A 42820-nucleotide genomic window follows, 5' to 3' on the forward strand; every position below is an offset into this window, starting at 1 on the left:
AGCGAACAACATCTTCAATATCAAATTCGTAACGTCCTTCAATATGCCAGTCATCTTTATTAATAGGATTTAATTTTTCTTGTTGAATATATGTATAAATCGTTTTCTTTGATGAAATAGATAACATCTCCATCACGTCTTCAATAGTAATAATTTTAATAGGATTATCAATCATAACATACACTCCTTTTCTTTTTCCTTAATCTGATAATTAATTATATCATATATACATATAGTTAGAATTTAAAAGTTTTTATAATTGATATGTAATTATTATAACTAACTTATAAAAAATAATGTTTTATCATTTACTCTAAGTGATGACAAATAGGAGATTTTTCTACAAATAATATAAATGTTAAAATATATTTGTAAAAAGTAATTTTATACTTTTACTTTTAATTAAGTTACAATTAACAAGTAACAAATATAATAAATAACTTTAAATATATATTTGATTATAAAAATATAAGATATTTAATTGAGATACTTAGTTATTTAACTCTTGTTATCAAAAATATCATTGCGTTTAAAAGGTTCTTTATCATCTACATACATATAAATATAAACTTAACCCTTACATAGTGAAGAAAATATTTTAACACAAGGAAGAAATATAAATAAGAAGACAAATTTTTCAAAAGGAGAGGTTTTATGCGAGATTTCTCATTAGTACACATGGGAAGAGAAGTAACAGAAAGAAAAGAGGATTTCAACAAAATCGTTTCATTGATGCTGGATAATATGTATTATAGTGCCTTAGAAGAAAGAAATGAGCATCACCAGCGAAAAAACGAAGAGATGTTCAGTGATTTTACAGACGGAGAAATGATGTACTACTATGTCCACCAACGAAAGCATATTCGAAAAGACAGAGAACGAAAAGAAAATACAAAAACCGAATACGTACGGATACTGCTGCAGTTTTATCAGTATGCAGTAGAAAGTGAACCATTCCTACGCCAAGATGTAGACGATTATATAGAAGAAACTGTTTTTAAAAACCTACGTCCTTGGCATATACGTAACTACCAGACCTATTTAAGTACCGCATTATTGGGTAAGGGTGGGAAACCTTATTCACCCGCAACTTTAGATGCCAAAATGACAATTTTAAAAAGTTTTATGAAATGGCTACATGAAACGAAGTATATTCAGCATCCATTACACAAAGAAATCTTAAGCACGTCACTATCTGAGCAAGAAATTCCTAATCGAGATTTGTATTACCATGAAGTCAAACAGCTTCTAGACCACTACAAAGACCATCCTATTAATCATGGATTGTTAACGATGTTGGCGATGACAGGATTGCGTATACAGGAAATAGCTAAAGCTTCGTGGGGAGATGTATATCTAGACAGTTTAAGTGGTCATTATCGACTAAGAGGAGTAGGGAAAGGTGGAAAGAAATTTGATAAGTTACTTCATCCATCGCTATATGAACGCATCCTTACTTTTCGAGAACGACGTCATGTCAGTATAGCGTTGAATTCAAGTGATCAAGGTCCATTATTTCCAACTAAAGATGGAGACTATTATCAATATAAAAACTTAAGTAATTATATTGTTCGGATCATTGAACGAACGGAATTACCTTTTATAAAAGAACGGAATGATAGGATTACGCCTCATTATTTTCGTCATTTTTATGCCATTTATAGTAGGCAGCAGGGAGCCGATATTTTCTTAATTCAAAAAGAGCTTGGCCACAGTGACCGTAAAACAACCGAGCGTTATTTGGAGAAGGTGTTGCAGCGAGAACAAGAAATTGGGCTTATGTGGAAGGAACAAGATTTTTAACTATTATTTCACATTAAATTGGAAATATTCATTGTTTATTGCGAGTTGACAACATATATCAAGGAAAGCTACTGATAAAGAATCAGTAGCTTTCCTTGTCTTTTTAATATGTATTTTATAGAGATTCAGCTCTTTTTGTATATAAATTCCATTATTATACATAATAATAAAAAATATAATTTCTTAAAAGGGGCTTTCAATAGTGAATAGAGAACAAGTCATTAAAATTTATCAAGATGTTCTAGACAAGAGACGAAAACGATTTCCTAATTATTTCTTTGTAGGTAAGGAAGGAAAAATATATATGCGCTATATGACATGTTATTTACTTGAGCAACACTTATCGATCACCATCGATGAAATTCCTTTTCAAGTAGGCGCCAATACATTATGGTCTCATCGTCTCAGACCCCCTGCTATGCTATATGGATGGAATTATTATGAAGTCATTGATAATGCCTATCCAGGAAAATTTAAACCTTGGCAATTCCAACAAACTCCTGATAAATATTGGAATGGAGAAGAAGGGAAAAGGCGAGCTATTGAAGCAGTAAAGTATGTAATAGAGGAAAAATTGAAACTCCCTATGGAAGAAATACCTTTTAAGGTTAATTTCCATTTTTTTAAACAACATGGTCTAGGCGGACCCTTTACCCTTTTAGGCTACTCTCCTTTTCAAATAGTTGAAGCAATTTATCCTGGTGTCTTTAGGCCTTGGCAATTTGCTCATGTTCCTATGAATTGTTGGAAAAATGAAGAATATATTCGAGAGGCTATGAACAATTTTTTATTCAAACAGCTTCATTTCTCTTCTTATGAGGAGGCTTTTCTTAAATTAAAAGGAAGTGATTTCACCGATTTTCAGTTAACTGGTCTCTTTCAAATGGCGTTTGATTCCAGAATGAACAACGTGAAGGAATGGATAAAAAACCAACTAATAAATATAGACAATGAATTATACTATGTGGAACTTGATTAATAAAAGTACCGATTGAAACGAATAACCTGATCTAAATTACCATTATGTCCATTTCCTATTCTTAAAAATAATGATTGTTGAGTATAGGGTTACTTGCTTTGATTTTTCTTTTTTATAAAAAGATATAAAGATTCAGCAAAAAAAAGAAAAAGAAGAAAAAAGAGTACAAATAATTCGGCAACCTCCATCACCCGAAAAGGACTCACGGCGTTGTACAATGCCTGAGAAACATCAAATCCTTGAAAAATGTCGATGCCTAAAGAAAAGCCCATTAAACATCCCATCATTAAAAGACTAATACCTATGATTTTCATATCTATCACGCTCCATGTAATAGGTTTTTCTCTTTTTTCTAAGATGATACATAAATATTTTTTGTTAATTTTTACATAAAAAACTCTTATATGGTTAAAGTAATAAAAACTTAAAGAAGGGTGCTTAAATCTATGCCTTCGTTTTTTAAAGATCGAAAACCAAAAAAGAAACGACAACAGGATGAAGAAAATAAAACTACTGATTATCCAATAGAACAAATACAAGTTTCATTATCAAGTAACCTTAATAAGATTAAACAGAAAACGGGAAATAGTTCAGATATCGTTATTCGCGAGATAAAAATGGGGGGGGATTCTGACATTAAAACAGCCATTGTCTATGTAGAAGGAATTGTAGACAATCAAACGATTCAAGAGTATTTACTGCAATCTATAATGAAGGATAATCATAAAGAAGAAGTAAATCAGCACAATGCGATAGAGCTGCTTTCTAAAGATATAATGACAATTGGAAACATATCTTCCATCACTAACTTGGACGACCTATTTGCCTCTTTAATGGCAGGCGATACTCTTATCCTAGTGGATGGAGTAGACCAGGTACTGAGTGCTAGCACTAAAGGTGGAGAAAAACGTTCCATTGCAGAATCTACTACCCAAATGGTGGTGCGAGGGCCAAAAGGGGCATTTACCGAGTCTCTTGGGACCAACACAGCTATGATACGCCGCATCATTAAGACTCCCGATTTATGGATGGAGTCTTTAAATGTTGGACGTGTAACAAAGACAGACGTGACACTTATGTACATACATGGCATTGCCAATAATAAAGTCGTTAAAGAAATTCGTCAACGATTACATCGAATTGATATCGATAGTATTTTGGAATCAGGTTATATTGAACAACTAATAGAGGATCAAACATTGACTCCTTTTCCAACTATGTACAACTCGGAAAGACCTGACGTTGTAGCAGGGAACCTGTTAGAGGGGCGGATTGCTATATTTGTGGATGGAACCCCTTTTGTACTTATTGCGCCTGCTGTCTTTATGCAATTTTTCCAATCGGCTGAAGATTATTATGCCAGGTTCGATATTGCAACCTCGATTCGTCTTTTACGTATTTTTATGTTTATGATTTCGCTTATTGCGCCTGCTACCTATGTCGCCGTTACAACCTTCCACCAAGAAATGGTTCCAACGACGCTCATTGTAGCGATTGCGGCACAAAGGGAAGCTGTTCCCTTTCCAGCATTTGTGGAAGCTCTACTCATGGAATTAACTTTTGAAATTTTACGGGAAGCAGGGATACGCTTACCCAAAGCCATTGGTTCAGCAGTATCCATTGTAGGGGCCCTGGTAATTGGTCAAGCAGCCGTTCAAGCAAGTATTGTGTCACCAGCAATGGTTATCATTGTATCGATCACAGCCATTGCAAGTTTTGCCACACCTTCTTTTGATATGGCGATTTCAGCTCGCTTAATTCGTTTTTTGTTTATGATTGGTGCAGCAACATTTGGTTTCTACGGCATCATTCTGTGCCTTTTAATGATGGTCGTTCATCTATGCAGTTTACGTTCATTTGGGGTACCCTATATGACTCCATTTGCTCCCTTTATCCCCGTAAACAATGGAGATACCGTTGTAAGATTACCATGGTGGACATTGAGGCAAAGACCGAGATTAATTACTGCTAATACGGTTCGAGAAGGGGAAAATCTACGCCCACAGCCTCCTGCATCTCGTGGTATGGTGAATCTCGATTTGGAAGAAGGTGACAACAATGAAGCGTAGAGGAGTTTTTCTTTTATTGATGATGACAATGACGTTCTTGCTCACAAGTTGCTGGAGTAAAAAAGAGTTAACGGACCTTGCCATTGTCGCAGCTCTTGGCGTCGATAAAACAGAAGATGGAAGGTATCATATAACACTCCAAATTATAAACCCAGGGAATGTGGCAGGAGGTATGCAAGGGGGAGGAGGAGGTACCCAGAGCCCTCCTATTACCATCTATTCAGCTACAGGAGACAATATAGTCGAAGCAAGTAGACGGGCTTCGAACAGAATTTCTCGACGATTGTATTATGCTCATACAAACTTGGTCGTGGTTGGAGAGAAATTGGCCAAAGAAGAAGGAATTAATACATTAATAGATGCGTTTGATCGAGATCCAGAATTTCGAAATACTTCCACCCTCGTGATTGCCAATCATTCGTCCGCAGCTGATCTTGTGAAAACGTTAACACCGGTTGATAAAATTCCAGCGAATAAGGTGCTAAAAACTTTAGAATTTACGGAAAGAAAATGGGGAGAGAATGTAAAAACATCGCTCCAAGAGGTGATGAGCAGCCTTGAATCTCCTGGGAGAGGAACCGTCGTATCAGGATTTTGTCTAGTTGGGAATCCCCAGCAAGCACAAAAACTAGATAACCTTCAGGAAAGTGCACCCGCAGCAACGCTTCGCGCTTCCGGAATTGCCGTTTTAAAACAAGGAAAATTAGTGGATTGGCTGTATGGAAAACCAGCAAGAGGAACGGTATGGATTCTCGATAAAATTCAAGGAACGGACATTAATATTGATTGGGCAGGAAAGAAAGAAGCTATTGCTTATCAAACTGTACGACAAAAAACAAGTGTATCTGCCCAAGTGAAGAATGGGAAACCTCATATTTCCGTTCATACACGTGTTGAAGGAGATATCGGTGACATGGAGGTACCTGTTGATATTACCAATCCCAAGGTCATTACAAAAATCGAACAATCCGTGAGGAAAGAAATTAAAAAAGAGCTAAAGACAGCTATTGAACGTGCCCAAAAAAACAAAACGGATATTTTGGGATTTGGAGAAGTGGTTCACCGTACTAGACCAAATCAATTTAAGAAAATGAAAATGGAATGGAATGATGTATACTTTCCGAAGTTAGATGTAGATATTACAGTGGAAGCCTATGTACGTCGCGCTGGCTTACGAAACAAGTCATTTCTTTCAGGAATAAAAGAGAATCAAAAGTAAGGAAAAGGAGGTGCCAGTTAAATGGAGAAAGCAAAAATTAGTGCCAGTCAGCTCTTTATTTTAATGGTTCTGTTTGAGCTGGGGAGTGCTTTACTGGTACCTCTTGCCATCAGAGCCAAACAGGATGCATGGCTTGCGATTCTATTGGGTATGTTAGGCAGTTTCGTTTTATTTTTAGTTTACCATAAGCTTTATACCTATTACCCCAACCTATTACCCACAGAATATATGCAAAAAATCTTAGGTAAGGTATTAGGTACCGTACTGGCTTTTGTTTACATCCTTTATTTTATGTATGATGCCTCAAGAGTTCTACGTGATTTTGGTGAAATGCTGTTAACGTTTGCCTATCCTGATACGCCTTTATTCATCGCCAATGCATTATTAATGCTTGTCATTGTTTATACAGTCAGAAAAGGAATTGAAGTCATAGCTCGATCAGGAGAACTGCTTTTTATTTTTATGTATGTCCTTGCAGTTGCTGGTTTTATCTTAATTGTATCTTCTGGATTAATCGAGATAAAAAATTTACAACCTATTTTGGAAGAAGGATTTCTAAATCCATTAAAAATTGCATTGTCTGAAACGCTATATTTTCCGTTTACTGAAGCTATTGTATTTACGATGGTTTTGCCTTATTTAAATGATTCTAAGAAAGCAAAAGTGACCATGCTATGTGCAACGGGATTAAGTGGAATCAATTTGGTTATTACGATGCTCATCAATGTTAGTGTGCTTGGCGTTAATCTAACTACGCGTTCACAATTTCCACTTCTCAGTACGATCGCGAGTATCCAAGTAGCAGATTTTTTAGAACGTCTTGATGTATTTTTTATGCTTGCTATGGTGATTGGGATTTTTTTTAAGGTTACCATATTATTTTATGCAGCCACTATAGGAACAGCCAACTTATTCAAGATTAAGGCACCTTCAATGTTAGCGTATCCTTTAGGAATCGTTATTCTATTTTTATCTATCACAATCGCGAGTAATTTCCAAGAACACCTTCATGAAGGGTTACATGTAGCCAAAGTTATTCTACATATTCCTCTGTTCACCATAATTCCTCCTATCCTTCTTTTTGTAGCTTTCATAAAAAACAGGAAGAAGGATAGGAGGAAACACATTTGACTAGCTAATCTTCATATGAACATTGTCGTTATTGTTACATTCCTTAGAAAGGTACTTAACAGTAAAAAGAAACTTTTTAGTCTAGAGTTAACCTTAAAGCAAATTTACTATTTACTACATACTATTCAAAATTGCAAATGCTGAAAATGTTAAAAAATGATTCAGCAAGACAAAAGATTGCTTTAAATAAAAACAAAAAGGAGGTTCTAATTGCATGGAGAAAGCTAAAATTAGTTCTAGTCAGCTCTTTATCTTAATGGTCCTGTTTGAACTGGGGAGTGCTTTATTGGTGCCCCTTGCGATTGATGCAAAGCAAGACGCTTGGCTTGCGATTCTGCTTGGAATGGTATGTAGTTTCATTCTATTATTAGTCTATCATAAGCTTTATACCTATTATCCCAACCTCTTGCCTACAGAATATATGCAAAGGATTCTAGGGAAAGTACTTGGAACCGTACTAGCCTTTATTTACATTCTTTACTTTATGTATGATGCCTCAAGAGTTCTACGCGATTTTGGTGAAATGTTGTTAACTTTTGCCTATGCTGACACACCTTTATTCATCGCGAATGCCTTGTTAATGCTTGTCATTATTTACACCATTAGAAAAGGAATTGAGGTCATAGCTCGATCCGGAGAACTGCTTTTTATTTTTATGTATGTCCTTGCGATTGCTGGGTTTATTTTAATTATTTCTTCTGGTTTAATCCAGATTAAAAATTTACAACCTGTTTTGGAAGATGGATTGTTACCTGTCCTAAAAGTGGTATTTACACAAACGTTATATTTTCCATTTACAGAAGTGATTGTATTTACCATGATTTTGCCGTATTTAAATAATCCTAAGAAGGCAAAAGTGACCATGCTATGTGCAACAGGATTAAGTGGAATCAATTTAATTATTACCATGCTTATTAATGTCTGTGTACTGGGTGTTGATTTAACTGCACGTTCACAATACCCACTTCTTAGTACAATTGAGAGCATCCAAGTAGCTAATTTTTTAGAACGTCTTGATGTATTTTTTATGCTTGCCTTAATCATCACTATCTTCTTTAAAATCTGTGTATTATTCTACGCAGCTGTCGTAGGAACTGCTAGTTTATTTAAGATTAAATCACCTTCACGGTTATCATATCCTTTGGGGCTAATCATTCTCTTTTTGTCTATTACCATTGCAAGCAATCTTCAAGAGCATAATCATGAAGGACTAAAGGTGGCAATGCTGGTTCTACATATCCCTCTTCTTATGATTATTCCTCCTCTGCTTCTTCTTATTGCATTCTTGAAAAATAGAAAGAAGCAGAATGCATGACAGATTTGTTTGCTGATTCTTTGAATGATATAGATCTTCCAGCCCCTTGAATCGCTATAAAGTACTAGTACATATTAAATTGGATGTAAATTATGTGAGGTGATTTTTCTGTATACTTGGTTTTATGATCATTTTATCAACACAATTCTATTTCCTCTTACTTGTATAGTTGTGGTAGCTATCATGTTAAGCACATATGCGTACTTTAAATATAAAAAAATAAATAATTAATAGTTCTTAGAGATTATGATTTCAAATATGGATATTTCTCCTTTAAAACTCGATTATTTATACAAAATATAGTCATCACTTATATCAATGATTTTTAAAAATCTCGTAGTTATCAACAGGAGGTAATTATCTAGTGGAAAAAGCAAAAATTAGTGGCAGTCAAATATTTACCTTAATGATGCTGTTTGAATTTGGAACTGCTTTCCTCCTCCCTATTGCTATAGAAGCGAAGCAAGATGCTTGGCTTTCCATTATGTTTGGCATGGTAGGTGGTTTTCTTTTATTTTTAGTCTACTATCAACTCCATCGTTACTACCCTGATTTATTACTTGTAGAACTCACACAAAAAATTATGGGGAAATGGATTGGTAGTCTCTTGTCGTTTCTTTACATTTTCTATTTTGCGAATCTTGCTTCCAGAGTCATTCGAGATTTTGGAGACATGTTATTGACATTTGCTTATCCAGACACTCCTTTATTTATTGTAAATGCCTTACTGATGTTTGTTGTTATCTATACGGTGGGCAAAGGAATCGAGGTATTGGCAAGATCCAGTCAACTTCTGTTTATTTTGCTCTACCTGTTTACCATTTCTGGATTTCTGCTTGTTGTATGTTCTGGTTTACTTGACTTTAAAAATTTACAACCTGTATTAGAAAACGGGATTGGGCTGCCTCTGAAAGTTTCCCTAACTCAAAATGTATATTTTCCATTTGGCGAAACCATTGTATTTTTGATGATTTTACCGTATGTAAAAAATATGAGCAAAGGAATTGGAATATGCGCCATTGGATTAACGGGTATCAATTTAATGATTACCATGATTATAAATGTCAGTGTATTAGGAGTAAGTCTTACTGCACGTTCACAGTTTCCTCTTCTAAGTACAGTAGAAAGTATTCAGGTGGCTGATTTTTTAGAGCGTCTTGACGTATTTTTCATGCTTACAGCAGTTATTGGGGGATTTATTAGGACAAGTGTATTTTTCTACGCCGTCGTAATAGGGACAGCAAATCTATTTAAAATTAAATCTCCATTCAAGTTATGCTATCCTTTAGGGCTTGCTATTTTATTTTACTCTCTGTCACTAGCCAATAACTATGAAGAACTTATACAAGAAGGGATTAAAGCATTACCTTTTTACCTAGACATTCCACTTCAAGTCATAATTCCTCTTTTGCTTCTTACGGTAGCTTTCTTGAAAAATAGAGCCACCCTTAAGCAATCTGGTGTCAATTCTACATAAATGGAATGTCTCAGCTTAATCAACCTAAATCAAGACACATTCTTAAATATTATCCTTTTAAGTTGTATATCATATACAACTTAAAAACAGGTAATAATATATGTATCAACCCTGTTAGAGAAAGGAACCTTATGTATAAGCATAAATGTAAACAAGAAAAGGCGTTTTCTTTAGCAATGATCACTATTCTTTGGTTAACTGTTCCTTTAATAGTAAAGAAATCATTTTTTAGATTTTTACCTGTAGCAAATTTTATCAATTTATTTTTAAGTGTAATGAGTCTTATGGCTAATAAGAAAAAAGTGGTGGAAGCTTTACAGATTCGCAATCATAAACAGCCTAAAACATGTATAAGATGGTATAGAAATGGAGAAGTCTTTCGCTTAACACAGCCCGTTGGGCAAAGATACACCCACCGAAAAGGGCCTCATTCTTCAAGATACTCCATCAACATTACAAGCTGAAAATCGATATTTAAAGCAGCAGATTGAAGTTTAAAAAAAGTATCTTGCTCTGTTGTCTGTATTTGTCAACTCAAAATCCAGCCATTTCGTCATTGAAAACCCAGCCAATTTTCTGACTTCATTTATATAATTGGCCGGTTTTTTAATGCTTTTTTTATTCTTCTTTTCCTTCTAGCTCTGTTCGATTAACTCTTGTTTCTTCAACCATTTCTCCGTTTCTTTCATACGGTAGGAGTCACCAATCATATTCACAATATAGGCTTGATGGGTTAAACGATCAATCATAGCTGCTGTCATGACAGGGTCTTGAAAGATTTCTCCCCATCTTTCAAAGGATAAGTTCGTTGTAATAATGGTTGATTTCTGATTCGCTCGTAATGATAAATGAGTAAACAATAACTCTGCACCTTCTTTATCAAATGAAATATAGCCCATTTCATCTGCGATGACTAAATCATATTTTTCAAATCGATTCTGAAAAACTCGTAGAGTTCTCTCTGACCTGCATTCCTTTATTTGGTTGACTAATAAAGGAACCGTTGTAAACCATACCTTATAACCTTCCATACAAGCTTTTATCCCTAAGCCAATTGCCATGTGAGTCTTTCCTGTACCCGCATTGCCAGCTAAAATGACATTTCGGCCTTCTCTGATAAAATCTAAGCTCTTTAAAAGCTTAAATTTTTGCTGGGCATCTTTTGATAAATCCTCAGTTGATAGATCTTCTAGATATTTCTTATAGGGAAAGTCTGCACGACGGATTCGATTATATTTGGCAGATTCCTGTCTAGAATCCAGTTCTTTTTGAAGTAACTGTCGTAAGAATTCTTCATAACTGGCATCTGTTTCAACTGATTCTTTAATCACTTCTTCAAAATCCTGACGGATTTTAGGTAATTTGAGCTCTTTGCTTAATGTATTAATTTCCTCTACCAATGCTTGCTTCGAAAGTTCCATTTACCTGCACCCCTTATTGAATAAATTTCGTTTGGAACAGTTGATCATAGGTCTGATTTGTTAATGAAGGCGATGGAGGTTATGATAATTGGGCCTTCAGAGGATGGTTTGAACGTACAGGGGATGACGAGAAAACGGTCAATTTTCATAGACCTTAATCTAAAATAAAGATGAAGATAGAAAATAGACCCTATAAGAGAAAATAATAAGAAGAGCCTTGACCTTGATGGTAAAGGCTCTTCTCGTTATATAAGTTTTTACCACGTAATATCGCAAACATGATGGTTTTTGGGACGGGTGCCTCGATCTGTAGAAATCATCATTACAATTACAAGAGTAATTAAAAAATAGGAAATTACATAGGTGGTACCTATATTATTTTTACGAGTACTAAAAAGATGATAGTATAAAGAACCATAAGCTAAATCTAATATAGAAGAGGTGATGAAAATGATAACAAAAGATATAACTCAATCTACTTTCCCAAAGAAATTAGTTGCTTTACCTACGTCTTGTAATGACGTTGTCTACTATCCTGCTAAGTTGGCTGACTTAGCAATTGAAGAGACCTACACAGTTTTTCAAACTCTGAGTCAAAAAAGTGGACTCTCTTATCTCGTTGTTACCCAACCTCGTACAGCTAAGATTGTATTAGCAGGATCTAAAGTTTTAATAAATGAAGTTTATCACTCCATTCCTTGGCCTACTTATAAAATAGCAGATGGAGATAACAAATTTACTTACAAAGAATCTCCTTCATTGCAAGCTTTAGAAGATTATTTTATTCAGCTTAAAGAACAGTAATTTATTTTATGGATACAATTATTCAAAAGACCCTCTACTTCACTAGAGGGTCTTTTAAACTAAACTAGTAAAGAGTAACATACTACCTTTTATGAATTGAACTAGCAAATACCCCTTGAATACCTCTATTCAAGGGGTATTTGCTTTTTATATGAATGAAAATATCTCAATCAGAGTAAACTACTCAAGTCAACGTGATCTGTTCTTTATAAGAACGGAACATAAAAAAGCTACTGGTATACAGTTCAACGCCAGTAGCTTTTTCTCTTTTTAATGACATAACGGATAATTAATAACATTTTGAGCAAACTACCCAAGACGCCTTGAGGCATCATAAAATAGCTCTCCATTCCTTACGAGGATAGAAAAACTACTGAATAGGTCCAGTGGCTTTTTCTGTTTTTAAGCTGTATAGGATATACAACCTTAGTTACCATAATCAAAATTCACGGAACCAAAAAGCATCTACACAATTCTTTTTAGATGCTTTTTGGTTCCTTAAACATGAATCATGTTAACTATGAGTGTATGTCATATAAAGTATAAAATTAGAAGAACCCCCTATTTCCTTAGGGAGTTCTTCTATAGGTTAAGGAAATTCTAGATTGGAAATGCTTCTCAGTATGTTGAATAGTTTTCAAGGAATGCCTAATAATTTATAAAATAAAATTCAATAGGTTTTTCCCCTTGAGAATCTCTTTTCTCAAAAATTTGAGCTACATATTTTTCGATTATATTATTGGATGGTACATAAATACTACAGTGTAGAAGATACTAATCAGAAAAAGCTGGTACATAAACGTCAAACAACTATAGAAGGGAAAGGAAACTTGTGAGCAACCAAAAATGATTTTTTCACTTTTACTATTTACTATCGTAGCCTTAGTTACAGAATTACCTAATGTACGAAAAAATAACACTAAAAAAGAACGATGGATCTTTCTAATTTTTATGTTTTTTGGTATGGGATTAACTATTTTATACACGTTACAGGTTCCTATGCCTAACCTTTTAGATAAACTAACAGCAATTTTTAACTATCCAAACACTCTTTTACCATAAGAACGCCCAAAGAAAAGTGGTGATCATACTGATTAATAGCTCATATAAGGTGACTAATGTCCAAATTAGCGCCCTGCAATTCTTAATTATTTCTATCCTCTTTGTAGTAGGAGATGCCATTTTATATGTTCCTTCTCTAATTGTTCAAGGAGCTTCACATACTATTTGGATTGCAGGACTAATTGGAATTGCGGAAGCAGTTCTTTTATCTCTTTTATATGCCCTTGTCAGTCAACAGTTCGCTAATAAAGGTTTTTTTCCTTATCTAGAACTAACATATGGAAGATGGCTAGGGAGAGTTCTTTTCCTTTTATTTCTTTTGTATGTAATGGTTGATGTTATTTTAATGATTTTTGAAATGGGTTCCTTTATGGTCACGGTCATTATGCCTGAGACACCCCTAGAAGCTATTATTATGGTATTTTTACTTGTAGTTATTATTGGGGCTCGTCTTGGACTTGAGACATTGTCACGTGCTGCGGAAGTACTCTTTCCTTGGTTTTGTGTTTTTTTCTTTCTACTGGTATGTCTCAATTTACCCAATGCTAAATTCGAAAATATGCAGCCGTTTTTTGAGGGGGGCCTACACACGATATTTAAAGGAAATGTTTCTTTAGCATCTTATATATTTGAAAGTGTTATCCTAATTATCATTTTCCCTCATATTAGAGAGAAAGATCAAGCAACTAAAGCTTATATAAAAGGTATCACTATAGGAGTCACATTATTAGTCATTATTTCTTTATTATCGTTATTAGTGTTTGGATTAAGTACTCTTAAAATGGAATTTTATCCAAGCTACCTGTTAGGTCAAACTTTAGAATTCAACTTTTTTTCACATGTTGAAGTGATAATGGCTGTTATTTGGTTCATTAGTTTATTTTTTAAAGTAGCAATTTGTTTCTTTGTATCTGCTCAAGGTATTTCTCAACTTATAAAGGTACAAGATTATCGAATAGTTACATTCCCCATAGGTATTTTTTTATTTGTTTTATCTTTTATTTGCATCCCCAGTAGTATGTATTTAATTCACTTTATAAACTCTACATGGCTTTCCTATTCCGTCACATATGGATTGTTCTTTCCACTTTTTCTTTTAGCAGTGGAACTAATAAGAAAAAGCCGTAAATCACATCGTGTGAATGGACGCTGAGAAGAAAATGAAAGCTATACTTGAGGGAGAGTTTTATGACTCATTTTAATGTGAAGATAGAAGAGTTGTTATTTTCAAGTAAAAAGTAGTTCGTTGCAAAATAGGAATGCTAAATATATCTACTTTTGCTCCAATAAACAAATAAACCCTCTTAAATATTATGTGAATCCGGTGTCCGCCTGTTGAAGACGAGGTGTCCATCTGCAACAACTGGCTCATCTAGCCAAGCTGCACCCGTATTCTCCATGTCATCTTTTATATATTTTGAAGCCGAATTTTAGGGTGGCTTGCGGATTCTATAACACAATTCATGGACAATGACATACCGTCTATAAAGTTATAATACTTTTTATACGTACATAAAGGTTTATTTTGGTAACTAAATAGACGTTCTGTCATTTGATTTTACATAGTCTAAAAAGGTGTACCTTTTTAGACTATGTTGTTGAGAACCGATTATAAAATAAAAAAGCTTTACGAAACCTTTCGCAAAGCTTTTGTCACCCTCTATATTATCGTATTACTCTTCCTACTTCTTTTATACTTAAACCGGTAAACTTTGCAATATCATCCAAAGTCATGCCATTCTCATACATGCTACGAATCAATTGAAGTTTCCCTTTTTCTACCCCTTCTTCTAGTCCTTCCTCACGAGCATGGGCTAGTTTAGCTTGTTCATCAAGTAGCAATTTCTCACGCGCTTCATATGCGCTTCTGAATGAAGAATCATGACTCATATTTTCCCATTTATCCATCGCTTTTTGTAGAATTGGATCTTGATTCATCGCAATCTCCTCCAATGTTTGAGTTAAATGTTCATCTTCATGAGCTGGTAATAATAATATCCAACGAACGAATGCATTTTCCCATGGGTTGACTTTTTCTTCCCGCCACTGTTTCACAAGCTTTGGAATTTCCACAAAATGAATTTCAATATCATCGCTTAAAACACGTTGCTTTGTTGTGTCCCACAACTGACCTGTCGTCTGAAATTCTTCATCTGAAGAGAATAAAATGAAATCCAATAAATTAATGGTGATGGTTTTTCGTAAAGCACGATAAGGCATCCCCTCTTGCATTTGTGACGTATATAATTTACTCCAATAATACAAAGAACGCTTGACCATATCATGCGTATTACGAAGTTGAATTTCGATATTCACTTGTGTTCCGTTATTCAATGTAGCTAGTAAATCTAAGATAGATAACTTGTCATCTTCGTAAGCCTTGTGAAGGTGTGGGTCTTCCAATTGAAGAGACATAATGGGTGCTTCTAGAGACTTTTCTAAAACAGCGTTTAAAAAACCTGTTAAGATGTCCTCGCTGCCTTTGGTACCAAATAATTGTTTAAAAGCGAAATCAATTCGTAAATTTACTAATTTTGTGGACATGAATTCCTCTTCCTATCTTTCTTATTTCTTACCCCTATTTTATAAGATAGCAGGATATGTTTGCAAATGTAGAAACGAAAACCAACCAGTGGTTATGATTATACCTGACCAAAATCTCAATTAAATGACTACGGTTTCCATTCCTTAAACCGTTTGAATTACTAACTGTGGTAACTCAAATAGAAAAGCCACTAAAATTGAGATACAGTTCAATTCTAGTGGCCTTTTTATTTAAAAATCGTTATATTCTTCTAAGTCGTCATCGTCTAATGAACCAGATATATTCTCTAGATCTGCGACTTTTCCTTCTTTCAGTTGAAGAACCTTTGAAGGCTCTTCTTCTTTGAAGGAATCATTGCCTAAAAAACCTGTTGTTTGGGCTAATGCCTTTAAATCAGCTAGTTCATTCTTGATATGTTCAAACATCTCGTAGTTTTTTTTGTCTTCAGTTGCTTTTCTTCCAGTAGATGCATCATCTAGATCACGTAGAATTAAAGATGAAATATAATCTCCTAACTTACGGGATTTAGCATATGTAGCTAGTTGATTATACACTTCATCACTTAATCGATTTGTCTTAATCGTAAACGCATTTTGACGCTCTGACATCCCTATCACCTACGTTGTTAGGATTTAACGGCTTTTTTCTCTGCTGCTTGCTTCTTCTGAACGTAACCAATACTACGAATTTCTAAGCCAAATAAATTTAAGTGACGGCTATCTTGAGGAACCTTATGATACTTTTCTGTACGTTCTTCTCCAATTTTTTCACGCATACTATTCATGATAGCGACTTCTAAAGTAGGAGCTACCCCGCCGCAGTACACATATTTACGCAGTTTATTTGCTGGTGGTGGTGCGACATCATTTAATTTAGCCAATAAGATCTCCACATATTCTCGAAGAGAAGACTTGATTGTACTTGTTAAATCAATAGATTCACCTGTATTCTCGTTTTTTAATACAAACTTTTGCTTGCTGTAGTTATCAAGGATAAATTGATCAAAGGCACGTAAATCTGTAAACAGTTCTAGAAATTTCTCTTTACGCAATTTATCAATATGGGCTAAATACGGAATGCCTTCAATGCTTTGAAATGATTCACGGCTATTGGCAGCCTTCAACCCTTCCGGTAGAATAACGACATCAATGGAACCTCCACCAATGTCCACCATGACCGTTTCACATTCTACATACTCATTTGCATCTTCACGATCTTGAAGCGTTAAGTCTTTTTTTAATGCAAAACGTGCACTTTCTCCCTCTTTTAAGCATGCACTTTCTTCTACCACTACTTTTAACGTATTTTCAAAGCCAGGCGTATGCACCGTAAACGAATGGTCGCCTAAGAAGCGATTAGCCATCGCTTTTTGAGCCGCCCCAAATGTGCTCTCTTTCTTAAGGAGCCAGATTGGTAACATGGTAGAAAAATAGTCAATTTCGATAGTATTGTCTTTTTTATTTTTCGCATGTAACGCATGGTAATACGCAATGGCAGCTAAAAAGGTGATGTATGGAATATGACTTGTAATTTTATTATGTAATTTATTAATGTGATTGTTGGCAAGTAATTGACTTGCGGCAATGTCACCGACTAGGAAATAGCGCTCTTTCTCTTCTCCCTGAATCGTTGTGGAAAGTAAAATACGCTTCTTAAATTCTTCTGGAGCTGTAACAGCATCTGTAAAAAAAGAATCTGCAGCTTCTTTTTGAAGTTCAACTACATTCGTTGGAAAATCAAATAGGTATCCATCCATAATGTTCATATCAACAGAATTCCCGCAATCTTTATTAAAACGTGAAATTTTCATTTCTAAACACCTCATCTTTTAAGTTGAACTTATATTCAACTTATTGTACTTGATATAGGATAAATATTCAATATGGGAAAGCAACTAAGTTGTCTACAAAACCTTACATATATCAACATAATAAGAGCCTGCATCAAAAATGATGCAGGCTCCCCTCTCTTACAATAAAATAATTCTCATGTTCATTTGCCCTTGTGAGGCCCTTTCGTTACGTATATCGGTTCATAACGAGAGTACCATTCGTTAAATTACAATACCTACTTGTCAATTGGGGTAATACATTTGCTGAAGTCGCTGTTACGTCTTTCAAAACCGAACCAGTCCCTTCATTAAGCTAAGTATTTAACCTTTTACAGTAGCCTCTAAAATTCTTATGTTGGCTCTGTACTTTTTGTTTACCACCTATATATATTCTAAAACATCTTTTTTACTTTCTATTTTACAGCCTCTTTTAATTCTTTCCCTGCTTTCTATTACAAATTGGTCAACTAAACCAATTTGTAAAAATAATTTCTCATCTTATGAATAAACCATTCTTCTTTTACACATCTTAACGATACAAACTGTAAAGGAGTTGCATAAAATGGCAAACAATAAAAATAGCAACACAAATGAATTATTAGTATACGGTGCTCAACAAGCAATTGATCAAATGAAATATGAAATCGCTAGTGAATTTGGTGTAAACCTTGGTCCTGATACAACTGCACGTGCAAACGGATCAGTAGGTGGAGAGATTACAAAACGTCTTGTGCAAATGGCAGAACAACAACTTGGTGGCAGTAACATCCGATAATGTAATCATTTTAGCTAAACGTGTATGTAAAGAAGAAATGGGTTTCTATTTCTTCTTTTTTTTATTGATATGTATTTCCCTCTACTTCCATCTAAAAAGAACATACGTTTGACCTTTTCTCAAAACATATGATATATTCTTACTCTACATACCCTATAAAAAGAGATGAGGTAGTTACATATGAAAAAAGCTGAATTCATTGAGGCAGTTGCTTCAAAGTCAGAGTTAACAAAGCAAGATGCGAAAAAAGCTGTAGACGCGTTATTTGAAACCATTTCTACAACGCTTGCAAAAGGCGAAAAAATTCAACTGGTAGGATTGGGAACATTCGAAGTACGTGAACGTTCAGAGCGTACAGGGCGTAATCCTCAAACAGGTGAAGAAATGACAATTCCAGCAACGAAGGTCCCAGGTTTTAAAGCAGGAAAAGAGTTTAAAGAAGCTGTTAAATAAAGAGTATTTATATAAAACCTCCAGAATGGATTTCTGGAGGTTTTACAAGATGTCTATCTTACTCTCATTAAATTTATAGTTTCTTACCTCGTTTACATAAGCAACACATCTAAGAATCAAGCAAAAACGTATGAATTTCTACGTAAATTAAGACTTACTACTAAATCTACATTCTATCTCTTGCTTGAGAATTTCTGCACCTCTTGGGCTTAACACAACTCCTTTTGCGTATTCACGATTATGTGGACTTATTTCACCTGTAATAATGCATTTATTATGGGGGATGTAATTCTTCAAAATAATGTGGTCTCCATCAACAAAAATTTCTATAGGGTCTTTTTCTTTAATAGACAGAACCTTTCTAAGCTCCACTGGAATAACGACACGTCCTAATTCATCTACTTTTCGGACAATACCTGTTGATTTCATATGATTCGTCTCCTCCATTTTGACTAGTTATGTTTCATTATCCAAACATCCCTACATCCTAGCAGTTTGTGTGCAAATAAACAGGCTCCATCTTATCTATATAGCCTCAAGGATACCAGCTATAAACTCTGTTCATTTTGTGATCCACCTGCTATCGTTTCTTCCACTATTTTCTTATTCTTACGAATAAATGAAGGGATTTTACTAAAGTAGTGTTTCTCCACTTCATCATAAGGAATCCAAATTTCTTTTTTCTGAATAAGGTCATATACCTCATCTAAAATTTTGTCTCGCTTCTTAGAACGTAATTTAGTATAAGGATAATTAATAGCACTTATATAACGTTGCCTTAGCTCATTCGTAATCCATTCTTTTTGCTTTTGTTTTAATACAGAAAATTTCTTATTAGTTTGGATCAGCCGCCCATTTTCATACACATGATTCTTCACAACATGTCTTGCCTTTCCCTTTAAGCTTTTCTTCTAATTTGTTCTTGGACGTACTCACAACTCCGTTCATGGTCACGAGAAAAGAAATGATTTTGTTGATAATACACTTTCACTCCGCAAGAAGGACAAGCAAAAAAAACAACCCTGATATCCTCCGTAACTTCATGTGCATAAACCTCACCAATCGATTGAAACATGACCACACGGTTTGCCTTCTCAGTTTTTGCTCTCATCTTGGCTAGACCCTCCTTATTTTTGTTCTAATTCCATAATAAGGGTTAAAATACGCCATTGTAAAAGAAAACAAGTAGATTAATGGTTTATTCGCACAAAAAAGCCGCATGTATCGCCATACGTACCGTTTTCTTTTAACCCTAACCAACGTTTCCCCTTGATTGACCCCATATAATGCGACCATTAGTAATGTGAGAACGGCCATGATTTCATAAAAACTCTCCTCTTTCTTATAGGAAACGAAAATGCAGATTTCAGTCCCTAAAAAAAGAGTCATTTCTTTGCTGCTACAGATACTTTAATATTAGGCAGCTTAAGAAGTTTTTCTTTTTCTGATTTTAAGGAGTGGAAAGGAACCTTTTTAACTTAATTTTTTTCATTCTAATAGGTGTTACAAGTAACTGATGAAAAATCTTATGAAAGTCTTTGGGATTACTTTTTCACGTAAAAAACTATTGATTTTAGGAATTATTTCCTTTAAACTAAATAAAAGTCACTCGAATGAGTGACTTTTATTTAAAGAGTGTGAGGGATTATATGACTAAAACACCGTCTGGATTTAAGCGTTTAAATGCTGATATTCCGGAAGAATTGTTTAAAGAATTTGCAAAAAGATGTATTGAAGAAGGTGTGAGCAAAAAAGAATTTCTTGTTCAACTTTTGGAGAAAGAACTCTTTAAAGATTCAAAGAAGTAAGGAAAAAAACAAAATAAAAGGGCACTTTCCCTGCCAGGAAAGCACCCCATGTAGAACTCGTAAGGACCTCTATTATAACATGGGTTGCCCTCAAAAAACAGGAGGGTCTTATTATGGAACAAAGCGAAAAACTTTTAATGAGAATTGAACATATTTTGAGTGTAGCATCTGATTTAGTTGATGAAGTTGCTCGACTAAAACGTGTAGAAGAAGAATGCAAAATCCTGAAAGAAAAAGTATTTCTGAACCAATTTACCGTTGCTGAACAACAAGTTTTTGAGCTTGCTTTGGATGGATATTCTGGACGGGAAATGCAGTTGATTCTGTCTAAAGAAGAAGCCACAATTAAATCACAAAGACAAACGATTATACGCAAATTAGGTGTATCCTCCATGAAAGAAGCCGTTGAAAAATTTCAACATTTGGAGTACGAATCACCAAGAAAACTTCTTCATTCTCGATAAACTGACGTGACCTTTAGAGAGACTTCATATCATCAGAATATACACAATGAGTCACCTGTAATGGGGACTTTATATCCACACTATATACTCAGGAAGAGACCTTAAAGCGCGCACCTAAGCAGTTTTCGTGGTATCAAGGTGAAGCTAGGCTCTGCCTAGCCCCACACACCCTGTGGGGGCAAAAACCCCTTATGCTCTTCAAGATGTTTTTTACGCTTTTTATGTTAATGCAATAAAAACACAGAAAAGGAGAACAAACATGGAGATTAAAGTAAGAAATGTATGTCCGGTTGCTGTGAGTAAAGTAGATCGTTTAGCCAAAGAAAAAGGTCTTTCTCGACAAGCTTTTTTGAAAGAACAGATTGAAACCTTATCCATTATGAAAGAGGTAGAAAAGCAAGAACAAGCGATTGATGACTTGTATGACCGAACGATAGATACCATACAAAGATGCTCAGATGCGATGACAAATATGGATCGTACATTCAATAAACTCTTTGGGGAGGATGAAGAATAATGACAGCAAGCAAACACAGAAGAATGATCTCTTTGAGTGAAGAGGCTGATGAATATCTTCATAAACATATGAAGGAAAGAGGCTATCGTTTTCCAGGGGACGCCATTGCAGATATCATTCGAAAATATGAACGATTAAAAAATAATGAGCCTGATGAAACATTTTTAGATACTGCTACAATTGACGCAATAGGTCAGGCTTACCTGAAAAGAGCAAGTGGATTTTACCAGTACTTAGACGATGAGTTAAGTGAGATAAAAGAAACGACAAAGAACACACAAATAGACACTCGGATATTAATGGAACTCGTTAATAATCTATATGACCATTTAAATATTCAAAAGTTTAAGTCCACACAGTTCGGTGAAACAGAAGCTACTAAGAAGGCCAAAAGAGTTGCGCTACACAAGATTCAAGAAGAAAAAATGCAGTTCAGAGAAAAAAGAAAACGGGAAGCAGCAGAAGAAATGGAGCATTTGTTTGAAGATTAATCTTAGAGTTTATAAAAGCATGCATTCGCCTGCTTTTTCTGCTTCTAAACTATAGTGAGATGAAGAATTGTAGTAGCTAAGTTCCAAAAGGCTATTTATGAGTAAATTTAGCTTTCATACCTATGTCTTAATCAATACATTACGTGTGTTTTATAGGCAACCTCCTAAGCTATGTAGTTAGTTGCTATGGCTTTTAAAAGCCATAGCAACTAAGAATAAAAAAGGGTTTATAAACTATTCAGAAGACATTAGAGAGGCTTATACAAATCGTAAGAACCACTCAGAGCTACCTTAAGGAACAAGATAAAACATACGCTTCCCTCTCACAAACAATACAGTAAAAATTAAATGAACTATATAGTAGTGCATTGCTTTTTAACACTCCAAATTCGTGTACTCCTCTATTTTTTAATATACATAAATGAGTTTAACTTAAGATTAACTTGTAATCTCTATTTTTCCAGGAGGTCAATTTTCATTTCCAATATTGCTTCAATTTGTAAATAAACAACTACTTTTCTATGTAGTTTAAAGTTACAATAGGTATATTGCCACATATCATAAAAGGAGAATTTTCACCATATGAAGAATATTTTAATTCATTATTCACCAGATGATGCGCACGTAGGAGCGTCACTTAAAGAATTCTTAAGGAGATCAAATTATAATGTGTTAACGGGAGATTCAGTTCCAGATAGTGGACGATTAACTTCGATATTTGTTGAGCCGGGATTACTATTGGAGACACTTTTAAAAGTTGACTTAGCAATTGTTTTAATTTCTCAAAATTATGTAAGATCAGCGTCGTATCAAATGGAATCTGAAATGCTAGAAAAACATTGAAGTTTGCGAGAAAATCTTTATTGCTGATTGTACTTGACGATTCTACTCCGCAATTTGGTTTTGCAGGGATCGGTTATTCCGAAGTCGATAAACAGGATATTTCAAATAGGAATTTTAAGGAGATAACTAGACTTCTTGCAGTAAAAGAAGCAGAAATCTATCAAACAAAAACAGAAGAGACTGCTGAAAAAGAGAACAAAAAAGAGGTTATAGATAGGATTAATGACAGTTTAGAATTAAAAGAAGTAATTTCAGATCTTAAGAGTAGGGAAAAGTTTAACAAAAGAATTGCTATGGGGTGCTACTCCATAGGAACTGCCGTAATTATTATAGGGGCTATTCTTGCTTATTTTAGTGTAAATAATATTTCAAGTGATAAAAACTCATATTATTATATCTACGTAGGTGCAAAAAACTTAGCTATCATAGGGTTATTGTGACCGTCAAGACTTCGTGAACACTCCGTGCTAATTATTCGTGAACACTTATTGATCCAAAGATAGTAGAACGATTTTTCATTCGATAACTGTCTCCATTTAAATGAATGACTTCTACTCGATGGATAATCCTATCTAATATAGCTGTTGTAATACCCGGATCGCCAATCAGTTCTCCCCATTCCTCTGGTCCTTTATTAGATGTAAACACAATAGAGGTTCGGTCATACAGTTGATTAATAAAATGAAAAAAGAGATTCGCTTCTTGTTGATCCATCGCCATATACATGATGTCATCAATGATGACTAAATCTGCGTTTAAAAGACGTTTTACCATTGTTTGTGATTTTCTCGTGATATCCTGTGTATTTAGCGCTCGTACGAGCGCGCCCATCGCTAAAAACATTACTTTATATCCTCGGTAAATAGCTTCTATTCCTAATCCGATTGCCAGGTGAGTTTTCCCAACACCTGGTGGACCTAAAAGGATAAGATTATATGCTTGTTCTAGCCACGTAAGCTCGCCCAATTGATTTAATTGCTTGCTACTCAATGACTGTTGTTCCTCTATTCGAAAGTCTTCTAGTGTCTTCTGATATGGAAAAGAGGCTAGCTTTAAGCGTTTTAGTACTTTATTATCCTCTCGGCGCTTGGTTTCAAAAGATAGAATACGATATAAAAAAGCCTGATAGGAATCTTGTTCTTTTTCAGACGTATGAATAAATTCCGAAAGAGAAACTGAGACCTCTTTAAATTGTAACTCTGCTAGTTTTTGCTGCACCATCTCATTTGTTATACGCATGACGATTCGTCTCCTTTCAATATGGATACATACACGTCTAGAGGTCTTGTGTCTGTTTTTATAGATGAATGGACTTGTGTTTCAATCGATGGTGGTGTGTGAAAATTATCTTTAGCTGGTAATTGTTGAGGGTTTCTCTGGGTGAGTACCTGAATCACATCACGAAAGTCATTTGCACTATAAAGCTTTTTACGCATACAAAGATCTAATGCTTGTGTAAGGATAGTTGTAGGATAATTTGTACGGATATTTTCTATAATTTGAAGCTGATCCCGGATGTATCGCGGGTAGTTCTGACGAACTTTCTCTAGATATTCATAGGCTTGAGTGGAATCTTCAAATTGTTGGCTCATCTTATCAATCCATTCGGGTATACCTTTACTCCAATCTCTCCTATGATTTCGGTGTTGAATGAGCTTTCCTTTGTCCAGTGAAAGTGGGTGCCTGGCAAGAATGATATCGCTTGAGCTCTGTTTTTGTATAATCAACTCTTGTTCTGCTGTGACCGTAAGGTATACGGTGGTTTCTTCTGTAGGTTTGTAAGTGCCAATAGGCACAGAATAACGATTTGAACGAAATCGAATGGTATTGTCCTTACGTACAATCCTTGTTATACTAAGATTGTTCTGAATAAAAGAGATCGATTGAAGGTGTTCCTTTTCGAGTTGGTGTACCTCAATAGGTCTCTTTTTTGTTGTGTTGTGAATGTTTCGATTGCCTGTACGCTCTAACCACCCTAGGCTTTTTTCGTTCCATTTTTCTAAGTTATAAAAAGGCCGATGTTTGGCAAAATTCTTTTTAATATATCCAACCACGTTCTCAATTTTTCCTTTGCTTTCAGGATCTGCTTTCCTACATAAATGGACCTTGAATTTCCGATAGGTCACATACCCTTGAAAGGTTTCTGTTAGCTGAATATCTCCGCCATTTTCATTCACCGAGATTAAGATATCTTGGTCGTAAACAAGTTCCTTTGGCATTCCGCCAAAATATTCAAAGGCTCGCTCATGTGCGTTAATGACATCCTTTGTTGTAAAGGGTCTGTCTAACCATTCCACATATTTAAAACGAGAGTGTGACAATACGAATGTGATGAACCATAAACGTATCTCTGTTGTTTTTTCTCCTTTTCGTACTTTACATGTTCCAAAATCAACTTGTGCTTGCTGCCCCATCGGAGGATCTGGAACGGCTTCATATTGTCGCATATGTACGGTTCGAGAAATACCGTATTCTTCCCGAAGGGAAGCGACATACATTCGCACTGTGCTATCACCAACTGTGACGTCGGGATACTGCTCTTTTAACCAGTCTTGAATTTGTGCAGCTGTTAAGTCTGAATGCTTTTCCAGCCAGCCTAAAATAACTTCTTTATATCTATCTAACTTTCTACTTTTTTTATGGGAACTAGCCATCCATAAAGCCATTTCCTCAGGATCTTTTTTCATGTATTTATACACAGTATTCCTCGAAATGCCTAATTTTCTAGCTACTTGAGTAATTGTAAACCCTTGTTTTCTTAAGCGTTTAATATTCATGTACACGTTCCATTTATCCACCTTTCCATCCTCCATCACCTAAATATCGTATCTTTATCTTACGTGATAGATTATTGTTTAAGGAAGTGTTCACGAATTTTAGCATTTTTGTTCACGCTATTCGAGCGTGTAGTGTTAATACTATTTTAGCAGTCACAGTTATTAATTTTATGTAGTAGGTATACCTTTAACATAGGCAATATCTTTATGGAGGAAGGAGTTAAACAAGCAGATAGACTACATGCTATACATTACGGAAAGTTTTTTTTAGAATCCTTCCGAGAGAAATTATTTTTTGAAGAAATGAAAGACCTATTTAAAGACTGGAATATGAATAGTAAACCCTCCCTCCTTAACAATCCCGATCAAATGGCTGCTGATAGGTGTGGGGCTAGGCAGAGCCTAGCAGAGCCTAGCAAAGCCGTGGGTACAAAGAAAGTCGCTTAATGTCCCCTTTGCGTCTCCCTATGTTTTTTCATTTTATGGCTAAATATTGTTGCTTTTCATTCATTTTTTCATCTTTTTACGTAAAATTTTCTGCTTATATTCATGAAGCAGGATGCTTTTAGCATCAAAGTGAATCTTTTATATCTTTGTTTCTGTTTCTCTATTCTTTTGATAAAAATTAAAGACATGTACTTTTCAAATTGAAAATTTTTCATTAATTCACTAAATAACTTTTTAAGATTTTATTATCACCCTAATATATAACTAAACAATTAGATTTTCTTTTTTCTTCTGCAAGAATCTAACTCTATTTTTTTAAAAACGAGTTAATTATCACTAATTTAGACTCAATTGAATTAAAATTAACTCAACAAAAAAGAAGTTTAATTTAATTAAAATAGAGCATATCAACTTGTCTAATTAAAAGCTGTCGAATCTATATTTTTTATACCCAATTAGTAATTAATTGATTTAAATTAATTTCAATTAGGTGTACACAGACTAAATGTACCAATAAAAGGTGACTCTACCTAATTAATTTTCATTCAAATAAGATAACTAATCCAGACTCAATTGAGTCTGGATTAGTTATGACTACTGGACAAAATCAGGAAATGAACATAAGTGGGAGAAAATAAAACGATGACTTAAAAAATAGATTATGTATTTATACCATGCTGAAAACTTGGTTAAATAATTAAGCAGCGAATATAGTGATCAAAAGTAACAATTTATAACTGCGTGAATGTATTAACACCTTTTAATGCAGAGGAAAGATCTCTAATACCTAGAGAATTACCTAAGATTCTCCAAAAAAGAGGCTATGGTCATATTAAAGAAAAAGCAAAACACATTTTAGCGTTTCAAAAATTTATCAAATCTCTCTAGACAATGAGTGCCTGAAATTAAGTATGTCTCTATGATACGAGGCGGTTGGTTTTGTTTAGCATCTTCATTAAATTCACATTAAAGGAATTTTGTACTATTTTTTCAAGTTTAATAACATCAGAATTAATCATTGAAGCACTTCAAAAGGCTTACACTGTCCAAAAGCCCTAAAAGGGTTTACCTATTCGTAACGATTTCGATTCACAATAAACAAGGCATGAGTTTACTAAGCATGTCCACAAATAAGAGATAAAGCATCTTTTCAGCAAAAAAGACTGCTTTTATGATAATGCCTACATAGATATGTTTCACACCATATTACAGAAGAAGTGTATTATCTAAACAGAATCGACAGTAGTCTCAGCTATTAAAATCCTTAATCTATTGAAGATTAAATGAGAAAAACAACTTAACACATAACTTTTTTGTTCTAAATTATCGATCCAAACTCGATAGTTTAACTTAAGATTAACTTAAAATAACCTCGTTGCATACAACCTCAATTTAGTTGAACTAAAAATGAAATAAGTTGTACTAAATTAAATATAATTAAACTTATTGTAATATTTTAAAAAACTATAATGGATTTGTAGTTTTTTGAAGGACTCAGTTCAAATTTAATTGAACTACATAACATAAAATATAATAAATTTAATTCAGTTAAGTGTGAAATCTGCTAGAATAATAAAGACAAGCTTTAAATTAAGTCTAATTTAATTAGTCAGAACCAATTAAGTTAGACTTAATTGAGTTATTAAAAATACTTCATATAAGAAGATACTAACTAAGTTAGATTAATTCGTTTGTGAGGGAGGTACAATTATGAGCGAAGAAACAATGGTTATTTCAGAAGTTGCTAGAAAATTTAATATAGAAAATCATCAGTTACGGGACTGGTGCGAAGTCGGGTTAGTACGACATAAAAGAATTGGAAGAATAAGATACATATTTACTGATGAAGATAAAAAAATCGAGAAGATTATTGAACTAAAGGAAAAGTTCGGAAAACATGCACCAAATGAAATGATTCGTGAAGAATTAATTAAAGCAAATTTAATGAGCGAAGAACAAACAAAAATTATTAACAAGGATTTAGAGGAAGAAGATATAAACGAAAACTCCTTTAAAGAAGCATTTTTATTGCTTGCTAAAAAAATAGAAGAAATGGATAAAAAAATGGAAAAGAAAGAACAACTAACGCTTCCATCTGAAAATTTGGCAGAAAAAAAAGATGTTATAGAAATAAAAGAACAGATGAATAAACTTGAACAAGACAATCAGCGTTTAAAAGAAGTGAATGATCAATTACTTAAAAAACTAGATTCTATCCATTCAGCTATGACCGAAATTCAAAAAGAACAAGGAAAAAGCATATGGAAAAGAATGTTCACAAAATAATAAAACAGCTTCTAATTACTGACCAGTAATTAGAAGCTGTTTTATTATTTTTGTAGCAGGTGTCAGAGAAAGTTCTCTTAATACCTTCAACAATAAATTCATTTGAATATAGATAGGATTTGCACCTCATAAAAGGTGCAAAACTAAATCTTTTGAGATATATTACTAATTCTTATTGAATTATGAGATTAATTAACGCTATAATAAAACTAACAAAAATGACCGGAATAGAAAAAAGACTTCAACTGTTTAAGACGTGTTGGTAGCACTCTTAAACCGTTCCCCCTAGTTACAGTAGGGAAAACACTTGTCGAAGTCTCTTGTTAATAGAGTTAGTTTTTCTATAAAATAAAACTTATGGTTTTATTTTATATGAAATAGCTGTCTATTTCAAGGGCTTAGTTCATCAAAATCACGACATTGTTTTCCTTTTTCCAGGGAAACAGTGTCTTTTTTTGTTCCTTAAAGGAGATAATGAACAAATGACAAAAATATTGACCTGCTATTTAAAAGATGTAGACACCTTCAACGGACGGCTTAAGTGGTTGTGGAAGAACAAATCCACACTTCGGAAAAAGAAAGAAGAGTTTTTAGAAATTATCCGTACTCATTATAAACAGAACAAATCAGCTATACATAAAGAATTTCCTAAAAAAAGAATGGAAATGCTTGATCATGTCATCTATAACCTAGTGGCTACAGGCATCCAAGCCATTCGTTCTGAAACACTCATGAAGAAATTTAAAGTTTCTAAAAGTACGGTTTCTCGTTTTGTACGTTCGTTAAAAGCGACACCTTTTATACTTGTAGCACGTTACATTAAAGAAGATGCAACAGGTACTCATCCTGATAGCTATGTATTTATTCTTAAAAGCCATAAGAACTTTAATCACATTTGCGAAGAAATCTTTTTTGCCCATGATACAACAGGTATACAAACAGTCCAACAAGAAGAAATGACAACTCCTGTGACGCTTCCTGTGATGTATCCAGAAAGTGCTGAAAATGTTGATACACCAAGCCTAAAGGCCGATAAATTACCTGGTGCCTTTATTAACCTTGATTTACCTGTAAATCATATAAATAATCATTTAATGTCTGCTTCACAGTCATTTACCTATATCAAAGGTGTTCCTAAGAAAGTCAATCAAGTCTATGCAGGTAAGTATGGTCATCAACTAAAAGACTTTTATGCTCGCATTCAAAATGCTGCAAAAGCCGTAAAACGAGATACAGAGATTATGATTGAAAGAGAGCAAATACATGAAATTGCATATACATCTATTGTTGGATTAGACAAATATGTACATGAAGCTAATCATAAAGGCCATTCTTTGTCCTTAGATAATATGTGCCAATTACTCTACAAAATTGCGAAAAACCAATTCTATCAGTTAGTTGATCCTAAAAACCAGGATTATTCATCAGTATATCCAACTCATGAGGAAGTTATACATAAAGAAGAATCATCAACAAAATTGTTTATACCAAAACATATTATCCGTAAAGAAATCGTTCCGGATTGGTTAGAGGCTGAGCAAGATCAAGAGAAGGGTACAAAAAAAGTAGAAATATCTTTAGAACAACAACTTGAAATGATTGAGTTAAAACAAGACCTAGGACAAGAACTTACACCAGAAGAAGACTGCTTGCTGCAAGAACACTGCTCTACGTACAGTTCATTAGAAATGGCGGAACTGAAACAAGATTTAGGACAAGCATTAACACCTGAGGAGCAAGACTTATTGCATCAATATGCTAAATTAAAGGAACCAGCTTCTTAATTTTTAAAAATAGTTAAAGCATAGCAAGGAGTTTCACTATTTCTAACGTATTCAGTGTTTTAAGAGAGGACTTGGCAGGATTTGAACCTGCAAGACACCAAAGTTGTATAGTGTAATACGACTGGCTGCTCTGCCATTGAGCTACAAGTCCACACTACAAGTATGCACATAGTCTTTGTTTATATGTACGACAGAAGAAAATGTAAAAAGTGAAGAAATCCCTTAGAAGCTAAATTATTATTAGTGTATGTTTATTTAGAACAGTGTTCTAAATAATAAGTAAATCTATATCTACGCAGGAGGAGCACATTATGCCACATAAAATTACGTTAACTGGATCAGCCACAGGACCACTACGAGAATACGATCGCTATGTTGCCTTTGATATGCGTGAAAAAGGGTCACCATCTGCGCCTAAAGGCTTGAAGAAGAGTACATTTATTTCGTACACGGTATTTGTTGCAAAGAAGGCTTTTAACAAAACAGGTCTCACGAAAAAAAGTATTATGCAAGAAAAAATCTTAATTCAAGGAGAACCAACTTTAGACATTCCGATTGATGAATGCCCTGGTGAAGTAGGTGTAATCTGCTTCCAGATTACCGTTCTCCCGAATAAGAAAGACAAAGAAGGCAATGAACCAAACGATAAAAAAGAGGCCAAACAAGAGGCTTCTGCAGCGCAACAAGAAGTTGCCGCTACCAAACAGGAAGAAAAACCGGCACCTACTTCACAACCTGCAGCAAATGAAGAGAAGAAAGCTGAAAAAGTACAGGCAGAAGTGAAGGAGACACCTGTTCAAGAGAAAAAGGTGGAGCCACAAAAGAAACAAATAACAAATCAGCCAAAAGGGACACAAGATCTTCTAAGTTTCGACGAAATCATCGTACCTGAAGAGTTCTTAAAGACACGTCCAAACCCTCAAAAAACACAAAAGGTCATTGATTTTGTGAAACGTACAGGGCGTCTGGATGAGCCATTAACGATTGAAAAAGGATCGAATATCTTGAAAGATGGTTATCGTCGTTATATTGTGGCCAAAACCGTTAAAATGGATAAAGTTCCAGTTATGTATGAATATCAAAAGTCATAATGTATTTCCTTGAAGCTGATCCATTGTAAGGAGATTGATAACAATGAGAGTTGTGAAAGAAAGCGTTATTTATCCATTACCAGAGGATCAAGACATTGCAAAATTAGAAGCTTCTTTTCGCATCCAATTGCCCAATGCGTATAAACAATTCTTGAAACACTATAACGGATGTACAGTAATAGATTCTACACCACTAACAGCCATCAATAAGAGGTGGCAAATTGAACGTTTTTTAGGCATTATTAAAAACTTTAGTGAGCATCTTTATGGTGTGTATGATATTGGTTGCTGCGAAACTTCCTTAGGAGAACAAGGCAGGAATTTTTATGATGAAGATCTCATTGGATCTGAATTAATTCCAATTGCGAAGCTAGCATGGGGAGATTATCTATGTTTGAACTTTCACTATGATAAAAACAATCTATCTGTGGATTTTCTAGATTACGAAGAATCATATGAGTGTGATCCAGCTACATCAAAGATTGCTGAGACCTTTCAAGAGTTTTTGAGTATGTTATTATCTAAGGATACGAAATAGCAGAAAATGCTATTTCGTAATGAGATCATCTAATCATTTTGATTTTCAATCATAAAAGAGGAAGTGTCGACATGAAAAAGTGGCTTTGGATCATGTTATCCTTTGGAGTAATTTTTCTTGTATTTGTCATGAATCATTTCTTGGATAAAAGCCAACAACAGCCAAACATGATACTTAGCGTCTCACTTACAACCAGCACATCTCCTAATCAACGAAACATTGTTGAAGTAAAAAAGATGTTGTATAAACAAACCACTGATTACTTTGATTATGAGCAAAAATAAAAGGCTGATTCTCTTAGAATGTACTATGGACAACCTGGAAGCACTCTTAACCAATATAAAGAGCTTCAAGGAATTCAACCTTCTATGATTCATGACGTTAATGTATATTGGAAAAGTGAGCAAAATGTCATCATCAATATCATGAAAACGAATCTACAACATAAAAACAAGGTATACAAGCGCTTTAACTATAACCTTAACGAGATGTAGGATTTGGATCTATGGGTTTACGTGTCTTCATCGCAGCTCTTATGTATGGTCTTACAATAGGGATAGTTGCTATCATTAGCTTTTTTATGGTGGCTTTCCGCCAGGATAAGCGAAGTTTACACGATTAGATGGCAACTACCTATGTGAAACGTGTAGAGCCTATCAAAGTAGAGAGCTATAACCTTACTTAAAGCCTTTTTCAAAAGAGCAATGTTATATATTCAATAACCCTATTATTTCTATTCTTTTACATTTCAAAAAGGAGAAACTTATATGAAAAAATCAACACCTTGTCCAGGGTGTCAAAAACCTATTACAATTGAGCATTTCGAAGATTTTTCAAGTCCTTTTACAATGAAATGCCCGCATTGTCGAGAAAAACTGAAGGAAACCAAGATGACCCCGTGGTTATTGTTATTAGCTGTTATTATGATTCCTTTATTGGTTTACCTAGGAATTACGGTTAAAAGTTTCTTGTCCGGCCATTTTCCTGTTGTTGAAAAGATACCAACTATGATTGTATTTATGGCTTTTTGTTACCCTGTGTATGCCTTATATGAAGCTTATAATGCCGTTATTGTCTTTAATAAGGGAAATTTACAACTAAAAAAACATAATTAATCTTTTATCTCTTTTCTATGAATATGTCTTTAGTAATATCAATACTAGAGACTTGTATTTTATTATTAGTGGATAAATTTAAAATATTTTATATTTTTTACCTTCCTCTTCAATCATGTTATCATCATCTGAGGAGCTATTTAGATAGATAAAGTGTTAATTTACAAGAAGGGGAGAAATATAAAGTGGATCAAGTAACAAAACCAGCAGGATTTTGGATACGCCTATTAGGAAATCTGTTAGATGGCATTATTGTAAGTATTCCTTTGGGGCTTATTGGCTTTCTTATTACAGGAGACTTTGATCGTGAAGATCCCATTACATCACTCATAGGTTTCATCTATGCGGTTGCTGTACCTATTTTATGGTATGGATATACTATAGGGAAACGAATTGTTGGAGTTAGAATTGTCAAAGTCAATGGAAAGAAACTTGGGGTTGGAGCAATGCTATTAAGAGTTCTTGTAGCCGGCATTGTTTATGGTATTACACTAGGTATTGCGTTAATTGTAAGTGTGTTCATGGTGGTTTTCCGTAAGGATAAAAGAAGTCTTCATGACATGATGGCAGGCACGTATGTTACATATGCAAAACCAGGTGAAATAGAGGATAAACAAGCATTTATAGATTAATACCCAATCTACAATAGAATAAATTGTAACTTATTACCTTTTGTTATTCCAGATACAGGTAGCAAATTGGGATGGTTGCCATATTCAATAGGAAAGATACTTTTGATAGAATAATATGGAAAGTTAAACTTTCATTTCATTTGCAATACCGAATACCTTCTGTTTCTAATCTAATATTCGGGACTATTTAAAAATCCTACGCCTCAGTGTGTAGGATTTTTTCTGTGTGTCACCTGCCCTGTATAGGTAGTTCTACGCTATATATAAGAAAATTTATAAAAAGGTGAAGAGGATAACTGTGAATTATTGAACATACTTATTACTTTCTTCTTTGGTTATCCATACAAGTAGTTCTTTTTCCTTGGCATTTAAATGTCGATCTAACCGTTTTTCAAAATCAGAGACTAATTCTGCGAAACGAGGACTATTTTCCATTTACATACCTCCTGTGTCATTTTTATTATAAAATATGAATCTTTATGCTTGTTTTTCGTTACCTAAACTCTTTCCACTCCCCAGAATTTTTTAATCATATTTACAACAAAGACCGCCCATTATGTATCAGTTTATAAGGCGGTCTTAACTGTATTCATGCTATATGTTTATGCCCAAAATATCGACACTATTCTAAAAAGACGTCAGGTAAAAAAGACAATGGCTAAGATTGCTGCCACACAAGCTAAGTAGACATTACCACTCCAATCCCTCTTTTCCTTTTCATGCACCACATAGCTATTATAAGAACCTTCAATCGGCTCTATTTTAAGTTTTCGTTGTATTTCAGCTTCATTATCTAAAATCAAGTCTAATTCCTCCATTGTTTGATAATTGTAAGGTAGGAATTTCCCTTGGTCGTCTCTCAATCGGTTGCTGACGTCTCGTGATACGTACTGCCTTTTCTCTGGTAGAAGAATGTTGGTTGGGTTGATTAGTTGCTCCTGAAATTGATTGGCCATCTGTTGATGTTCCAAGTAACGTAAAAGTGCTTGTAAACGTTCCTTGTCGCTCAAAGTCATCATGTTTGTCTCCTCCTTTCTCTTCGATGCGTGGCTCTTGTTCCATCCATAACGAGTGGGAAGAAGGTTGCCATGGAGAGGAGGGGAGAGGGACGTCACTTACTTTATACTGATTCATTAATGCTAAGAAAACAGGGTTGTTCGCTGCTGTAAAGAGTGCACACCTTATAATTTGATTTCTGTCTAATCCGGTAGCGTGAAATAGACTGTCTACATATGTACGATAAATGGAATGGTACCGCACAGTTGGTCGATAGGTGTCTACGTGGTTTTTTAGCTTCTTATTTCTCTTCATATGCGGTTTTTTCTTTTAAAATGATCTCTAACATCTGTTTACCTTCTGACGTTAAATAGACGTCTTTTCGATTTAATAACGAGATTGCTAATTCTTTTGTCATTTCAATCGCTCCATTCTTGATAGCTTAAGGTGACGTCTCTTTCTGACGTCTTACTCTATAATATGAAGCAACGCTTGTCTTATATGTAACTTTTTTTCTCCTGATTAAAAAAGTTACATAATGTCCATACTTCTTGTTAAAGGAGATGGATGTATGATTTTAGGCTTAGGAAAGAAGCGAACAAAATTTGGAAAGTGGTTAGATAACCAAGAAGATATTAATCAATTAGAACTCGAAAAGGCAACAAAGTTAAGTCGCCCGACTATATCTAGGCTTTGTAATGATAAAGACTACATACCTAAATACTCCACCATCTATAGAATAAATAAAGGATTACAAAAGTTAAAGAAGGATGTAAGAGTAGAAGATTTTTTACGAATATGAATAGAGAATGCTTCTAAGGATTAGGAAAAAAAGCTTATAAACGGAAAAAGGACTTATTTCCACTTGCAACTGAAGTCATAGTAGACGGAATTATTAATACTGATAATTTATCTAAATTAAATCTTGATAGAAAATGGTTGTATGAAAAGCTTCAGGAATTAGATGTAAAGTCTATTTCAGAAGTGTTTTATGGAGAGGTTCAAAAAAATGGTCAGCTTTTCATTGATACAAAAAATGACATTAGTCATTAAAAATGATCAGTAGATTAATTTACACGTTTTCGTTTTTATCCTTTTTAGGTTTGAAGATAAGAGTGAAACATTGGATTTATTAAATGATTTAGCATTGTTAATAGGAATGTAGAATACTCTGCCATAGCTGAAAAAGAATAATTAAATATATAAAAGGACATTACTTTTAAAAGTAATGTCCTTTTATATGGATGTAATATCCTATAGGGTAAGATTAATCATATAGTTTGAGACCCTAGTAAACAACTTAAATTACTCTTTAACCAATTTAACAAGCATACGAGCAAGGTGATGTTGCTCTTCTTCACTTCCAACTTTCCATAGCTCATGTAATAAATATTGCTCTTCATTTTGTGGTTCCTCATGTTTTGCCAAATAATCGGCTATTTTTTTAGCTGCCAAAGTTAATTGGTCATCATTTAACCCCAATTTCTCACCTTTTGTGACTTTATCACCTAAGTATGTTTTAAATTCGTTAAAACTAGAAAGAATATTGTCTTTCTTCTCTTGACTCATCTCGTTTAGCTTATTCTCTACTTTACTTTCAACAGTCCCGGTATTATTGTTCATTTTCTATTCTCCTCTCAATTAAATAGCGATGTTCTTATAAGGTAAGTCCCCCAATTATAGGTATATAAACATTTAATGCCATTTCAATGTGCTGTAGAATTGATTTCTATGACAATTTCCTTTTACTATTTCACCCGAACTTTTATTCAAGCTATCTTCACTAATTGCTGATGAATTGAATAACGTTTTATATAAGCAGATATTAAAAACGTTTTACATCAGTTTTTGCCCATCCCTCAAAATGATTTTTAATGTAACTGCGTTTAGTTATAAGGTATGGTATAGGAAGAGGAAATCTAGACGTGATATACTAATAATAAACATAAAGATGATGGAGGGCATTATGACAAAACGATTAGACTTACGTGTCGACTTTGCGTTTAAATCGTTATTTGGCACCCATGGCAATGAATCCATTCTAGCTGCTTTTTTAAATGCAGCACTTCGCTTTCCAAACGAGAAAAAAATTCAAACGGTTCAGTTATTAGATCCACATTTTAATAAAGAAAACCAAGAAGATAAACGCTCAATTTTAGATGTACACGCGCAATTAGAAGATGGAAGCCGTGTCAATATTGAAATTCAGCTTAATAATAAACATGACATGGAAAAGCGAACACTCTATTACTGGTCCAAAATGTATAGCAGCCAAATGAAAGAAGGTATGGACTACGGAGAGCTTTGTAAAACAATTACAATTAATATCGTTAACTTCCGTTATTTGTCCCATATCCATGATTATCACTCAACTTTTCAGCTGTATGAGCGTGAACAAAAATTGCTCTTAACAGATATGCTGGAAATTCACTTCATGGAGCTACCTAAGTTATTAATCAAATGGCGTAATAGAGAAGTGGACCCACGAGAAGATCAACTTGTGCGATGGTTATTATTACTTGAAGCATCTGAAGATGAAGAAATCACTCAAGTATTGGAGGAGATTGCGATGCAAGAAGATCAAGTGTTAAAGAAAGCCATAGATGAATGGGAACGTGTGAGTCAAGATCCAGAAGTATTATTAGCTTACGAGGCCCGTAGAAAAGCGTTGTTAGATGAAAAGTCAGCTTTAAAAAGAGCAGAAACGCTTGGAGAAAAAAAGGGAAAAGAAGAAACGCTAAAAAAAGTGGCCTTAGGTATGATTGAAAAAGGACTTGATGACGCTGTAATTGCTGAGTTAACAGGATTTACTCAAGAAGAAATTGAAAAGCTTCGTCATCAATAAAAAAGGTGACCTAAAATTAGGTCACCTTCTAATGATTTTATTCTACCAAATAAATTGTCCACTCAATAAGTTTTCTGTATACCATTTATTTGAATGGTTACAAATTATTTACATTATATCTTTTCTCATTTTTATTATCAATTTCGTTTAATTTTATTATAATCTAAGGCTCTTTAAATTTAATTCTAAATAAAATTAGATAAACAATAGGAGGTTTTTCTTTGTGGTTAGTTGCTGAGAAAGACGTTCAACGTGGTGAAAATCATTTTGAGAAATAGTTGATTGTTGATTTAGAGTGTTTTTTATATCTGTTAATATACATAATTCATGTAACTCATGATCTGTGAAGATATCTTGAAGGGAACTTAGCCTAAAGAATAGTGGAAGGTTATCACAGAGGAGAGTTCCACCCTCGACGAAAAAAATTTGTCTCCATAAATGCCCAAAATGTCTGGTCATTTCTTTTTCAATTATACCTACTAATGCCAATTCAATCTCGAATAACAAGGCATACGATTCAAATAAGAGCTCTTTCTTCATTCACATGCCACCCTTTATAAGATTTTAAAAGTAGTCAAATTACAGTTACTACAGAGTCAAGTTGTCCATGATATGTAGCATAAAAACATTTTTTATAATAAAGCCTTTTTTGCTTATATTTTGCATCCAACGTTTTTGTGTGTTTGGCTATAACATAATAGCTGAAAACACCTCACTTTCAAATTAATTAGAGTTACGGTTAACTATATATGGTAATTTAAACATAGGATCATCCCTTCCTAAAATGTCAATTGCGCTTAATTCTTAAAATAGCACATTTCGTTACTATTTACCTTCATTTTGTTACTTAACTTCACATATAACATGACTTTTTTCACCTTTATAAGTAAAAATATTCAAATTTTTATATTAACGGATGATTTCATGTAGTAGAATTAATTTTGCTATAAATGAACAATACGTATGAAAATCCATTTATAAAAGGGGATAAAACAATGAAAAGTCGTGTTATGAAGATTGTTACTTTGCTAGCTATAGGAATAGGGATTTCCGCAGCTCCTGCATCATCATACGCAGCAACGCCTAAGACCATGAAAGTACATTATATTGATGTCGGTCAGGGAGATAGTATTTATATTAAAGCTCCTAATGGCGAGGACATTGTTATTGACGGAGGAAACAAAGGAAAAGGAAATGCAGTAGTAAGTTATTTAAAGAAGCAAAAAGTCGATGATATAGAGGTCTTAATTTCTACTCACCCAGATGCTGATCACATTGGTGGATTAGATGAAGTCATTAACGCGTTCAAAGTAGAAAATGTCTATGCACCAAAGGTAAGTAATAACACTCAAGCATATAAAGACTTTTTAAATGCAGTTAAAAAGAAAAAGCTAAAGATCCAAACAGCACAAGCAGGCGTAAAGCTACCTGTTAAAGATGTAAACGCTCAAATTGTAGGGCCTACCAAAACATATACTAATAGTGATTTAAATGACTGGAGTGCTGTTGTACACATGACTTATAAGAAAAATACATTTTTATTTACAGGTGATGCTGAAACAAAAGCAGAAGCAGACATGATAAAGGCCAAGAAAACACTACGTGCAGATGTACTTAAAGTAGGTCATCATGGTGCTAAAACGTCTACAAGTAAGAATTTCTTAGATGTTGTAAAACCTAAGTATGCAGTCATCAGCGTTGGTAAAAATAGCTATGGACATCCTACTTCTCAAGTAGTGAACTTGCTAAGAAATTCGAAAGCAAGTATTCTACGAACAGATCAAAGTGGTACAATTATTATCACTGGTGATGGAACATCTTACTCTGTTAAAAAATCGAGGTAATTATGAAAAAGATAAAAGGTATTATTGATCGGTTCGAAGAGGAATTTGCTGTGGTTGAAATTGAAGGAAAGACAAAGGATTACCCTAAGGGTATCTTCCCTCGTGAAATACAAGTTGGGGATGTCGTTTATATTACAGGAGACAAAGTTGAGATTGATAGACGCGAAACAAAAAAACTAGCAAAAGAAATTGAAGATTTAATGAATGAAGTCTGGGAAGATTAAATTTGCTTACTAATTATAGACGCAGGGATATGGATATTAAATGATTCAAAAAGCTGAAATTTACCTTTTCGGCTTTTTTTGTTACCACTAATCCGTTTAGGCAAAAGAATGAATTAGTTCGTCAATGTTATCCTGAACACGTTGAAAAAATCCATATGTTTATCTTTTAAGATAAACGTGCAGATGATGAATAGCTTAAGGGATAAAACTTAAAAGTGTGTATAGAAATAGCATTGAAAGCAGCAATCTCATATTGAAATGTCATGGGATTGCTGCTCTTTCTGGAAATATAGCTGTAGACTTATATATTTTCTTTTACAAACCGCCTTGTTAACCCTTATTATGGAATTAAACTCAAAATAAGGTGGGAGATGCTTGTATGAGAGCTAAGATTGAGAAAGCGAACCATGTAGTGATGTTTGAAACAGCTGGTGAGTTTTATGCGCACGAAGTGACTCAAGGTCCTAAAGTGGGTTTCTTTGCTTGCCCCTCTTGTGGAGTGAAAGTTTATCATAAACAAGATCATTTCTTTTCACGTGAACATGCACGTACGTGTACTTACGTACAAGAGCAAATTAAGAAGAAATTTTGAACTTATATCTTGAGAGCTGATTTATAAACTTCTTATAGGTTAATTTATACATTTATAGTATAATATGAAAGTTATGCTTATGAGTATATAAAAGGAGAGTCAGCATGAGAGGACTAAGTACATTGCGAAAGATAGATGCAGTAGGACGTATAGTAATTCCCATTGAACTCAGAAAGGTACTGGATATAGGTAAAGACGACTCAGTAGAGATTTTATTGGAAGAGGATCATATAGAAATAAAGAAATACAAAGAATGCAACAAATGTGTAATTACAGGTGAGATAACAACCGAAAATCGTAAATATGCAAATAACCTAGTTCTAAGTCCGTCAGGTGCAGAAATATTATATAAGGAAATAAAAGATAAGAAAAAAGCCTTAGAATCTTAGATTCTAAGGCTTTTTTAGGTAGAATTATTTTTTATGTTGCATACTTTCTAACCAATTTTGTACAGAATGTCAACAACGTTTTAAATTTACCCAATATCAGCGAAAACAAATTCCCCGTTATAAACGGTTAAGTAGTCAACTTGGCAGGATAAATTCCTGCCTTTTTCTTTTCGCGTAGACGATATGAATCTCCCTTTATATTAAATGTAATCGCATGATGAAGAAGCCGATCTAATACAGCTGTTGCCAACACTTCATCTCCAAAGACGTTTCCCCAATCAAGATAGGATTTATTTGATGTTAAAACCATTGCTCCTTTCTCATACCGTTTAGATACAACTTGAAAGAAAACATTTGCTGTGAGTTCGTCAAATGGAAAATATCCTACTTCATCTATAATTAAAATATCTGGCCGGCTCCATCGATTGACAAGCCGATGGAGGGTACCTTTCTCATTTGCCTTTCGGCATTGTTCTACTAAGTCATCTGAGGTTAAGAAGAGAGCTGTATATCCTTTGGTAATGGCCTCTACCGCGAAAGAAATAGCTAAATGCGTTTTCCCTACACCAGGTGGACCAAGTAAAATTCGATTTTCTCCATTCGAGATAAATCGGCACGTAAGTGTCTCTTTTACTTGTTTCTCACTAAGACTTGGTTGAAATGTAAAATCAAAGTCGTGAATCGTTTTGTTATAAGGGAGTTTTGCCTGTTTCATTCGTTTTTCCAATTGTCCCGACTCTTGCTTCTCTATTTCCTGTAAAACGATGGTGTGAAGAAATTCAGAATATGATACATTATCTTTAGATACGTCTTCTAATACACTATCTAGTTGGTTAGCTGTATGGTGCCAACCAAGCTTCCTTAGCCGGTCAATTAAGAGCTCATTCATCATACATGTTCACCTTCTTCTAATGCTGCGTAAGCAGCGAAAGGACGTTTCTCTACTTTAGGGGATGGGTCTTGTGATTGAGAAACATCGGTCGCCAAACCTTCAATGTGTTTCTCTTTCTGACCCATCTCTGTCTTCTGTAAACCTTGATAATGTTCCATCCGGATATGTGTCGTTGCGTTTCCAGTAAGAATAGGATGTTTTGCTATACATTCATGTTCATCGTATATTTCTATATGATGATTTAATGTTTCCTTTACTTTAACGGTCTGTCCAACATAACGATAAGGAACGGAGTATTGTTTTCCCCCGTATGATATAAAACAATCTCGACTAACCTCTCTATGCTCCCAATGGGAAGTAGGAAATAAAGGTTTTTCCCCCCAGGCCTTCAGGAACTTCTGTTCCTGCTCAAACCTCTTAAAGGGTGCTTCATTTGTTGTCTGATTTTCCTTTTTATTAGCCACCTGATTTAACCATTCTTTTATATCCTCGTTTAACGCATTCAGTGTTGGTTCATGTTTTCTTTGAAAAAAGTTATCTTTTAAATACTTTACCGTTCTTTCTACTTTCCCTTTTGTTTGAGGCCTCCTTGGACGGCAGGCCTTTGGCACAATTCCATAGTAAGCCAAGAAATCTTCGAATTTCCGATTAAAACGAACTTCCACTGGGCTGTGCTTGATCACCACTGTTTTCATGTTATCGTAAAGGATTTGGTCTGGTATCCCATTAAAATAAGAGAAAGCATTCATATGGCATTTCATTAAAGTTTCTAGGTTCATATTCGTTGTGAATTCTACATATTTCATCCGGGAATAACCCAAAATCATGATAAATCCATATACATCTTGCAGCACATCATTTACTAAGTACTTCCCGACATACGCCCAGTCCATTTGAGCTTGCTTTCCAGGTGGCGTTTCAAACCGTAAGGTTGCCTGTTTCTTTGGTTGTTGGCGAAGAGGACGAACAAAATCTCTTAAGATTGTGAGCTGACCTTCATAACCCATTGCTTGTATTTCTTCTAATAAGACTACGCAATTAGTGGTACCCTCTTTAAGCCGTCCAAGTATGTACGGTTTGTAAGGGGTTAATTTGCTTTCTTTTTTCTGTTTACTTCCTTTACGCTTAGGTAACTGGTTATCTTTTAGGTATTTACTGACTGTTTTGCGATCGAAACCCGTTGCTTCTGCAATAGCTGTTTTCGTCCAACCTTTTTGAAACAATTCTCTAATCATAAAAAACTCCCCAATCTTCAGCACCGTTTCTCCACTCCATCCATGATGTTGTCTTGAAACGATTATCTGTTATTATTGGGGAATTTGGAATCGCTGTTATTGAGTATTTTACAGTCGCTGATTACA

Annotated in this window: 50 protein-coding genes, 1 tRNA gene and 2 pseudogenes (1 of these 53 running past the window's edge); 34 read left to right on the forward strand and 19 right to left on the reverse strand. The window is 34.4% G+C overall.

Annotated elements, in window-relative coordinates; all coding sequences use genetic code 11:
* Positions 1 to 175, reverse strand: partial view of a helix-turn-helix domain-containing protein gene (locus NST66_RS28060; protein ID WP_340843842.1) — the beginning only. 797 nt of this gene lie to the left of the window's left edge; the window shows 175 of its 972 coding nt (coding positions 1-175); it begins with the start codon at positions 173 to 175; its stop codon lies beyond the left edge, outside the window.
* 479 nt (positions 176 to 654) lie between these two features.
* Between NST66_RS28060 and NST66_RS28065 the strand changes: the two genes are divergently transcribed.
* Both NST66_RS28065 and NST66_RS28070 read left to right on the forward strand, forming a co-directional pair.
* A complete protein-coding gene (locus tag NST66_RS28065; protein ID WP_340843843.1) occupies positions 655 to 1803 on the forward strand; it encodes a tyrosine-type recombinase/integrase in 1149 nt (382 codons plus the stop codon).
* Between the two features lie 202 nt (positions 1804 to 2005).
* Positions 2006 to 2782, forward strand: a complete 777-nt coding sequence (locus tag NST66_RS28070; RefSeq protein ID WP_340843844.1) for a hypothetical protein — start codon at positions 2006 to 2008, stop codon at positions 2780 to 2782.
* A gap of 89 nt (positions 2783 to 2871) precedes the next feature.
* Here the strand turns inward: NST66_RS28070 and NST66_RS28075 are convergent, their stop codons facing one another.
* A complete protein-coding gene (locus NST66_RS28075) occupies positions 2872 to 3096 on the reverse strand; it encodes a hypothetical protein (protein WP_209151861.1) in 225 nt (74 codons plus the stop codon).
* A 132-nt stretch (positions 3097 to 3228) separates the two neighbouring features.
* On the opposite strand from NST66_RS28075, the gene NST66_RS28080 reads away from it, so the two are divergent.
* The 6 genes from NST66_RS28080 (at position 3229) to NST66_RS28105 (ending at position 10457) form a co-directional block, all read left to right on the forward strand.
* On the forward strand, positions 3229 to 4851 hold the full coding sequence (locus NST66_RS28080) for a spore germination protein (RefSeq protein ID WP_340843846.1): 1623 nt from the start codon (positions 3229 to 3231) through the stop codon (positions 4849 to 4851).
* A complete protein-coding gene (locus NST66_RS28085; RefSeq protein ID WP_340843847.1) occupies positions 4841 to 6070 on the forward strand; it encodes a Ger(x)C family spore germination protein in 1230 nt (409 codons plus the stop codon). The genes NST66_RS28080 and NST66_RS28085 overlap by 11 nt, the downstream gene beginning before the upstream one ends.
* 21 nt (positions 6071 to 6091) lie before the next feature.
* On the forward strand, positions 6092 to 7201 hold the full coding sequence (locus NST66_RS28090) for a GerAB/ArcD/ProY family transporter (RefSeq protein WP_340843848.1): 1110 nt from the start codon (positions 6092 to 6094) through the stop codon (positions 7199 to 7201).
* A 214-nt stretch (positions 7202 to 7415) separates the two neighbouring features.
* The gene (locus tag NST66_RS28095; protein ID WP_340843849.1) at positions 7416 to 8516 is read left to right on the forward strand and encodes a GerAB/ArcD/ProY family transporter; all 1101 of its coding nucleotides are present in this window, start codon (positions 7416 to 7418) and stop codon (positions 8514 to 8516) included.
* Positions 8517 to 8880: 364 nt separating this feature from the next.
* Positions 8881 to 9993 (forward strand): GerAB/ArcD/ProY family transporter, encoded by a 1113-nt coding sequence (locus tag NST66_RS28100; protein ID WP_340843850.1) that lies wholly within the window; start codon positions 8881 to 8883, stop codon positions 9991 to 9993.
* Positions 9994 to 10124: 131 nt separating this feature from the next.
* Positions 10125 to 10457: a hypothetical protein gene (locus tag NST66_RS28105; RefSeq protein ID WP_340843864.1), complete on the forward strand. Its 333-nt coding sequence runs from the start codon at positions 10125 to 10127 to the stop codon at positions 10455 to 10457.
* A gap of 171 nt (positions 10458 to 10628) precedes the next feature.
* Here NST66_RS28105 and istB (NST66_RS28110) read toward each other — a convergent pair whose 3' ends face one another.
* Entirely contained in the window at positions 10629 to 11414 is a 786-nt protein-coding gene (gene istB / locus NST66_RS28110) for an IS21-like element helper ATPase IstB (RefSeq protein WP_063247936.1), read from the reverse strand.
* Between the two features lie 56 nt (positions 11415 to 11470).
* On the opposite strand from istB (NST66_RS28110), the pseudogene NST66_RS28115 reads away from it, so the two are divergent.
* The 3 genes and pseudogenes from NST66_RS28115 to NST66_RS28125 form a co-directional block, all read left to right on the forward strand.
* Positions 11471 to 11572, forward strand: a pseudogene (locus NST66_RS28115) (stress protein); the annotation flags it as partial.
* Positions 11573 to 11864: 292 nt separating this feature from the next.
* On the forward strand, positions 11865 to 12218 hold the full coding sequence (locus NST66_RS28120; protein ID WP_275037660.1) for a hypothetical protein: 354 nt from the start codon (positions 11865 to 11867) through the stop codon (positions 12216 to 12218).
* A gap of 1111 nt (positions 12219 to 13329) precedes the next feature.
* On the forward strand, positions 13330 to 14433 hold the full coding sequence (locus NST66_RS28125; protein WP_275037661.1) for a GerAB/ArcD/ProY family transporter: 1104 nt from the start codon (positions 13330 to 13332) through the stop codon (positions 14431 to 14433).
* Positions 14434 to 14945: 512 nt separating this feature from the next.
* On the opposite strand, the gene NST66_RS28135 is transcribed toward NST66_RS28125, so the two are convergent.
* The 3 genes from NST66_RS28135 to NST66_RS28145 form a co-directional block, all read right to left on the reverse strand.
* Positions 14946 to 15824, reverse strand: coding sequence for an Rpn family recombination-promoting nuclease/putative transposase (locus NST66_RS28135; RefSeq protein ID WP_047933778.1), 879 nt, complete (start codon positions 15822 to 15824; stop codon positions 14946 to 14948).
* Positions 15825 to 16055: 231 nt separating this feature from the next.
* On the reverse strand, positions 16056 to 16433 hold the full coding sequence (locus tag NST66_RS28140; RefSeq protein ID WP_275037664.1) for a hypothetical protein: 378 nt from the start codon (positions 16431 to 16433) through the stop codon (positions 16056 to 16058).
* A gap of 17 nt (positions 16434 to 16450) precedes the next feature.
* On the reverse strand, positions 16451 to 17635 hold the full coding sequence (locus NST66_RS28145) for an Alp7A family actin-like protein (protein WP_340843851.1): 1185 nt from the start codon (positions 17633 to 17635) through the stop codon (positions 16451 to 16453).
* Between the two features lie 583 nt (positions 17636 to 18218).
* Between NST66_RS28145 and NST66_RS28150 the strand changes: the two genes are divergently transcribed.
* Both NST66_RS28150 and NST66_RS28155 read left to right on the forward strand, forming a co-directional pair.
* Positions 18219 to 18431 (forward strand): alpha/beta-type small acid-soluble spore protein, encoded by a 213-nt coding sequence (locus NST66_RS28150; protein WP_025753343.1) that lies wholly within the window; start codon positions 18219 to 18221, stop codon positions 18429 to 18431.
* Positions 18432 to 18611: 180 nt separating this feature from the next.
* A complete protein-coding gene (locus NST66_RS28155; RefSeq protein WP_025753342.1) occupies positions 18612 to 18884 on the forward strand; it encodes an HU family DNA-binding protein in 273 nt (90 codons plus the stop codon).
* Between the two features lie 147 nt (positions 18885 to 19031).
* Here the strand turns inward: NST66_RS28155 and NST66_RS28160 are convergent, their stop codons facing one another.
* The 3 genes from NST66_RS28160 to NST66_RS28170 all read right to left on the reverse strand — a co-directional run bounded on the left by NST66_RS28160 (position 19032) and on the right by NST66_RS28170 (position 19995).
* The gene (locus tag NST66_RS28160; protein ID WP_275037666.1) at positions 19032 to 19313 is read right to left on the reverse strand and encodes an AbrB/MazE/SpoVT family DNA-binding domain-containing protein; all 282 of its coding nucleotides are present in this window, start codon (positions 19311 to 19313) and stop codon (positions 19032 to 19034) included.
* A 119-nt stretch (positions 19314 to 19432) separates the two neighbouring features.
* Complete coding sequence (locus NST66_RS28165; protein WP_047933788.1) at positions 19433 to 19762, reverse strand: hypothetical protein; 330 nt, start codon at positions 19760 to 19762, stop codon at positions 19433 to 19435.
* A 20-nt stretch (positions 19763 to 19782) separates the two neighbouring features.
* Complete coding sequence (locus NST66_RS28170) at positions 19783 to 19995, reverse strand: hypothetical protein (RefSeq protein ID WP_340843852.1); 213 nt, start codon at positions 19993 to 19995, stop codon at positions 19783 to 19785.
* A 502-nt stretch (positions 19996 to 20497) separates the two neighbouring features.
* On the opposite strand from NST66_RS28170, the gene NST66_RS28175 reads away from it, so the two are divergent.
* The 6 genes from NST66_RS28175 (at position 20498) to NST66_RS28200 (ending at position 23447) form a co-directional block, all read left to right on the forward strand.
* Entirely contained in the window at positions 20498 to 20692 is a 195-nt protein-coding gene (locus NST66_RS28175; RefSeq protein WP_340843853.1) for a hypothetical protein, read from the forward strand.
* Between the two features lie 113 nt (positions 20693 to 20805).
* Entirely contained in the window at positions 20806 to 21156 is a 351-nt protein-coding gene (locus NST66_RS28180) for a LuxR family transcriptional regulator (protein ID WP_340843854.1), read from the forward strand.
* Positions 21157 to 21415: 259 nt separating this feature from the next.
* A complete protein-coding gene (locus NST66_RS28185; protein WP_340843855.1) occupies positions 21416 to 21673 on the forward strand; it encodes a hypothetical protein in 258 nt (85 codons plus the stop codon).
* Entirely contained in the window at positions 21673 to 22164 is a 492-nt protein-coding gene (locus NST66_RS28190; protein ID WP_182031384.1) for a hypothetical protein, read from the forward strand. Before NST66_RS28185 ends, NST66_RS28190 begins: the two co-directional genes overlap by 1 nt.
* A 582-nt stretch (positions 22165 to 22746) precedes the next feature.
* Positions 22747 to 23007, forward strand: coding sequence for a hypothetical protein (locus NST66_RS28195; RefSeq protein WP_163081176.1), 261 nt, complete (start codon positions 22747 to 22749; stop codon positions 23005 to 23007).
* A 20-nt stretch (positions 23008 to 23027) separates the two neighbouring features.
* On the forward strand, positions 23028 to 23447 hold the full coding sequence (locus tag NST66_RS28200) for a hypothetical protein (protein WP_340843856.1): 420 nt from the start codon (positions 23028 to 23030) through the stop codon (positions 23445 to 23447).
* A 31-nt stretch (positions 23448 to 23478) separates the two neighbouring features.
* On the opposite strand, the gene istB (NST66_RS28205) is transcribed toward NST66_RS28200, so the two are convergent.
* Both istB (NST66_RS28205) and istA (NST66_RS28210) read right to left on the reverse strand, forming a co-directional pair.
* Positions 23479 to 24246, reverse strand: a complete 768-nt coding sequence (gene istB, locus NST66_RS28205) for an IS21-like element helper ATPase IstB (RefSeq protein WP_340843857.1) — start codon at positions 24244 to 24246, stop codon at positions 23479 to 23481.
* Entirely contained in the window at positions 24237 to 25820 is a 1584-nt protein-coding gene (istA, locus tag NST66_RS28210; RefSeq protein ID WP_445326396.1) for an IS21 family transposase, read from the reverse strand. The genes istB (NST66_RS28205) and istA (NST66_RS28210) overlap by 10 nt, the downstream gene beginning before the upstream one ends.
* A 171-nt stretch (positions 25821 to 25991) precedes the next feature.
* On the opposite strand from istA (NST66_RS28210), the gene NST66_RS28215 reads away from it, so the two are divergent.
* From NST66_RS28215 to NST66_RS28225, 3 genes are all read left to right on the forward strand, one after another.
* Complete coding sequence (locus tag NST66_RS28215) at positions 25992 to 26231, forward strand: hypothetical protein (protein WP_340843858.1); 240 nt, start codon at positions 25992 to 25994, stop codon at positions 26229 to 26231.
* Positions 26232 to 27941: 1710 nt separating this feature from the next.
* Positions 27942 to 28517, forward strand: coding sequence for a MerR family transcriptional regulator (locus NST66_RS28220; RefSeq protein WP_034655621.1), 576 nt, complete (start codon positions 27942 to 27944; stop codon positions 28515 to 28517).
* 482 nt (positions 28518 to 28999) lie between these two features.
* Entirely contained in the window at positions 29000 to 30301 is a 1302-nt protein-coding gene (locus NST66_RS28225; protein WP_182031380.1) for a replication protein, read from the forward strand.
* A gap of 66 nt (positions 30302 to 30367) precedes the next feature.
* Here the strand turns inward: NST66_RS28225 and NST66_RS28230 are convergent.
* Positions 30368 to 30452: transfer RNA gene (locus NST66_RS28230), tRNA-OTHER, on the reverse strand.
* A gap of 160 nt (positions 30453 to 30612) precedes the next feature.
* Here NST66_RS28230 and NST66_RS28235 point away from each other — a divergent pair.
* From NST66_RS28235 to NST66_RS28255, 5 genes are all read left to right on the forward strand, one after another.
* The gene (locus tag NST66_RS28235; RefSeq protein ID WP_182031378.1) at positions 30613 to 31392 is read left to right on the forward strand and encodes a plasmid stabilization protein; all 780 of its coding nucleotides are present in this window, start codon (positions 30613 to 30615) and stop codon (positions 31390 to 31392) included.
* Between the two features lie 43 nt (positions 31393 to 31435).
* The gene (locus NST66_RS28240; RefSeq protein ID WP_182031376.1) at positions 31436 to 31930 is read left to right on the forward strand and encodes an SMI1/KNR4 family protein; all 495 of its coding nucleotides are present in this window, start codon (positions 31436 to 31438) and stop codon (positions 31928 to 31930) included.
* Positions 31931 to 32001: 71 nt separating this feature from the next.
* Complete coding sequence (locus NST66_RS28245; RefSeq protein WP_340843859.1) at positions 32002 to 32214, forward strand: hypothetical protein; 213 nt, start codon at positions 32002 to 32004, stop codon at positions 32212 to 32214.
* A gap of 483 nt (positions 32215 to 32697) precedes the next feature.
* Positions 32698 to 33045: a hypothetical protein gene (locus NST66_RS28250; protein WP_275037673.1), complete on the forward strand. Its 348-nt coding sequence runs from the start codon at positions 32698 to 32700 to the stop codon at positions 33043 to 33045.
* A 185-nt stretch (positions 33046 to 33230) separates the two neighbouring features.
* Positions 33231 to 33677, forward strand: coding sequence for an RDD family protein (locus tag NST66_RS28255; RefSeq protein ID WP_034655633.1), 447 nt, complete (start codon positions 33231 to 33233; stop codon positions 33675 to 33677).
* Between the two features lie 303 nt (positions 33678 to 33980).
* On the opposite strand, the gene NST66_RS28260 is transcribed toward NST66_RS28255, so the two are convergent.
* The 3 genes from NST66_RS28260 to NST66_RS28270 all read right to left on the reverse strand — a co-directional run bounded on the left by NST66_RS28260 (position 33981) and on the right by NST66_RS28270 (position 34988).
* Positions 33981 to 34112 carry a hypothetical protein gene (locus tag NST66_RS28260; protein ID WP_256656521.1) on the reverse strand — a complete coding sequence of 44 codons (132 nt, stop codon included), beginning with the start codon at positions 34110 to 34112 and terminating at the stop codon, positions 33981 to 33983.
* 203 nt (positions 34113 to 34315) lie between these two features.
* On the reverse strand, positions 34316 to 34480 hold the full coding sequence (locus NST66_RS28265) for a hypothetical protein (RefSeq protein WP_325077502.1): 165 nt from the start codon (positions 34478 to 34480) through the stop codon (positions 34316 to 34318).
* Complete coding sequence (locus NST66_RS28270; RefSeq protein WP_325077503.1) at positions 34467 to 34988, reverse strand: hypothetical protein; 522 nt, start codon at positions 34986 to 34988, stop codon at positions 34467 to 34469. Before NST66_RS28270 ends, NST66_RS28265 begins: the two co-directional genes overlap by 14 nt.
* Positions 34989 to 35247: 259 nt before the next feature.
* Here NST66_RS28270 and NST66_RS28275 point away from each other — a divergent pair, with 259 nt between their 5' ends.
* Both NST66_RS28275 and NST66_RS28280 read left to right on the forward strand, forming a co-directional pair.
* On the forward strand, positions 35248 to 35475 hold the full coding sequence (locus NST66_RS28275) for a helix-turn-helix domain-containing protein (RefSeq protein WP_171779170.1): 228 nt from the start codon (positions 35248 to 35250) through the stop codon (positions 35473 to 35475).
* 74 nt (positions 35476 to 35549) lie between these two features.
* A pseudogene (locus NST66_RS28280) lies at positions 35550 to 35726 on the forward strand (YetF domain-containing protein); the annotation flags it as partial.
* A 252-nt stretch (positions 35727 to 35978) separates the two neighbouring features.
* Here the strand turns inward: NST66_RS28280 and NST66_RS28285 are convergent.
* Positions 35979 to 36296: a DUF3243 domain-containing protein gene (locus NST66_RS28285; RefSeq protein ID WP_275037675.1), complete on the reverse strand. Its 318-nt coding sequence runs from the start codon at positions 36294 to 36296 to the stop codon at positions 35979 to 35981.
* Between the two features lie 343 nt (positions 36297 to 36639).
* Between NST66_RS28285 and NST66_RS28290 the strand changes: the two genes are divergently transcribed.
* A complete protein-coding gene (locus NST66_RS28290) occupies positions 36640 to 37518 on the forward strand; it encodes an Rpn family recombination-promoting nuclease/putative transposase (RefSeq protein WP_034655641.1) in 879 nt (292 codons plus the stop codon).
* A 195-nt stretch (positions 37519 to 37713) separates the two neighbouring features.
* Here the strand turns inward: NST66_RS28290 and NST66_RS28295 are convergent, their stop codons facing one another.
* Positions 37714 to 38058, reverse strand: a complete 345-nt coding sequence (locus tag NST66_RS28295) for a hypothetical protein (RefSeq protein WP_275037676.1) — start codon at positions 38056 to 38058, stop codon at positions 37714 to 37716.
* Between the two features lie 551 nt (positions 38059 to 38609).
* On the opposite strand from NST66_RS28295, the gene NST66_RS28300 reads away from it, so the two are divergent.
* From NST66_RS28300 to NST66_RS28315, 4 genes are all read left to right on the forward strand, one after another.
* Positions 38610 to 39362 carry a ComEC/Rec2 family competence protein gene (locus tag NST66_RS28300; protein ID WP_411736788.1) on the forward strand — a complete coding sequence of 251 codons (753 nt, stop codon included), beginning with the start codon at positions 38610 to 38612 and terminating at the stop codon, positions 39360 to 39362.
* A gap of 2 nt (positions 39363 to 39364) precedes the next feature.
* Entirely contained in the window at positions 39365 to 39586 is a 222-nt protein-coding gene (locus NST66_RS28305; RefSeq protein ID WP_182031521.1) for a DUF3006 domain-containing protein, read from the forward strand.
* 379 nt (positions 39587 to 39965) lie between these two features.
* On the forward strand, positions 39966 to 40178 hold the full coding sequence (locus tag NST66_RS28310; RefSeq protein ID WP_034655649.1) for a hypothetical protein: 213 nt from the start codon (positions 39966 to 39968) through the stop codon (positions 40176 to 40178).
* 104 nt (positions 40179 to 40282) lie between these two features.
* Positions 40283 to 40567 (forward strand): AbrB/MazE/SpoVT family DNA-binding domain-containing protein, encoded by a 285-nt coding sequence (locus NST66_RS28315; RefSeq protein WP_182031519.1) that lies wholly within the window; start codon positions 40283 to 40285, stop codon positions 40565 to 40567.
* A 127-nt stretch (positions 40568 to 40694) separates the two neighbouring features.
* On the opposite strand, the gene istB (NST66_RS28320) is transcribed toward NST66_RS28315, so the two are convergent.
* Both istB (NST66_RS28320) and istA (NST66_RS28325) read right to left on the reverse strand, forming a co-directional pair.
* Positions 40695 to 41459 (reverse strand): IS21-like element helper ATPase IstB, encoded by a 765-nt coding sequence (gene istB / locus NST66_RS28320; RefSeq protein ID WP_047932902.1) that lies wholly within the window; start codon positions 41457 to 41459, stop codon positions 40695 to 40697.
* Positions 41456 to 42718, reverse strand: coding sequence for an IS21 family transposase (istA, locus tag NST66_RS28325; protein ID WP_340843860.1), 1263 nt, complete (start codon positions 42716 to 42718; stop codon positions 41456 to 41458). The genes istB (NST66_RS28320) and istA (NST66_RS28325) overlap by 4 nt, the downstream gene beginning before the upstream one ends.
* Positions 42719 to 42820 lie beyond the last annotated feature (102 nt).

Source organism: Priestia sp. FSL W8-0524 (assembly GCF_038005965.1).
Classification (GTDB): Bacteria; Bacillota; Bacilli; order Bacillales; family Bacillaceae_H; genus Priestia; species Priestia zanthoxyli.

Coding starts and splice junctions, on each gene's coding strand:
- NST66_RS28135 (WP_047933778.1), bottom strand. CDS start 15,824: ATGTCCACAAAATTAGTAAATTTACGAATTGATTTCGCTTTTAAACAA.
- NST66_RS28235 (WP_182031378.1), top strand. CDS start 30,613: ATGCCACATAAAATTACGTTAACTGGATCAGCCACAGGACCACTACGA.
- NST66_RS28225 (WP_182031380.1), top strand. CDS start 29,000: ATGACAAAAATATTGACCTGCTATTTAAAAGATGTAGACACCTTCAAC.
- NST66_RS28180 (WP_340843854.1), top strand. CDS start 20,806: ATGGAACAAAGCGAAAAACTTTTAATGAGAATTGAACATATTTTGAGT.
- NST66_RS28315 (WP_182031519.1), top strand. CDS start 40,283: ATGAGAGGACTAAGTACATTGCGAAAGATAGATGCAGTAGGACGTATA.
- NST66_RS28305 (WP_182031521.1), top strand. CDS start 39,365: ATGAAAAAGATAAAAGGTATTATTGATCGGTTCGAAGAGGAATTTGCT.
- NST66_RS28090 (WP_340843848.1), top strand. CDS start 6,092: ATGGAGAAAGCAAAAATTAGTGCCAGTCAGCTCTTTATTTTAATGGTT.
- NST66_RS28085 (WP_340843847.1), top strand. CDS start 4,841: ATGAAGCGTAGAGGAGTTTTTCTTTTATTGATGATGACAATGACGTTC.
- NST66_RS28170 (WP_340843852.1), bottom strand. CDS start 19,995: ATGAGAGCAAAAACTGAGAAGGCAAACCGTGTGGTCATGTTTCAATCG.
- NST66_RS28245 (WP_340843859.1), top strand. CDS start 32,002: ATGAAAAAGTGGCTTTGGATCATGTTATCCTTTGGAGTAATTTTTCTT.
- NST66_RS28145 (WP_340843851.1), bottom strand. CDS start 17,635: ATGAAAATTTCACGTTTTAATAAAGATTGCGGGAATTCTGTTGATATG.
- NST66_RS28065 (WP_340843843.1), top strand. CDS start 655: ATGCGAGATTTCTCATTAGTACACATGGGAAGAGAAGTAACAGAAAGA.
- NST66_RS28300 (WP_411736788.1), top strand. CDS start 38,610: ATGAAAGTACATTATATTGATGTCGGTCAGGGAGATAGTATTTATATT.
- istB (WP_340843857.1), bottom strand. CDS start 24,246: ATGCGTATAACAAATGAGATGGTGCAGCAAAAACTAGCAGAGTTACAA.
- NST66_RS28270 (WP_325077503.1), bottom strand. CDS start 34,988: ATGAAGAGAAATAAGAAGCTAAAAAACCACGTAGACACCTATCGACCA.
- istA (WP_445326396.1), bottom strand. CDS start 25,820: ATGGAGGATGGAAAGGTGGATAAATGGAACGTGTACATGAATATTAAA.
- NST66_RS28160 (WP_275037666.1), bottom strand. CDS start 19,313: ATGAAATCAACAGGTATTGTCCGAAAAGTAGATGAATTAGGACGTGTC.
- NST66_RS28185 (WP_340843855.1), top strand. CDS start 21,416: ATGGAGATTAAAGTAAGAAATGTATGTCCGGTTGCTGTGAGTAAAGTA.
- NST66_RS28195 (WP_163081176.1), top strand. CDS start 22,747: ATGAAGAATATTTTAATTCATTATTCACCAGATGATGCGCACGTAGGA.
- NST66_RS28155 (WP_025753342.1), top strand. CDS start 18,612: ATGAAAAAAGCTGAATTCATTGAGGCAGTTGCTTCAAAGTCAGAGTTA.
- istB (WP_047932902.1), bottom strand. CDS start 41,459: ATGATGAATGAGCTCTTAATTGACCGGCTAAGGAAGCTTGGTTGGCAC.
- NST66_RS28215 (WP_340843858.1), top strand. CDS start 25,992: ATGGAGGAAGGAGTTAAACAAGCAGATAGACTACATGCTATACATTAC.
- NST66_RS28150 (WP_025753343.1), top strand. CDS start 18,219: ATGGCAAACAATAAAAATAGCAACACAAATGAATTATTAGTATACGGT.
- NST66_RS28075 (WP_209151861.1), bottom strand. CDS start 3,096: ATGAAAATCATAGGTATTAGTCTTTTAATGATGGGATGTTTAATGGGC.
- NST66_RS28105 (WP_340843864.1), top strand. CDS start 10,125: ATGTATAAGCATAAATGTAAACAAGAAAAGGCGTTTTCTTTAGCAATG.
- NST66_RS28190 (WP_182031384.1), top strand. CDS start 21,673: ATGACAGCAAGCAAACACAGAAGAATGATCTCTTTGAGTGAAGAGGCT.
- NST66_RS28290 (WP_034655641.1), top strand. CDS start 36,640: ATGACAAAACGATTAGACTTACGTGTCGACTTTGCGTTTAAATCGTTA.
- NST66_RS28260 (WP_256656521.1), bottom strand. CDS start 34,112: ATGGAAAATAGTCCTCGTTTCGCAGAATTAGTCTCTGATTTTGAAAAA.
- NST66_RS28120 (WP_275037660.1), top strand. CDS start 11,865: ATGATAACAAAAGATATAACTCAATCTACTTTCCCAAAGAAATTAGTT.
- NST66_RS28285 (WP_275037675.1), bottom strand. CDS start 36,296: ATGAACAATAATACCGGGACTGTTGAAAGTAAAGTAGAGAATAAGCTA.
- NST66_RS28240 (WP_182031376.1), top strand. CDS start 31,436: ATGAGAGTTGTGAAAGAAAGCGTTATTTATCCATTACCAGAGGATCAA.
- NST66_RS28250 (WP_275037673.1), top strand. CDS start 32,698: ATGAAAAAATCAACACCTTGTCCAGGGTGTCAAAAACCTATTACAATT.
- NST66_RS28080 (WP_340843846.1), top strand. CDS start 3,229: ATGCCTTCGTTTTTTAAAGATCGAAAACCAAAAAAGAAACGACAACAG.
- NST66_RS28140 (WP_275037664.1), bottom strand. CDS start 16,433: ATGTCAGAGCGTCAAAATGCGTTTACGATTAAGACAAATCGATTAAGT.
- NST66_RS28310 (WP_034655649.1), top strand. CDS start 39,966: ATGAGAGCTAAGATTGAGAAAGCGAACCATGTAGTGATGTTTGAAACA.
- NST66_RS28295 (WP_275037676.1), bottom strand. CDS start 38,058: ATGAAGAAAGAGCTCTTATTTGAATCGTATGCCTTGTTATTCGAGATT.
- NST66_RS28220 (WP_034655621.1), top strand. CDS start 27,942: ATGAGCGAAGAAACAATGGTTATTTCAGAAGTTGCTAGAAAATTTAAT.
- istB (WP_063247936.1), bottom strand. CDS start 11,414: ATGGAACTTTCGAAGCAAGCATTGGTAGAGGAAATTAATACATTAAGC.
- NST66_RS28175 (WP_340843853.1), top strand. CDS start 20,498: ATGAGTGACTTTTATTTAAAGAGTGTGAGGGATTATATGACTAAAACA.
- NST66_RS28095 (WP_340843849.1), top strand. CDS start 7,416: ATGGAGAAAGCTAAAATTAGTTCTAGTCAGCTCTTTATCTTAATGGTC.